Annotated in this window: 41 protein-coding genes (2 of these 41 cut by a window edge); 13 read left to right on the top strand and 28 right to left on the bottom strand. The window is 71.4% G+C overall.

Annotation, left to right across the window (positions count from 1 at the left end; translation table 11 throughout):
* From dapB to rpsO, 4 genes are all read right to left on the bottom strand, one after another.
* Window positions 1–367, bottom strand: partial view of a 4-hydroxy-tetrahydrodipicolinate reductase gene (dapB, locus tag ACFZBT_RS15000; RefSeq protein ID WP_391102931.1) — the 5' portion only. Its footprint begins 386 nt before the window's first position; 367 of the gene's 753 nt are visible here — the first part of the coding sequence; the start codon lies at window positions 365–367; the stop codon falls past the left edge of the window.
* A gap of 29 nt (window positions 368–396) precedes the next feature.
* Window positions 397–1,776 carry an insulinase family protein gene (locus ACFZBT_RS14995; RefSeq protein ID WP_391102928.1) on the bottom strand — a complete coding sequence of 460 codons (1,380 nt, stop codon included), beginning with the start codon at window positions 1,774–1,776 and terminating at the stop codon, window positions 397–399.
* Window positions 1,773–3,989 carry a polyribonucleotide nucleotidyltransferase gene (locus ACFZBT_RS14990; protein WP_391102927.1) on the bottom strand — a complete coding sequence of 739 codons (2,217 nt, stop codon included), beginning with the start codon at window positions 3,987–3,989 and terminating at the stop codon, window positions 1,773–1,775. The genes ACFZBT_RS14995 and ACFZBT_RS14990 overlap by 4 nt, the downstream gene beginning before the upstream one ends.
* Before the next feature lie 295 nt (window positions 3,990–4,284).
* The gene (gene rpsO, locus ACFZBT_RS14985; protein WP_391102924.1) at window positions 4,285–4,572 is read right to left on the bottom strand and encodes a 30S ribosomal protein S15; all 288 of its coding nucleotides are present in this window, start codon (window positions 4,570–4,572) and stop codon (window positions 4,285–4,287) included.
* A gap of 296 nt (window positions 4,573–4,868) precedes the next feature.
* On the opposite strand from rpsO, the gene ACFZBT_RS14980 reads away from it, so the two are divergent.
* From ACFZBT_RS14980 to ACFZBT_RS14950, 7 genes are all read left to right on the top strand, one after another.
* Window positions 4,869–5,165, top strand: a complete 297-nt coding sequence (locus ACFZBT_RS14980) for a DUF397 domain-containing protein (protein ID WP_391102921.1) — start codon at window positions 4,869–4,871, stop codon at window positions 5,163–5,165.
* 400 nt (window positions 5,166–5,565) lie between these two features.
* Window positions 5,566–9,180 (top strand): SCO5717 family growth-regulating ATPase, encoded by a 3,615-nt coding sequence (locus tag ACFZBT_RS14975; protein WP_391102919.1) that lies wholly within the window; start codon window positions 5,566–5,568, stop codon window positions 9,178–9,180.
* 297 nt (window positions 9,181–9,477) lie between these two features.
* On the top strand, window positions 9,478–11,328 hold the full coding sequence (locus tag ACFZBT_RS14970; RefSeq protein ID WP_391102916.1) for an ABC transporter substrate-binding protein: 1,851 nt from the start codon (window positions 9,478–9,480) through the stop codon (window positions 11,326–11,328).
* 19 nt (window positions 11,329–11,347) lie between these two features.
* Complete coding sequence (locus ACFZBT_RS14965; protein WP_391102914.1) at window positions 11,348–12,394, top strand: ABC transporter permease subunit; 1,047 nt, start codon at window positions 11,348–11,350, stop codon at window positions 12,392–12,394.
* A complete protein-coding gene (locus tag ACFZBT_RS14960) occupies window positions 12,391–13,305 on the top strand; it encodes an ABC transporter permease subunit (protein ID WP_391102912.1) in 915 nt (304 codons plus the stop codon). Before ACFZBT_RS14965 ends, ACFZBT_RS14960 begins: the two co-directional genes overlap by 4 nt.
* On the top strand, window positions 13,302–14,312 hold the full coding sequence (locus ACFZBT_RS14955; RefSeq protein ID WP_391102910.1) for an oligopeptide/dipeptide ABC transporter ATP-binding protein: 1,011 nt from the start codon (window positions 13,302–13,304) through the stop codon (window positions 14,310–14,312). The genes ACFZBT_RS14960 and ACFZBT_RS14955 overlap by 4 nt, the downstream gene beginning before the upstream one ends.
* The gene (locus tag ACFZBT_RS14950) at window positions 14,309–15,382 is read left to right on the top strand and encodes an oligopeptide/dipeptide ABC transporter ATP-binding protein (RefSeq protein ID WP_391102908.1); all 1,074 of its coding nucleotides are present in this window, start codon (window positions 14,309–14,311) and stop codon (window positions 15,380–15,382) included. Before ACFZBT_RS14955 ends, ACFZBT_RS14950 begins: the two co-directional genes overlap by 4 nt.
* On the opposite strand, the gene ACFZBT_RS14945 is transcribed toward ACFZBT_RS14950, so the two are convergent.
* From ACFZBT_RS14945 to rimP, 9 genes are all read right to left on the bottom strand, one after another.
* A complete protein-coding gene (locus tag ACFZBT_RS14945; RefSeq protein WP_391102905.1) occupies window positions 15,379–16,332 on the bottom strand; it encodes a bifunctional riboflavin kinase/FAD synthetase in 954 nt (317 codons plus the stop codon). The genes ACFZBT_RS14950 and ACFZBT_RS14945 overlap by 4 nt on opposite strands.
* 113 nt (window positions 16,333–16,445) lie before the next feature.
* Complete coding sequence (locus tag ACFZBT_RS14940; RefSeq protein ID WP_391102902.1) at window positions 16,446–19,880, bottom strand: trypsin-like peptidase domain-containing protein; 3,435 nt, start codon at window positions 19,878–19,880, stop codon at window positions 16,446–16,448.
* 262 nt (window positions 19,881–20,142) lie between these two features.
* On the bottom strand, window positions 20,143–21,048 hold the full coding sequence (gene truB / locus ACFZBT_RS14935) for a tRNA pseudouridine(55) synthase TruB (protein ID WP_391102900.1): 906 nt from the start codon (window positions 21,046–21,048) through the stop codon (window positions 20,143–20,145).
* Window positions 21,045–21,497, bottom strand: a complete 453-nt coding sequence (rbfA, locus tag ACFZBT_RS14930) for a 30S ribosome-binding factor RbfA (protein WP_189728170.1) — start codon at window positions 21,495–21,497, stop codon at window positions 21,045–21,047. Before rbfA ends, truB begins: the two co-directional genes overlap by 4 nt.
* Window positions 21,498–21,541: 44 nt before the next feature.
* Window positions 21,542–21,835: a DUF503 domain-containing protein gene (locus tag ACFZBT_RS14925; protein ID WP_184598380.1), complete on the bottom strand. Its 294-nt coding sequence runs from the start codon at window positions 21,833–21,835 to the stop codon at window positions 21,542–21,544.
* Between the two features lie 536 nt (window positions 21,836–22,371).
* A complete protein-coding gene (infB, locus tag ACFZBT_RS14920) occupies window positions 22,372–25,488 on the bottom strand; it encodes a translation initiation factor IF-2 (RefSeq protein ID WP_391102895.1) in 3,117 nt (1,038 codons plus the stop codon).
* 148 nt (window positions 25,489–25,636) lie between these two features.
* Complete coding sequence (locus ACFZBT_RS14915) at window positions 25,637–25,933, bottom strand: YlxR family protein (RefSeq protein ID WP_382496744.1); 297 nt, start codon at window positions 25,931–25,933, stop codon at window positions 25,637–25,639.
* A 102-nt stretch (window positions 25,934–26,035) separates the two neighbouring features.
* The gene (gene nusA / locus ACFZBT_RS14910) at window positions 26,036–27,058 is read right to left on the bottom strand and encodes a transcription termination factor NusA (protein WP_391102891.1); all 1,023 of its coding nucleotides are present in this window, start codon (window positions 27,056–27,058) and stop codon (window positions 26,036–26,038) included.
* A 2-nt stretch (window positions 27,059–27,060) separates the two neighbouring features.
* The gene (gene rimP, locus ACFZBT_RS14905) at window positions 27,061–27,561 is read right to left on the bottom strand and encodes a ribosome maturation factor RimP (protein ID WP_391102889.1); all 501 of its coding nucleotides are present in this window, start codon (window positions 27,559–27,561) and stop codon (window positions 27,061–27,063) included.
* Between the two features lie 206 nt (window positions 27,562–27,767).
* Between rimP and ACFZBT_RS14900 the strand changes: the two genes are divergently transcribed.
* From ACFZBT_RS14900 to ACFZBT_RS14890, 3 genes are read left to right on the top strand one after another with little or no spacing between them, the layout of a single operon-like run.
* Window positions 27,768–28,295: a hypothetical protein gene (locus ACFZBT_RS14900; RefSeq protein ID WP_391102887.1), complete on the top strand. Its 528-nt coding sequence runs from the start codon at window positions 27,768–27,770 to the stop codon at window positions 28,293–28,295.
* Window positions 28,292–28,756 carry a DUF4439 domain-containing protein gene (locus tag ACFZBT_RS14895; RefSeq protein ID WP_391102884.1) on the top strand — a complete coding sequence of 155 codons (465 nt, stop codon included), beginning with the start codon at window positions 28,292–28,294 and terminating at the stop codon, window positions 28,754–28,756. The genes ACFZBT_RS14900 and ACFZBT_RS14895 overlap by 4 nt, the downstream gene beginning before the upstream one ends.
* A 46-nt stretch (window positions 28,757–28,802) precedes the next feature.
* Complete coding sequence (locus tag ACFZBT_RS14890) at window positions 28,803–29,702, top strand: aminoglycoside phosphotransferase family protein (protein ID WP_391102882.1); 900 nt, start codon at window positions 28,803–28,805, stop codon at window positions 29,700–29,702.
* A 46-nt stretch (window positions 29,703–29,748) separates the two neighbouring features.
* Here the strand turns inward: ACFZBT_RS14890 and ACFZBT_RS14885 are convergent, their stop codons facing one another.
* The 7 genes from ACFZBT_RS14885 to ACFZBT_RS14855 form a co-directional block, all read right to left on the bottom strand.
* Window positions 29,749–31,449, bottom strand: a complete 1,701-nt coding sequence (locus ACFZBT_RS14885) for a proline--tRNA ligase (RefSeq protein WP_391102879.1) — start codon at window positions 31,447–31,449, stop codon at window positions 29,749–29,751.
* A 72-nt stretch (window positions 31,450–31,521) separates the two neighbouring features.
* Window positions 31,522–32,052 (bottom strand): GNAT family N-acetyltransferase, encoded by a 531-nt coding sequence (locus tag ACFZBT_RS14880; protein WP_391102877.1) that lies wholly within the window; start codon window positions 32,050–32,052, stop codon window positions 31,522–31,524.
* Window positions 32,053–32,163: 111 nt separating this feature from the next.
* Entirely contained in the window at window positions 32,164–33,012 is an 849-nt protein-coding gene (locus tag ACFZBT_RS14875; protein ID WP_391102874.1) for a GNAT family N-acetyltransferase, read from the bottom strand.
* 204 nt (window positions 33,013–33,216) lie between these two features.
* Window positions 33,217–34,374, bottom strand: coding sequence for a flavodoxin-dependent (E)-4-hydroxy-3-methylbut-2-enyl-diphosphate synthase (gene ispG / locus ACFZBT_RS14870; RefSeq protein ID WP_391102872.1), 1,158 nt, complete (start codon window positions 34,372–34,374; stop codon window positions 33,217–33,219).
* A gap of 175 nt (window positions 34,375–34,549) precedes the next feature.
* Entirely contained in the window at window positions 34,550–35,842 is a 1,293-nt protein-coding gene (locus ACFZBT_RS14865; RefSeq protein WP_391102970.1) for a site-2 protease family protein, read from the bottom strand.
* Window positions 35,843–35,850: 8 nt separating this feature from the next.
* On the bottom strand, window positions 35,851–37,107 hold the full coding sequence (gene dxr / locus ACFZBT_RS14860; protein WP_391102870.1) for a 1-deoxy-D-xylulose-5-phosphate reductoisomerase: 1,257 nt from the start codon (window positions 37,105–37,107) through the stop codon (window positions 35,851–35,853).
* A 95-nt stretch (window positions 37,108–37,202) separates the two neighbouring features.
* Window positions 37,203–39,143, bottom strand: a complete 1,941-nt coding sequence (locus tag ACFZBT_RS14855) for an acyl-CoA dehydrogenase family protein (protein ID WP_391102867.1) — start codon at window positions 39,141–39,143, stop codon at window positions 37,203–37,205.
* Window positions 39,144–39,420: 277 nt separating this feature from the next.
* Between ACFZBT_RS14855 and ACFZBT_RS14850 the strand changes: the two genes are divergently transcribed.
* Window positions 39,421–40,434: a substrate-binding domain-containing protein gene (locus ACFZBT_RS14850; RefSeq protein ID WP_391102865.1), complete on the top strand. Its 1,014-nt coding sequence runs from the start codon at window positions 39,421–39,423 to the stop codon at window positions 40,432–40,434.
* 127 nt (window positions 40,435–40,561) lie between these two features.
* Window positions 40,562–42,604, top strand: coding sequence for a TIM-barrel domain-containing protein (locus tag ACFZBT_RS14845; protein WP_391102862.1), 2,043 nt, complete (start codon window positions 40,562–40,564; stop codon window positions 42,602–42,604).
* A 66-nt stretch (window positions 42,605–42,670) separates the two neighbouring features.
* Here the strand turns inward: ACFZBT_RS14845 and ACFZBT_RS14840 are convergent, their stop codons facing one another.
* From ACFZBT_RS14840 to ACFZBT_RS14810, 7 genes are all read right to left on the bottom strand, one after another.
* Window positions 42,671–43,384, bottom strand: coding sequence for a hypothetical protein (locus ACFZBT_RS14840; RefSeq protein ID WP_391102860.1), 714 nt, complete (start codon window positions 43,382–43,384; stop codon window positions 42,671–42,673).
* 34 nt (window positions 43,385–43,418) lie between these two features.
* Window positions 43,419–45,608, bottom strand: coding sequence for a glycoside hydrolase N-terminal domain-containing protein (locus ACFZBT_RS14835; protein WP_391102857.1), 2,190 nt, complete (start codon window positions 45,606–45,608; stop codon window positions 43,419–43,421).
* Window positions 45,605–47,584 carry a beta-galactosidase gene (locus ACFZBT_RS14830; RefSeq protein WP_391102855.1) on the bottom strand — a complete coding sequence of 660 codons (1,980 nt, stop codon included), beginning with the start codon at window positions 47,582–47,584 and terminating at the stop codon, window positions 45,605–45,607. Before ACFZBT_RS14830 ends, ACFZBT_RS14835 begins: the two co-directional genes overlap by 4 nt.
* Window positions 47,584–49,785 carry a 1,4-beta-glucanase gene (locus ACFZBT_RS14825; RefSeq protein ID WP_391102853.1) on the bottom strand — a complete coding sequence of 734 codons (2,202 nt, stop codon included), beginning with the start codon at window positions 49,783–49,785 and terminating at the stop codon, window positions 47,584–47,586. The genes ACFZBT_RS14830 and ACFZBT_RS14825 overlap by 1 nt, the downstream gene beginning before the upstream one ends.
* 133 nt (window positions 49,786–49,918) lie before the next feature.
* Complete coding sequence (locus tag ACFZBT_RS14820; protein ID WP_391102967.1) at window positions 49,919–50,857, bottom strand: ABC transporter permease subunit; 939 nt, start codon at window positions 50,855–50,857, stop codon at window positions 49,919–49,921.
* A gap of 8 nt (window positions 50,858–50,865) precedes the next feature.
* A complete protein-coding gene (locus ACFZBT_RS14815) occupies window positions 50,866–51,903 on the bottom strand; it encodes an ABC transporter permease subunit (protein WP_391102851.1) in 1,038 nt (345 codons plus the stop codon).
* A gap of 26 nt (window positions 51,904–51,929) precedes the next feature.
* Window positions 51,930–53,615: an extracellular solute-binding protein gene (locus tag ACFZBT_RS14810; RefSeq protein WP_391102849.1), complete on the bottom strand. Its 1,686-nt coding sequence runs from the start codon at window positions 53,613–53,615 to the stop codon at window positions 51,930–51,932.
* Between the two features lie 370 nt (window positions 53,616–53,985).
* Here ACFZBT_RS14810 and ACFZBT_RS14805 point away from each other — a divergent pair, with 370 nt between their 5' ends.
* Window positions 53,986–56,823 carry a glycoside hydrolase family 3 C-terminal domain-containing protein gene (locus tag ACFZBT_RS14805; RefSeq protein ID WP_391102847.1) on the top strand — a complete coding sequence of 946 codons (2,838 nt, stop codon included), beginning with the start codon at window positions 53,986–53,988 and terminating at the stop codon, window positions 56,821–56,823.
* 111 nt (window positions 56,824–56,934) lie between these two features.
* Here the strand turns inward: ACFZBT_RS14805 and ACFZBT_RS14800 are convergent, their stop codons facing one another.
* Window positions 56,935–57,671, bottom strand: partial view of an aldehyde dehydrogenase family protein gene (locus ACFZBT_RS14800; protein ID WP_391102845.1) — the 3' portion only. Its footprint extends 709 nt past the window's final position; 737 of the gene's 1,446 nt are visible here — the last part of the coding sequence; the start codon falls outside the window, past its right edge; it ends in the stop codon at window positions 56,935–56,937.

The raw sequence follows: 57,671 nt of genomic DNA, 5'->3' as shown, positions 1-57,671 counted from the left end.
CTGCGAGCTGCGCGAACTTCATGGTCAGGACGGCCCCGATGGAGAAGTTCGGCGCGATGAGCACGCCGGTCGAGGGGGACTTCGCCAGCCAGCCGTTCAGCTGCGCGAGGCGCTCGTCGGTCCAGCCGGTGGTGCCGACGACCGCGTGGATGCCGTGGCTCACGCAGTAGTCGAGGTTGGCCATGACCGAGTCGGGCGTGGTCAGTTCGACCACGACCTGGGCGCCGGTCTCGGCCAGCGTCTCCAGCTGGTCGCCCCGGCTCAGAGCGGCGACCAGTTCCATGTCGTCGGCGGCCTCGACGGCCCGTACGGCTTCCGAGCCGATCCGGCCCTTGGCGCCGAGGACCGCCACGCGCAGCTTGCTCATCTCTTGTGCTTCCTTCACCAGGGGGTTCGTCAGGCGACGGCGTCGTGCAGGCGGGCCGCCTGTTTGTCCTTCAGCGGGCCGATGACCGACAGGGAAGGCCGCCGTCCCAGGATCTCTCGGGCGACCGAGCGGACGTCGTCCGGGGTGACCGACGTTATCCGGGCCAGCATGTCGTCGACGGACATCTGTTCGCCCCAGCACAGCTCGCTCTTGCCGATACGGTTCATCAGCGCGCCGGTGTCCTCGAGGCCGAGGACGGTGGAGCCCTGGAGCTGGCCGATGGCACGCCCGATCTCGTCGTCGGACAGGCCGTGCTCGGCGACCTGGTCGAGTTCGTCGCGGCAGATCTTCAGCACGTCGTGCACCTGGGAGGGGCGGCAGCCGGCGTACACGCCGAACAGGCCGCAGTCGGCGAAGCCGGAGGTGTACGAGTACACGCTGTAGGCGAGGCCGCGCTTCTCGCGCACCTCTTGGAAGAGGCGGGAGGACATGCCGCCTCCGAGCGCGGTGTTGAGTACGCCCAGGGCCCAGCGCCGTTCGTCGGTGCGGGACAGCCCCGGCATACCGAGCACGACGTGCGCCTGCTCGGTCTTGCGGTCGATCAGCTCCAGGCGGCCCGCGGTGCGCAGGGCGCGGCGGCCGCCGCGCGGGGCGACGGGCTCGGCCCCCGGGTTCTTGAAGGCACCGGCCTTCTCGAAGGCGGCTCGGACCTGCCGTACGACCTTGGCGTGGTCGACGTTGCCCGCGCAGGCGACCACGAGGTGGGTCGGGTCGTAGTGCTTCTTGTAGAAGCGGCGGATGCGGTCGGCGGTGAGGGCGTTGACCGTGTCGACCGTGCCGAGGACCGGGCGGCCGAGCGGGTTGTCGCCGAACATCGTGTGCGCGAACAGGTCGTGCACGCAGTCGCCCGGGTCGTCCTCGGTCATGGCGATCTCTTCGAGGATCGCGCCCCGCTCGACGTCGACGTCCTCCTCGAGGATGCGGGAGCCGGTCAGCATGTCGCAGACGACGTCGATGGCGAGCGGCAGGTCGGTGTCGAGGACACGCGCGTAGTAGCACGTGTACTCCTTCGCCGTGAACGCGTTCATCTCGCCGCCGACCGCGTCGATCGCGGAGGAGATGTCCAGGGCGGACCTGCGGTCGGTGCCCTTGAAGAGCAGGTGCTCCAGGTAGTGCGTGGCGCCGTTGAGAGCGGGGGTCTCGTCTCGGGAGCCGACGTGTGCCCAGATGCCGAAGGTCGCGGAGCGGACCGAAGGCAGGGTCTCGGTGACGATGCGCAGGCCGCCCGGGAGGGTGGTCTTGCGGACCGTGCCGATGCCGTTGGTGCCCTTGATCAGGGTTTGGGTACGGGCGACGGCCCGCGCCTCCGAGGAGGTGCGGGCCGTCGCCGTCGAGCTGCTCGACGTCACTTGTCGGTGTCGTCCTTCGTCTCTGCGTCTTCTTCGCCCTCGATCACGGGGATGAGGGACAGCTTGCCGCGGGAGTCGATCTCGGCGATCTCGACCTGGACCTTGTGGCCCACACCGAGGACGTCCTCGACGTTCTCCACGCGCTTGCCGCCGGCGAGCTTGCGGATCTGCGAGATGTGCAGCAGACCGTCCTTGCCCGGGAGCAGCGAGACGAACGCGCCGAAGGTGGTCGTCTTCACGACCGTACCCAGGTAGCGCTCGCCGACCTCCGGCATGGTCGGGTTGGCGATGCCGTTGATCGTGGTGCGGGCGGCCTCGGCGGACGGTCCGTCGACCGCGCCGATGTAGATCGTGCCGTCGTCCTCGATCGTGATGTCGGCGCCGGTGTCCTCCTGGATCTGGTTGATCATCTTGCCCTTGGGGCCGATGACCTCGCCGATCTTGTCCACGGGGATCTTGACGGTGATGATCCGCGGGGCGTTCGGGGACATCTCGTCCGGCGTGTCGATCGCTTCCATCATCACGTCGAGGATGTGGAGGCGGGCGTCACGGGCCTGCTTGAGGGCGGCGGCCAGGACGGAGGCCGGGATGCCGTCCAGCTTGGTGTCGAGCTGGAGGGCGGTCACGAAGTCCTTCGTGCCGGCGACCTTGAAGTCCATGTCGCCGAAGGCGTCCTCCGCACCGAGGATGTCGGTGAGGGTGACGTAGTGCGTCTCGCCCTCGATCTCCTGGGAGATCAGGCCCATGGCGATACCGGCGACCGGGGCCTTCAGGGGCACACCGGCGTTCAGCAGCGACATGGTGGAGGCGCAGACCGAGCCCATGGACGTCGAGCCGTTCGAGCTCAGCGCCTCGGAGACCTGGCGGATCGCGTAGGGGAACTCCTCACGCGTCGGCAGGACCGGCACGAGGGCGCGCTCGGCGAGGGCGCCGTGGCCGATCTCGCGGCGCTTCGGGGAGCCGACGCGGCCGGTCTCGCCGGTGGAGTACGGCGGGAAGTTGTAGTTGTGCATGTAGCGCTTGCGCGTCACCGGCGACAGCGTGTCGAGCTGCTGCTCCATGCGGAGCATGTTCAGCGTCGTGACGCCCAGGATCTGGGTCTCGCCACGCTCGAACACGGCGGAGCCGTGGACCCGCGGGATGGCCTCGACCTCGGCGGCCAGGGTGCGGATGTCGGTGACACCGCGGCCGTCGATGCGCTTCTTCTCCTTGATGACGCGCTCACGGACCAGGGTCTTGGTCAGCGAGCGGTACGCGGCGGAGATCTCCTTCTCGCGGCCCTCGAACTCCGGCAGGAGCTTCTCGGCGGCGAGCGCCTTGACGCGGTCCAGCTCGGACTCGCGCTCCTGCTTGCCCGCGATGGTCAGCGCGGAGGCGAGCTCCGGCTTGACGGCGGCGGTCAGGGCCTCGAGCACGTCGTCCTGGTAGTCCAGGAAGATCGGGAACTCGCCGGTCGGCTTGGCGGCCTTGGCGGCGAGGTCCGACTGGGCCTTGCAGAGGACCTTGATGAAGGGCTTCGCGGCGTCCAGACCGGCGGCGACGACCTCCTCGGTCGGCGCCTCGGCGCCGCCCTCGACCAGCTTGATGGTCTTCTCGGTGGCCTCGGCCTCGACCATCATGATCGCGACGTCGCCGTCCTCCAGGACGCGGCCCGCGACGACCATGTCGAACGCGGCGTCCTCGAGCTCGGTGTGCGTCGGGAAGGCCACCCACTGGCCGCGGATCAGCGCGACGCGGACGCCGCCGATCGGGCCGGAGAAGGGCAGGCCGGCCAGCTGCGTGGACGCGGAGGCGGCGTTGATCGCCACGACGTCGTACAGGTGGTCGGGGTTGAGCGCCATGATCGTGGCGACGACCTGGATCTCGTTGCGCAGGCCCTTCTTGAAGGACGGGCGCAGCGGGCGGTCGATCAGGCGGCAGGTGAGGATGGCGTCCTCGGAGGGACGGCCCTCACGGCGGAAGAAGCTGCCGGGGATCTTGCCGGCGGCGTACATCCGCTCCTCGACGTCCACCGTCAGGGGGAAGAAGTCGAGCTGGTCCTTGGGGTTCTTGGAGGCGGTGGTGGCCGACAGCACCATGGTGTCGTCGTCCAGGTACGCCACGGCGGAGCCGGCGGCCTGCTTGGCCAGGCGGCCCGTCTCGAAGCGGATGGTGCGGGTACCGAAGGCGCCATTGTCGATGACGGCCTCGGCGTAGTGGGTCTCGTTCTCCACTAGTGCTATCTCCTCGTCTTCGTCCCGTCGCTGCCCGTGTGGCAGGGGGACGGTTGCGGAGAAGCGCTCCGGGCTGTGCAGGCCGGTCTTCGATCGAAGCACCCGGGCTCACTTCCCCCGGGGGCCACTACCGAGGACCGGCGGCGGCTAGGTGCGCTTCTCCTCGTTCCGTGTCGTACGTCCTGTGTCGTACGACATGCGTTGTGCTACCACACTACAAAGCGGTGGTGACACTCCGCACGTACAGCAAAGGGAGCGGCCCCCTTTCCCCGGGAACCGCTCCCCTCACGACGTCTTACTTGGCGCCCGCCGCACCACGGCGGATGCCGAGGCGGTCGACCAGCGCACGGAAGCGCTGGATGTCCTTCTTCGCCAGGTACTGGAGAAGGCGGCGACGCTGACCCACGAGAATCAGCAGGCCACGGCGGGAGTGGTGGTCGTGCTTGTGGGTCTTGAGGTGCTCGGTCAGGTCCGTGATCCGGCGCGAGAGCATGGCGACCTGGACCTCGGGGGAGCCGGTGTCGCCCTCCTTCTGACCGAACTCGGTGATGATCTGCTTCTTCGTAGCGGCGTCGAGCGGCACGCGTACTCCTCGTAGTCTGTGACGGCCACCGAGTGCCCCCGGTCTGTGTCTCGGGGGAGCTTCCATGACTCGGAAGGCGGGGATCCGCTGGGCGCGGCCTCCAGAGCGGTGAGCTCCGGGGGTGCGTACACAAACGGCCGTCGACCAGGGTACCAGGTGGTCAGGGGCGGCTTCGCCCCGGTCTCCGAACCTCCGGGGCGGGGCGGAGGGGGCCACTAGGGTGAGCGGATTCGGATCGTCCGTACGTCGATGATCCGCACGTCGGGAACGGTACGTCGGGAAGGGGTCGCTGCGACATGGCGGAGACGGCTGAGGAGCTCAAGGCACGCAAGGAGCGGGAGCGGGACGAGCTCTACGCCCTCGACATCTCGGGTGTCGAGTGGCACAGCGCGCCGGGCACCGAGGAGCACGAGGAGCGGGTCGAGATCGCGTATCTGCCCGAGGGGGCCGTGGCGATGCGGTCCTCGCTCGACCCGGACACGGTGCTGCGCTACACCGAGGCGGAGTGGCGGGCGTTCGTGCTGGGGGCGCGGGACGGGGAGTTCGATCTGGAGCCGGGGGCGCACGACGGAGGGCCGCAAGCCGGGCAGTAGGTGCGGCGGGTTGACGAGGGGTGAGCGACTACCGGCTCACCCCTCGTCGCGTTCCGCGGTCGGGTTCGCATGCCTCAAGCCGCCCGCGAGGCAAGGTGGTTCGACATTCTTCACAGGTATCGCCCTTTTTGTTCACCAAAGTGACTGCTGCGTATGTCAGTTCTGAGCACCTTCCGGGCGGGTTGTGACGCGACGGACGGGTGCTCGGGGGTGGACGGGCCTGCCGGGGTGGGGCTTGTGGTGATTAGGCTGGGACGGGGCGCGACGTCAGAACCCGTGGAGTGGGCGTCGGTGTCCCAGGGGGAAGCGGGGGAGTTTGTGGATTCGGACGACCTCGGACGACAAGCAAGGGTCGCCCCAGCACGGCATGAGGGTGCTCGACCACACCAGGAGGAACACTGTGAGCAGCGATCGGGACGGGATCCGCGGGGGCTGGGCGACACCCGGCGATGACCAGCCCGACGCGGAGTCCGCAGCAGAGGTGACGGGCGAGTTCACCATCGACTACGCGCCGCCCGCCTGGTACACGCAGAACGCCTCGGCGAGTTCGAGCTCGGGGCAGGGGGCGGGGGCGGCCGAGGACTCCAGCGCTTCCGGGGCGCCGGCGAATTCCGGGGGCTCCGGGGCGCCGACGGGGGCTTCCGGGGCGCCGAAGGGGCCGGTGCCGCCGCTGCCGGGGCTCACTCCGCCGCCGCACGCGAATGCCTCCGGCGGGACCTCGTCCCTTCCGGGGCAGACCTCTGGTCCGTCTTCTGGTCCGTCTTCGGCTCCGGCGCCGACGCCCGGGGCGCCTTTCACGCCGCCCGCGCCGCCGCCCGCTCCGGGGGCTCCGTTCACGCCGCCCGCGCCCGCGCCTGGTACGCCCTTCACGCCGCCCGCGCCCTCCGGCGAGGGGCCTTCCGCCGTTCCCAGGCTTCCGATGAAGGGCGGTTTCGAACCGCAGGTGTCGCAGCCGCAGGGGCGGCCCGAGACGCCCGCGGCGGATCCGGCCTCTCCTACGGCCGTGCCGAACATCCCCGTCGGTGGGTTCCAGGGGCAGTGGACGCCGTCGGCTCCGCCGGAGGCCCCCGCCGCGCCTGCGCCTGCCACTCCGGAGCAGCCGCCGGTGGCTCCGGCCGCTGCGGAGGTTCCGGCGACTCCGGCCGCTCCGGTTGCCGAGGAGGCTGAGGACGCCGAGGAAGCCGAGTCGGGGAACGGTGATCTGGAGAGCGGTGCCACCATGCGCTTCTCCGCCGTCGCCCTGAAGCGGGAGATCGCGGAGCGTGCCGAGGCCGAGGCGGAGGCGGAGGCGAAGTCCCGGCCGGAGCCGGTGGCCGAGGAGCAGGACGCCGACGAGGCCAAGGACTCGGACGATGACGTCGAGGGTGCGCCCTCAGGCGATGCCGACGAGGACGGTGCCGGCGTTTCCGCCGAGCCTGCGGACGCGGTGGACGCGGTTGACCTGTCTGATACCGAGGACGAGGACGAGGATTCGGCTTCGGAAGACTCGGCAGCGGAGGCCGGGCCCGACGAGGCCATGTCGCAGGATCCCGACGAGGCCATGTCGCAGGATGACGAACCTCAGGACTGGGTGCCCGCGCCTCCGGCGCGCCCGGCTCCCGACGCCGACTCCGTGGCCGTGAACGAGGACGCAGCTGTCCCCGAGCCCGCCGACGCGGAGCCCTCGGACTCCGTGCCCGCCGGCGCCGCTCCCGAGGACAGCGTTCCGCAGGACGCCGCCGGGCCGGACGCGGCCGACGCCCAGCCCGCCTGGACTCCCCCGGCCCCGCACGGCGTGCCGCCGCTGCCGCCGTCGTACCAGCCGGCCGCGCCGGCACCCGCGAGCCAGTGGCCGGCGCAGCCACAGGCACAGCCCACGGCCCCGGACGCACCGGCTCAGCCGCAGCCGACGGCCGCGCAGGGGCAGCCGCCCGTGCCGCCGCAGCCGTCGGTACCGGCCCAGCAGCCGCCGTTCCAGCCGCAGGCGCCGCAGCCCGCGCCTGCCGCCTGGAACCAGCCGGCCGCGCCGACGCCGCCGCACCAGCCGCCCGCCCAGCCCGCACCCCAGCCCGGCGGTTACGGCTTCCCGCAGCAGGGCGGTCCGGCCCCGGCCGCGCCCCACGCACAGGGCGGCTACGGCTTCCCGCAGCAGGGACCGCCCGCCCCCGCCGCCCAGCAGCCCGGCACCCCGCCGTCCCCCACGCCGAACCCGCAGGGCGGCTACGGCTTCCCGCAGCAAGGCGCACCCACCGCCCAAGGCGGCTACGGCTTCCCCCACCCCGGCGCCCCGGCACCGGCTCCGGCACCGGCCGCTCAGCAACCTCCGGCCCAGCAGCCCGGCACCCCGCCGGCACCCGCTCCCCACGCGCAGGGCGGCTACGGCTTCCCCCACCCCGACGCCCCTGCACCGGCACCGGCCGCTCAGCAACCCGGCACCCCGCCGGCCCCCGCACCGAACCCGCAGGGCGGCTACGGATTCCCCCAGCAGGGCGGCCCGGCTCCTGCGGGGCCCGACCCGCAGGGTGGCTACGGATTCCCGCAGCAGCACCCGGCCCAGCCTCAGCCCCAGCCCGGCGTGCCCCCGCAGGCGCAGCCCCCGTACCCCGGTCAGGCCGAGCAGCCGATGCATCCGGGGCAGCAGCCCGTGGACCCGCGTACCGGAGCCGCCTGGCCGCAGCCCATGCAGCATGACCAGCGGCAGCCGACCAACCCCGGGGCCAACCCGCTCGGTTACACCGCTGCCGTGGAGCTGTCGTCCGACCGGCTGCTCAACAGCAAGAAGCAGAAGGCGAAGAGCAGCCGTCCGGCGGCCGGTGGCGGCCGGTTCAAGATCGGTGGCAAGAAGGAGGAGGCCGAGCGGCAGCGGAAGCTGGACCTGATCCGCACACCGGTGCTGTCCTGCTACCGGATCGCCGTGATCAGCCTCAAGGGCGGCGTGGGCAAGACGACCACGACCACCGCGCTCGGCTCCACGCTCGCCACCGAGCGGCAGGACAAGATCCTCGCGATCGACGCCAACCCGGACGCCGGCACGCTCGGGCGCCGTGTGCGCCGTGAGACCGGGGCCACCATCCGTGACCTGGTCCAGGCGATCCCGCACCTCAACTCGTACATGGACATCCGGCGCTTCACGTCCCAGGCCCCGTCCGGGCTGGAGATCATCGCCAACGACGTCGACCCGGCCGTGTCCACGACCTTCAACGACGAGGACTACCGGCGCGCGATCGACGTGCTGGGCAAGCAGTACCCGGTGATCCTCACCGACTCCGGTACCGGTCTGCTCTACAGCGCCATGCGCGGTGTGCTGGACCTCGCCGACCAGCTCATCATCATCTCGACGCCGTCCGTGGACGGTGCGAGCAGCGCGAGCACGACGCTGGACTGGCTGTCCGCGCACGGGTACTCCGACCTCGTGTCGCGGTCCCTCACCGTCATCTCGGGTGTGCGCGAGACCGGCAAGATGATCAAGGTCGAGGACATCGTGTCGCACTTCGAGACGCGCTGCCGCGGTGTCGTCGTCGTGCCGTTCGACGAGCACCTCTCCGCCGGTGCCGAGGTCAACCTCGACATGATGCGGCCGAAGGTGCGGGAGGCGTACTTCAACCTCGCGGCGCTGATCGCCGAGGACTTCACCCGCCACCAGCAGGCGCACGGCCTGTGGACCTCCGACGGCAATCCGCCGCCGGTGGCCGCCCCGCCCCTGCCGGGCCAGCAAGTCCCGGGCCAGCCGGGCCCGTACCCGCAGCAGCCGCAGCCCGGCCAGCCGTACCCCCAGCCCGGGCAGCCGTACCCCCAGCAGGGCCAGCCCCCGGCCCAGCCGGGTCAGCCGTACCCGCAGGCCGCAGGCCAGCCGCCGTACCCACAGCCGTACCCGCAGCAGCCACAGCCCGGGCAGCCGTACGGGCAGCCCCCGGCCGCGCCCCCGCAGCCGGGCTACGGCTACCCCCAGCAGGGCCAGCCCGGGCAGCCGGGTCAGCCCGGTTACCCGGCTCAGCCCGACGGTCAGACCCCGCCGCCTCCGCCTCCGACGCAGTAATCGCCTCACCCGATCGGCCCCTTTCGAGGGGCCGTTCGCCTTCCTGGCCCGCGCCGTTCCCACTCGGCGCGGGCTTCGGCGCGTTCAGGGGCGAAATCCGTTGCCAGCCCCTGGCCAGGAGGGCGTCAGTGGTCTCGACCAATGAGTGTGGAAAGCTCGCCAATTCGTTATTTCCGCAGGCCACAAGGGGTGAATGCGCCGTTGACGGGTGGAGATGGCCGCTGATACACACTCATCAAACGTCTGACAGCTGATCAACCCGTCCTTCCCGTCCGAGCGATGACGCGAGGTCCGACCATGGGCACGAACGATCAGACACGCAGCCTCCCGCGCGGCCTCCGGCTCGTCGCCGTGGCCGGGGCGGCCGCGCTCACCCTCACCGCCGGGCTCGCGACCCCGCTCGACCCGGCGCCCAGGCAGGCCCGGGCGGCCGACGACGGCAAGGTGCTGACCGTCGCGGTGGCGCAGAGCGTGGACTCGCTCAGCCCGTTCCTGGCGGTCCGGCTGCTCAGTACGAGCATTCACCGGCTCATGTACGAGTACCTGACCAACTACGACCCCAAGGACAACCACGCCATCCCGGGCCTGGCCACCAAGTGGGAGTCGTCGCCGGACAAGCTGACCTGGACGTACACGATCCGCTCGAACTCCAAGTGGTCGGACGGCAAGCAGGCCACCGCCGAGGACGCGGCGTGGACGTTCAACAAGATGATGACCGACGACGGCGCGGCCACGGCGAACGGCAGCTACGTCGGCAACTTCAAGAAGGTGACGGCCCCGAGCCCCACCGAGCTGGTCATCGAGCTGAAGAAGCCGCAGGCCACGATGACGTCCCTCGATGTGCCGATCGTGCCGAAGCACGTGTGGGAGAAGGTCTCGGACTTCTCCGAGTTCAACAACGACAAGAACTTCCCCGTCGTGGGGAACGGGCCATTCACGCTGACCGACTACAAGGCCGACAGCTACGTCCGGCTCAAGGCCAACAAGGGTTTCTGGCGCGGAGGGCCGAAGTTCGACGAGGTCGTCTTCCGCTACTACAAGGACCAGGACGCGGCGGTGTCGGCGCTGCGCAAGGGCGAGGTGTCGTTCGTCGCCGGGTCGCCGTCCCTGACGCCCGCTCAGGCGGAGTCCCTGGAGGGAGCGGAGAACATCCGGGTCAACGACGCCCCCGGCCGCCGCTTCTATGCCCTGGCCACCAACCCGGGCGCGAAGGCGAAGAACGGCAAGAAGTTCGGCGACGGCCACCCCTCCCTGCTGGACCAGCGGGTGCGCAACGCGCTGTTCATGGCCGTCGACCGCGAGGCCATCATCGAAAAGGTGTTCCGGGGGCACGCGGTCGAGGGCGAGGGCTACATCCCGCCGCGCTTCCAGAACTACTTCTGGAAGCCGTCGGCGGACCAGAAACTGGCGTACGACCCGGCCGAGGCGGCCCGGCTGCTCGACCAGGCGGGTTACAAGAAGAACGGCGACGGCAAGCGCGTCGGCAAGGACGGCAAGCCCATCAGCTACCGCGTCCTGTGCCACGCCACCGACCCGAACGACAAGGCGGTCGGCAAGTACCTCCAGGAGTGGTGGGGCGAGCTCGGCATCGGCGTCCAGCTGAACTGCCTGGACAACGTGACCGACCCCTGGCTCGCCGGGAAGTACGACCTGGCGTTCGACGGCTGGTCGGTCAACCCCGACCCGGACTTCGTGATGTCCATCCACACCTGCGGCGCCCTCCCGGCGACCCCCGAGGACACGGGCGCCACCGACAACTTCATCTGCGACAAGAAGTACGACGAGCTCTACGCCCGGCAGCTCGCCGAGTACGACCCCGCCAAACGGGCGGACATCGTCCAGCAGATGGAGTCGCGGCTGTACGACCTCGGGTACATGAACGTCATGGCGTATCCGAACGCGGTCGAGGCCTACCGGACGGACCAGATCAAGTCGATCACCACCATGCCGGCGAAGGCGGGGAACATCTACGGCCAGGACGGCTACTGGAGCTGGTGGTCGGCGGTCCCCGCGGACTCCGGCGGGTCGTCGGACAACGCGTCGTCGACGGGGGTCGTGGTCGCGATCGTCGCCGGTGTCGTCATCCTCGCCGGGCTCGGCGGGTTCGCTGCCCTGCGGCGGCGGGCCACCGCCGAGGAGCGCGAGTAGCGCGGGCGAGCGGGCACACATGACCGCTGACGCGACACCCGCGCTGGTCGAGGAGCGGGAACCGGCGGCCGGGCCCCGGGTACGCAGGGGCTCCGCGTACCCGCGGTACCTGGCGGGCAAGGTGGCCGGGGCCGCCGTATCGCTGCTGGCCGTGCTCGTCACCAGCTTCTTCCTCTTCCGGCTGATCCCCGGCGACCCGGTGAAGACCATGACGGGCGGCCGTCAGGTGTCGGCCGAGCAGCTGGCCGCCTACCGCAGGGAGTTCGGGCTGGACCTGCCGCTGTGGCGGCAGTTCACCGACTACTGCGGCAAGGCGCTCACCGGCGACTTCGGGACGTCGTACCAGTTCCGCTCGCCCGTCGTCGACAAGATCACCGAGGCGCTGCCGAACACCCTGCTGCTCACCGGGACCGCCTTCGTCCTGTACACCGCGCTGGGCATCTTCCTCGGCACCCGCTCGGCGTGGCGGCGCGGCACGGTCGGGGACCGGGTCAACACAGGTCTCGCGCTGACGCTGTACTCCATCCCGTCCTTCTGGCTCGGGCTGCTGCTGATCATCGTGCTGTCGGTGGGCATCGGACCGCTCCCCGGCATGTTCCCCACCGGCGGCATGGAGTCGGGCGGCAAGGAGGGCTTCGCGTACGTCCTCGACGTGGCGCACCATCTGGTGCTGCCGGTCGTGACGCTGGTGGCGGTGGAGTACGGGCAGACGCTGCTGGTCACGCGGTCGGCGCTGCTGGACGAGATGGGCAGCGACTATCTGACGACCGCGCGGGCCAAGGGGCTGCGCGACGATCTCGTGCGGCGCCGGCACGCCGTGCCGAACGCGCTGCTGCCGACCGTGACGCTGATCTTCATCAACCTCGGCCGGACGGTGGCGGGCGTGATCCTCGTGGAGACCGTGTTCTCCTGGCCGGGGCTCGGCGGGCTGTTCTACCAGGCGCTGAGCGTGCCCGATCTGCCGCTGGTGCAGGGCCTGTTCTTCGTGTTCGCCGCCGCGGTGATCGTGATGAACACCCTCGCCGACCTGGTCTATCCACTGCTGGACCCCCGGGTGGCCCGATGACTACGACGACCGGGACGCCCCCGAGCCCGCGCGCCCTCGCCCGGCAGCGCCGCCGGGCCTCCGTCACGCGCTTCTGGCGGCAGTACCGCGCGGAGCGAGCGGGGCTGTACGGCCTGGCCGCGCTCGCCCTGTGCGCGCTGCTGGCGTTGTTCGCGCCGCTGTTCGTCGGCTCGGACGTGAGCAGTGTGACCGACGCGCCGGGGCGCCCGATGCAGAGCCCGAGCGCGGAGTTCCCGCTCGGCACCGACCAGTTCGGCCGTGACCTGCTGGGCCTGGTGATCTGGGGCTCGCGCGTGTCGCTGCTGGTCGGGCTGCTCGCCGCCGTGCTCTCGGTGGCGATCGGCACGCTGATCGGGGTGACGGCCGGACACTTCAAGGGCTGGTACGCGACGGTGATGATGCGGATCACGGACTGGTTCCTGGTCATGCCGACGCTGGTGCTGGCGATCGCCCTGGCGACCGTGATGTCCCGCTCGCTGACCACGACCGTGGTGGCGATCGGCGTCACCACCTGGCCGACCACGGCCCGGCTGGTGCGGGCCCAGACGCTGGCGGTGGAGACCCGGCCGTACATCGAACGGGCCAAGGCGCTCGGCGGCGGGCACGGGCACATCATGTCCCGGCACGTCCTGCCCAATGTCATGCCGCTGGTGCTGGCCCAGACGACCCTGATCATCTCCTCGGCCATCCTCGCCGAGGCGACGCTCGCCTTCCTCGGCCTGGGCGACCCCACGGTCGTGTCGTGGGGCGGGCTGCTGCAGGACGCGCGGGAGGCGGGCGCGGTCAGTGCCGGCGACTGGTGGTACCTGGTGCCGCCGGGCATCGCCATCGCCGTGGTGGCGCTGGCGTTCACGCTGTGCGGACGGGCCGTGGAGTCCGTCCTCAACCCCAGGCTGGGGGTGTCGCGTTGAGTCTGCTCGACGTCAGGGACCTGACGGTGACGTACCCGGGCGGGGCGGCCGCCGTGCGCGGCGTCGACCTGCGCCTGGACGCGGGCCAGAAGCTCGGCCTGGCCGGCGAGTCCGGCTGCGGCAAGTCCACCCTGGCACTGGCCCTGCTGCGGCTGCTGCCGACGGGCACCCGGATCACCGGCGAGGTCCTCCTCGACGGCGAGGACGTGCTGACGATGAAGTGGGGCCGGGTACGGGCGGTCCGCTGGGCCGGGGCCTCCGTCGTCTTCCAGGGCGCGATGCACTCCCTCAACGCCGTGCACCGCATCGGCGACCAGATCGCCGAGCCGATCCTGCTGCACAGGAAGGCGACGCCGGCCGGGGCGAAGAAGAAGACCGGCGAGTTGCTGGAGCAGGTGGGCCTGCCCGCCGCCCGTGCGGACGCCTACCCGCACGAGCTGTCCGGCGGCCAGCGCCAGCGCGTCATGATCGCCATGGCACTGGCCTGCGACCCCCGGCTGGTCATCGCCGACGAGCCCACCACCGCGCTCGACGTGATGATCCAGGCGCAGATCCTCCGGCTCATCGAACAGCTCGTGGCGGACCAGGACCTCGGCCTGATCATGATCAGCCACGATCTGGCGGTCCTCGCCGACACCTGCGACCGGCTGGCGGTGATGTACGCGGGGCGGGTGGTCGAGGAGGGCCCGGCGGCCCAGGTGTACGAGGACGCCCGGCACCCCTACGCCAAGGCCCTGTCCGCCGCGTTCCCGCGCATCGGCGACCCGGCGTCCCGGTTCGCACCGCAGGGACTCGCGGGCGACCCGCCCGACCCGGCCGCGCTGCCGTCCGGCTGCACGTTCCACCCCCGGTGTCCCGTGGCGCTGGAGTCCTGCGCCGAGGAGGACCCGGTCCTGCGCGAGACCGGGCCCGAACGCCGCGCGGCATGCGTCCTGGTCGGCGCCCCGGCGAGCGAGGGACGCGAGAATCCCGACGCCCTGGAGGAAGCGAGGCCCGGCACGCCATGACCATGTCCCCCACGGCATCCGACGTCACCACGGCGCCCCTGCTGAGCGCCCAGGGCCTGTACGTCACCTTCCCCGGCCGGCACGGAGGCCCCCGGGCCCGTGCCGTGGACGGCGTGGACCTCGACATCCGGCCCGGCGAGATCGTCGCGCTGGTCGGCGAGTCCGGCTGCGGGAAGACGACCCTGGCCCGCTCGCTGCTGGGCCTGGTCGAGCCGACCGCGGGCCGGGTCACCTTCGACGGCCGCCCGCTGGAGTACTCCGGCCGGTCCCTGAAGGCGTACCGCAAACGCGTCCAGCTGGTCCTCCAGGATCCGAGCGGCTCGCTCAACCCGCGGCACACGGTGTACGACGCGGTCGCCGAGGGGCTTCGCATCCACGGCTACGGCGGCGACGAGCGCACCGCGGTCGCCGAGGCCCTGTCCCGGGCCGGACTACGGCCCCCGGAGCGCTTCTTCCTGCGCTATCCGCACGAGCTGTCCGGCGGGCAGCGCCAGCGGGTCGTCATCGCGGGCGCGCTCGTCCTGGAACCCGAACTCCTCGTCGCCGACGAGCCGGTGGCGTCCCTGGACGCCTCCGTACGCGGTGAGATCCTCGCCCTGCTGCTGCGGCTGCGCACCGAGCTCGGCCTGTCCGCGCTGGTCGTCACGCACGACCTGGGACTGGCGTGGAACATCGCCGACCGGGTCGCCGTGATGTATCTGGGCCGGATCGTGGAGACGGGAGCGGTGGAACAGGTGCTGACCGCACCCCGGCATCCGTACACCCAGGCCCTGCTGTCCGTACTCCCGGAAGCCCCGGGCGCCCCGGTCATCCTCACCGGCGAGCCCCCGGACCCGTCACGCGTCCCGAACGGCTGCCGCTTCCATGTGCGCTGCCAGGTGCTGGCCGGTGGCGAGGCAGACCGGGCGGGCGTGGCGGACGCGTGCAGGCGCCAGGATCCGGAGGTGCTGAGCGGCGGCGGCGAGTCGCAGGTGGCCTGCCATTGGGCGGTTTCTACAGCGCCCCACAGGGGCGCGGGGAACTGCGCGACTGGCCCCCACACACCCGCGGACGGCGTACCGGGGAGCTAGGCAGCCCCCTCCGCCGCCACCAACTCCCTGCACTTCTTGACGTCCTGCCCCATCTGCTCCATCAACGCGTCAAGCGTCTCGAACTTGGCCTGCCCCCGAACGAACGCCAAGAAGTCGACAGCGACATGCAACCCGTACAGATCCAGCCCGACCCGGTCGATGGCATACGCCTCCACCGTCCGCTCGGTCCCCTCGAACTGCGGATTCGTCCCGACGGAGATCGCGGCCGGCATCACTTCGCCCTGGGCGTGCAGCCAGCCGGCATACACACCGTCGGCCGGGATGGCCGTGTGCGGCAGCGTCTCGACGTTGGCCGTCGGGAAGCCCAGCTCGCGCCCGCGCTGGGCACCGCGGACGACGACACCCTCGACCCGGTGCGGACGCCCCAGGATCTCCCCCGCGCCCCCGACATCGCCCTCGGCGACCAACCGCCGCGTCAGCGTGGAGGAGAACGGCTCCCCGCCGCCCGCCTCACCGGTCACGAACAGGTCGACGACCTCGACCTCGAAGTCGTAGGTCTTGCCCTGCGTGGCCAGGAACTCCACGGTGCCGGCGGCCTTGTGCCCGAAGCGGAAGTTGGGCCCCTCGACGACGGCCTTGGCGTGCAGCTTGTCGACGAGCACCTTGACGACGAAGTCGGCCGGGGACAGCTTCGAGAACTCGGTCGTGAAGGGGAGGATGAGCACCGCGTCCACGCCCAGGTCGGCCATGAGCTCGGCGCGGCGGTGGTGCGGGGCGAGCAGCGGCGGGTGGCTGCCGGGGCGGACGACCTCGCTGGGGTGCGGGTCGAACGTGACGACGACCGCGGGCACCCCCAGCTCCCGGGCGCGGTTCACGGCATGCCGGATGATCAGCTGGTGTCCGCGGTGGACTCCGTCGTAGGAGCCGATGGTGACGACGCTGCGCCCCCAGTCCTGGGGGATGTCCTCCAAGCCACGCCAGCGCTGCACTGTGCCTGCTCCTTGTCGAAAGCTCGTCGAACCGTGTCCGTGGTTGTCCGTGGTTGCCTCGTGCGCAGGTCTAAGGGTGCCATGCCGCTTGACTCCGGCCCGCATCGGCATGGTCAGGCGGGCACGCGTACGCCCGCCAGGTTCTCGATCATCCGGTGGGAGCTCGGCCCGACCACCGCCGCCCACTCCTCGGGCGCGTCGGCCAGCCAGCCGGCCGCGCGGGCGGCGAAGCCGGGCACGTGCCGCCCCAGGTCGACCAGGGCGCGGTCGAAGCGGCCGGCGCCCTCCGGGGTGCGCACGAGGAGCTGGCCGACGTGGTGGACGAGGTCGCGCAGGTCGTCGCCGCTGTTCCGGGCGGCGGCCTGGAGCAGCGCGTCCAGCACGTCGATGTCGTGCTCGCGGGCCAGGAGCGCGTCGCGCAGTTCGCGGCGCAGCGTGCGGGAGGCGGGGATGCCGGGCGGCGTGAGGACGGCGGCGAGGGCGCACCGCAGTCGCACCGTCCCGCCGTCCAGCAGGCCGGTGACCAGGGGCAGCAGCACGGCCCGGGCTTCCGGGCCGCGGTCGAGCCGCTGGTCGACGTACGCGGCTACCTGCCCGGCGAGTTCCGGCCGCCGCTCCGTCGCCTCCCGGAGCACTGCGGCGACCCGCCGGGCCAGGCCGGGCGGGGTGGCGTCGGCGAGCGCCCGCAGAGCCTCTTCCGCGTCGGGGCGCTCCAGCCGCGCGGCGAAGGCGTCGAGGACCGGCTCGGGGTGAGCCAGGAGAGCTCCCGCCGGTACGTCCTGGGGGAAGCGCGGGTCGCCCGCAGCGAAGCGCTCCAGCGCCCGGGGGAGGTACTTGGCCCGGGTGTGCGGGTCCTGGACGAGGAGGGCGAGTGCGCCCCCGTGCAGGGCGTGGCCGGCGGGGCGGGCGAGCAGGGCGAGAGCCGCGTAACGCAGGAGGGCGCGGTCCTCTCCTGTGCTCACGTGCGGAGCGACGCGCAGTCCGTGCGCCACCGCGGCGTCCCGGCGCGCGGGCCGTTCGTCGAGCGCCCAGCGGTCCACGGCCCGGCACACCGCCGACGGTTCCTCCTCGGCCAGCGCGGCGAGCAGTTCGTCGGCCCGCCGGTGCGCGCGGTCGACGAGGACGTCCGTCAGCGCGTCCAGGGCCCGCCTGCGGTGGGTGTGCAGCAGCGCCTGCGCGGCCGTGGCCACGGTCGCGTGCGGGGTGGCGGGCAGCGGTCGCTCGTCGTCGAACCAGTCGGCGAGGAGCGGTTGCACCGCCGTGGGGTCGGCGGTGAGCAGCCGCGCCACGGCGTCGAGGAAGCGGGGACCGGCCTCGCACGGCGGGCCGTCGGCGTGGACCAGCCGCCTCAGCAGCCCGAGGCGCACGTCCTGCGGCAGGCGTACACCGCTCCAGAAGACGGGCCCGACCTCCTCCGGCACGGGCCGCTGCTGCCGCCGCCAGGCCACGATCCGGTCGGCGAGCAGCCGCAGCACCTCGGCGTACGGCGTCGCGTCGGGCACGGCCGACAGGGTCCCGGCGAGCAGCCGGGCGGCCCACCAGGACCGCGGGTCGGCGTCCAGCGCGTGGACCAGGTCCGCCAGCCGGGAGGCGAGCCGGCCGGTGCCGTGCTGGCGGGCGAGGAGCAGCAGGGCCTGGACCACGGGCCCGATGCGATGGTGCGGCACGGGGTCGGACCGGGGTTCCCCGCGCTGGTGGACGAGGGCCCGCAGGGCCTCGTCGAGGTCGAGGTGCGTGCCCTGGAGCCAGTCGGCGAGTTCCTCGTGGGCGAAGCGGTAGCCGGTTCCGGCGGGCACGAGCAGGCCCTCGTCGAGGACGGCCCGTGCCCAGCCGGTGCCGCCGCCGAGCCGCGCGGGGGCGGGCCCCCACGGGAACAGCGCCTCGAACGCCTCCCGGTCCACATCGCCGGCCCCGGGACCGAGGCCGCGCCGGGCGGCCTCGTGCACCTGCCCGGCGAACTTGGCGGCCAGCCGTCGTACGGCGGTGCCACGCAGGCCGTTCGCGTCGGCCAGGCGAGCGGCGACGCGCAGGGACATCAGGTCCAGGTGGGCCGCGAAGACCTCGTGCCGGTCGACGCCGGCGGCGGGCACGTCGAGGGCACCGTCCAGGGCGGTCCGGATCTCGGCGAGCAGCCGGATGGCCAGGGGATGCCGGGCGTCGGTGCCGGCGAGGGCGCCGTCCGGGACGCCGTGCCGCAGACGGGCCTCCCGGGCCTCGTCCTCGGTGAGGTCCCCGAGCAGTACACACGCGGGCCGCGCTTCCGCGCCTTCCGGCCGGTGCAGTACCTCAGCCGGGAACGGCACCTCCTCCCAGTACTCCGCCCGGCATGCCACCACCAGCCGCACTCCGGTCTCCCTCAGCCACCGCACCGTCCCGTCCGTCCACGGGGCCGGACGGCGGGCCAGGGCCCGCGGCATCTCCTCGGGGCCGTCCAGGACGAGCAGCAGGGGGCGGCCGAGAGCACGGGCCAGGCCGGCGAGGCGCTCGGGCGTGACGTCGCCCAGATCGGCCGGGAAGGGGGCGCGGTCGGCTGCCACGGCCAGGGCGGCCCGGGCCAGCGCCCGGCCCGCCGCGTCGGCCACCGACGCGTCGCCGTCCCGCAGTTCGGACCCGCGCAGCCACAGCGTGGGGTACCCGCCGCGCTCCCGGCGGGCCACGAGCGCCACGAGTTCCGTCGTACGACCGCTGCCCGGCGGCCCGACGAGGCCGAGGACGGCGGCCGGGCCCGCTGTGAAGTCGCTGAACTCGGCCGTCACAGCCGTCCGTTCGACCGGTTCCGGCCGGAGGCGGGCGGGGCCGTCCTGGGCCACCGATGTGCCGGTCAGCGCCAGCACTCCGGCAAGGTTGAGGTCGGCGCCGTACGCGGGGACCGTCGCCGCGTTCTCGGCGAGCAGTTCGGCGAGCGGGCCCGCCGCTCCCGGGAGCCGGGGACGCAGCGGCACCGCGAACCCGCCGTCGCGGTCGTCGGAGCTGAGCGCTGTACCGAGTACACCGACGACGGCACCCGTCGCGGCGTCGAGCACGGGGCCGCCGGCCGCTCCCCCGGCCGGCCGCAGTGCGTCCCGCCCTGCCGTGCCGACCGCCAGTTCCATCGCGTCGAGGCGGTGGACACGGTTCGTGGCCGTGTACGTCGCGGAGGCCGAGCCCAGAACACGTGCCTCGCGCCAGCCGCCGGCGGCGATCCGGACATAGGTGCCCGTCCGGGTGCCGTCCCGCACGGTGACCGGCAGCGGCGGCACGTCCAGGCTCTCGGTCCGTACGAGGGCCAGACCGAGGGCGGGCAGCGGGGTGATGGCGTCGGCGGTCACGGCACGGCGGCGGTCCCCGGCCCCGTGCAGGACGAGCCGGGGCAGTCCGTCGACGGCCTCGTGGCTGGTGACGAGCGTGCCGTGGTGGTCGGCCAGAAAGCCGGTGCCGCGGGGGCGGCCGGCGAGGTCGTGAATACGGACGAGGACTTCACCGGGGGCGGGGGTCGCCTGCTCCGCCGCCGCTGTTGCCTCATCCGCTGCTCCGGCGCGGTCCTCCCAGAACCGGTTCCGCGACGCCATCGTCGAGCCTCCCCGCCGTACACCCGTGCCCTCGCGTTCGACGGTAGGGGCGAGATGATCAGCGGGACAGACCGCTCGGTGAAAGCGCCCCCTTCCGCTCCCCCCGTTCACTCCGAGCGCCCGCACGCACGGGTGAATCAACGGTGACGGCTGGATACACCCTAGGGGTGGGGGAACCGAGGGGGGACCGTGGAGCGGCGACAGTGGAGGTACCCCGTGGTCGCCGCTCCACGGGCGGACACCGCTCTCCCGGTCCCGCCCGTCAGACGAAGACGGCCAGGCTCTTGGCCTTGCCCCGCTCCTGCTCGACGAGAGCGAGGAAGCGGCCCTCCGGATCGAAGACGGCGACGGGGCCGGAGCCCGCGTACTCGTCGGGCATCTCCAGCCGTACGCCGTTGGTGAGCAGCTTGGCCCGCCGGGCGTCGACGTCCCAGCGTGGGAAGGCGGCCGCCGCGGCCTCGGCGATCGGCATCACGGCCAGCTCCTGCTGGTGCTGGTCGAGCGTGCGGGCCGTGTCCAGCTTGTAGGGGCCGACGCGGGTACGGCGCAGGGCGGTGAGATGGCCGCCGACGCCGAGGTCGGCGCCCAGGTCGCGGGCCAGGGCCCGGATGTACGTACCGGAGGAGCAGACGACCGACACGACCAGGTCGAGTACGGGCGTGCCGTCCTCGGCTACGGCGTCCCTGACGTCGTACACGCCGAAGGAGGAGACCGTGACGGGCCGGGCCGGGATGTCGAACTCCTCGCCCTCCCTGGCCCGCTTGTAGGAGCGCACCCCGTTGATCTTGATGGCGCTGACCTTGGACGGCACCTGCATGATGTCGCCGGTCAGCTTGGCGACACCGGCGTCGATGGCGTCGCGGGTGACCTCGGAGGCGTCGGCGGAGGAGGTGAGCTCCCCCTCGGCGTCGTCCGTGAGGGTGTTCTGCCCGAGCCTGATGGTGCCCAGGTACTCCTTCTCGGTCAGCGCGAGGTGGCCGAGGAGCTTGGTCGCCTTCTCGATGCCGAGGACGAGGACGCCCGTCGCCATCGGGTCGAGGGTGCCGGCGTGCCCGACGCGTCGTGTTCTGGCGATGCCGCGCATCTTGGCGACGACGTCGTGCGAAGTGAAGCCCGACGGCTTGTCGACGATGACGAGGCCGTCGGGCGTGGTGTGCTTCTGGGTCATTCGGCGGTGTCGTCCGTCTCGTCGTCCTCGTCCGGCTTCCGGTACGGGTCGGCTTCACCGGCGTACTTCGCGCCGGCGGACGCCTCGCGCACCTTCTCGTCGGACTGGCGCGCCTTGTCGAGGAGGTCCTCGATGTTACGGGCCGTGTCGGGGAGGGCGTCCATGACGAAGGTCAGGGTCGGCGTGAACTTCACACCGGCGGCCCGGCCCACCTCGGAGCGCAGGATGCCCTTGGCGCTCTCCAGGCCGGCGGCGGCCTCGTTGCGCTCCTCGTCGTCTCCGTACACCGTGTAGAAGACGGTCGCCTCCCGCAGGTCACCCGTGACCCGGGTGTCCGTGATGGTGACGTGCGAGCCGAGCCGCGGGTCCTTGATCCCGCGCTGCAGCTTCTGGGCCACCACCTCTCGGATGAGGTCCGCCAGCCTTTTAGCCCGCGCGTTGTCGGCCACTGGTCCGTCTCCCGTTCTTTCCTGTCTGGGTCGTTCTTGGGTCGTCAGTCGTCTTCGCCGTGGAAACGCCGCCTGACGGACAGCAGTTCCACCTCGGGGCGGGCGGCGACCAGCCGTTCGCACCGGTCGAGCACCTCACTCAGGTGCCCCGCGTCGCCGGACACCAACGCGAGGCCTACGACGGCCCTGCGGTGGAGGTCCATGTGGTCCACCTCGGCCGCGCTCACCGCGTACTTGCGCTGGAGCTCGGCGACGATGGGGCGGACGACGGAGCGCTTCTCCTTCAGCGACCGGACGTCGCCGAGGAGCAGGTCGAAGGACAGAGTCCCCACGTACATGTGTAGCCGGATGACCCGCCGGTACGGGATCGATGGCCCTGCGGATTCGGGTGGCAGGGACATCAAGAACGGTACCGCGAACCTGGCGGGGGCTCGACGGGGTTTTCCTTCGCCCGCCACCCGCCCGTACGGTCGGCCAGGAGGCCCGGCCCCCGGGGCTCCGCCCCGGACCCCGGACCTACGCCCGCCCGCCACCCGACGCGGTGGGTTCGAGGTGCTGCCCGGGGCTCCGCCCCGGACCCGGCGGGGACTCCGTCCCCTGCACCCCTCACTGGGCTTCGCCCCGGCACCCCGGCCGGCTCGCCTCAGCAGCCGCCCGGCGCACCTCAGCGCCCGCCCAATTTCGCCGAGCACCCGCTCGGCACGCCTCGGCACACAGATCCACGTACCTCGGCACCCTGCTCAGCGCGCCTCAGCGCCCATGTCCGTGTGCCTCAGCACCCCGATCCGCCTGCCTCGGCACGCCGACCGGGTTGCCAACGGCCAGCCGGCCGACGCGGCGGGTGCCGCGTCGGCCGGTCGGTGGAAACCGTGGGTCAGACCCGCGGCTTCTCTCGCATCTCGTACGTCGCGATGACGTCGTCGACCTTGATGTCGTTGAAGTTGCCGAGGTTGATACCGCCCTCGAACCCTTCGCGGATCTCGGTGACGTCGTCCTTGAAGCGACGCAGGCCCTCGATGTTGAGGCTCTCCGCGATGACCTTGCCATCGCGCAGCAGGCGGGCCTTGGTGTTCCGCTTGACCTCGCCGGAGCGGATGAGAACACCCGCGATGTTGCCCAGCTTGGACGACTTGAAGACCTCGCGGATCTCCGCCGTACCGAGCTCGACCTCTTCGTACTCCGGCTTGAGCATGCCCTTGAGGGCCGCCTCGATCTCCTCGATCGCCTGGTAGATGACCGAGTAGTAGCGGACGTCCACACCCTCGCGCTCGGCCATCTGCTGCGCACGCCCGGCGGCGCGCACGTTGAAGCCGATCACGATGGCGTCGGAGCCCATCGCCAGGTCGATGTCGGACTCCGTGACCGCACCGACGCCGCGGTGCAGGACGCGGATGTCGACCTCTTCGCCGACGTCCAGCTGGAGCAGGGAGGACTCCAGCGCCTCGACCGAACCAGAAGCGTCACCCTTGATGATCAGGTTCAGCTGCTGGACCTCGCCGGCCTTCAGCACCTTGTCCAGGTCCTCCAGCGACACGCGGCGCGTGCGCTTGGCGAACGCGGCGTTCCGCTCACGGGCGGCGCGCTTCTCGGCGATCTGACGGGCCGTACGGTCCTCGTCGACCACCAGGAAGTTGTCGCCCGCACCCGGGACGTTGGTCAGGCCCAGGACCTGAACCGGCGTCGACGGGCCGGCCTCGGCCACGCTGTTGCCGTTGTCGTCGTGCATCGCCCGGACTCGGCCGTAAGCGTCGCCGACCACCATGGTGTCGCCGACCCGCAGGGTGCCGCGCTGGACGAGGACCGTCGACACGGCACCGCGGCCGCGGTCGAGGCGGGACTCGATCGAGATGCCCTGCGCGTCCTGGTTCGGGTTGGCCCGCAGGTCGAGCGAGGCGTCGGCCGTGAGGACCACGGCCTCCAGCAGGGAGTCGATGTGCAGACCCTGCTTGGCGGAGATGTCGACGAACATGGTGTCGCCGCCGTACTCCTCGGCCACCAGGCCGTACTCGGTCAGCTGACCGCGCACCTTGGTCGGGTCGGCGCCCTCGACGTCGATCTTGTTGACCGCGACGACGATCGGGACCTCGGCCGCCTTGGCGTGGTTGAGCGCCTCGACCGTCTGCGGCATGACGCCGTCGTTGGCCGCGACGACCAGGATCGCGATGTCGGTCGACCTCGCACCACGGGCACGCATGGCGGTGAACGCCTCGTGACCCGGGGTGTCGATGAAGGTGATCTTGCGCTCTTCCTCGTTGACCTCGGTCGCGACCTGGTAGGCACCGATGTGCTGGGTGATGCCGCCGGCCTCGCCCGCGATGACGTTCGTCTTGCGGATGGCGTCGAGGAGCCGGGTCTTACCGTGGTCGACGTGACCCATGACGGTGACGACGGGCGGGCGGACCATCAGGTCCTCCTCGTCGCCCTCGTCCTCGCCGAACTCGATGTCGAAGGACTCGAGGAGCTCGCGGTCCTCCTCCTCCGGGCTGACGATCTGAACCGTGTAGTTCATCTCGCCGGCGAGGAGGTGGAGCGTCTCGTCGGAGACGGACTGCGTGGCCGTGACCATCTCGCCGAGATTCATCATGACCGCGACGAGCGACGCCGGGTTGGCGTTGATCTTCTCCGCAAAGTCGGTGAGGGAGGCACCGCGCGACAGGCGAACGGTCTCGCCGTTGCCGCGAGGCAGCATCACACCGCCGACCGACGGGGCCTGCATGGCCTCGTACTCCTGGCGCCTCTGCCGCTTCGACTTGCGGCCACGACGCGCGGGACCGCCGGGACGGCCGAAGGCGCCCTGCGTGCCACCACGGCCACCGGGACCGCCGGGACGACCACCGAAGCCGGGACGGCCACCGCCACCGGGACCACCCGGACGACCGGCGAAACCGCCGCCGCCGCCACCGGGACCACCCGGACGGCCGGCGAAGCCGCCGCCGCCACCGGGACGACCCGCGAAGCCGCCGCCACCCGGGCGACCGCCGCCGCCACCGGGACGACCGCCGCCACCGGGACCGCGGCCGCCGGGGCCACCGCCACCGGGACGCGGGCCGGCAGCGGGACGCTGCGGCATCATGCCGGGGTTCGGACGGGGACCGGCCGAGCCACCGCCGGGACGCGGGCCGCCGCCCTGCGGACGCGGCATCGAGCCGGGGCTCGGACGGTTACCGCCCGGAGCCTGCGGACGCGGACCGCCGCCGGCACCCTGCGGACGAGGACCGCCCTGGCCCTGGCCCTGCGGGCGCGGGGCACCGCCGGGCGCACCGGGGCCGCCCGGACGCGGGGCGCCGCCGGGACGGGGCGCCTGCGGGCGCGCCATGCCGGTGGAGCCACCAGAGGTGAACGGGTTGTTGCCCGGACGGGGACCCGCCGGACGGGCACCGGGGCGCGGGGCGCCGCCACCCGGACGCGGAGCGCCGGGACGGTCGCCACGATCACCACGGCCCTGGCCTCCCTGGCCGGAACCACCCTGGCGCGGAGCACCCGGGCGCGGCGCCTGGCCGGCCGGACGCGGGGCGCCCGGACGCGGTCCGGAGCCCTGGCCCTGGCCCTGGCCCTGAGAGGCGGCCGGTGCGGCGGGAGCCGAGGGGGGCGCCGTGAACTCGGGCGTGGTCGGAGCCGGGGACGCCGGGGCGGGCCGCGGCGCGGGCTTCGGGCCCGGAGTGGGACGGGGGCCGGGAGTGGCCGGCGCGGCCGGAGCCGCGGGCTTCTCGGCGGCTGCCGGCTTGGGGGCCGGCGGGCGCGGGGCGGCCGGACGGGCAGCCTGCGCGGGTGAGGGGGCTCCCGGCTTCGCCGGTGCAGCCTTGCGGGCAGGGGCGGACTTGCCGCCTCCGTTGCCCTGCTGGAGGGCGTCCGTCAGCTTGCGTACAACAGGCGCTTCGATCGTCGAAGACGCCGAACGGACGAATTCACCGAGTTCCTGGAGCTTGGCCATGACGACCTTGCTCTCGACACCGAACTCCTTGGCGAGTTCGTAGACCCGGACCTTAGCCACTTCGCTCCTTTGAGGTCCGGGTTACGTCCGGACCGTCGCTAGTTCATGGGCGTACTCATCGCGTACTCATCGAGTGCTCATCGCAATCTCGACCTGCTTTCGACTCGCGAGGTACCAAGCCGCACGGTGTTCCGTGCGACACGTCTTCTTACCGTGTTGCCTGGTCGGCAACTGTTGTCTGCTCGACGTATCGGCGCAACGCCTTTGTGTCGAGCGGTCCCGGGGCGCGCAGTGCCCTCGTGAACGCCCGTCGGCGTACCGCCTGGTCGAGACAGATCTGGGCGGGGTGTACGTACGCACCCCGGCCGGGCAGCGTACCGCGAGGATCAGGGGCGCATGCGTCCTTGATCAACACGATCCGCAACAGATCGGCCTTGGCCGCTCGCTCCCGACACCCCACACAAGTGCGTTCAGGGCATGCGCGGACGCGCGTCCGGCCAGACACCGTTAAGTCTACCTCCCCGTACGCTCCTCACCCCTTTGGGGCAGGATTCGAACAGTTGCCGCGCATGAACCTGTCGTGATCTGAACGGCTCGCGGCTTGGATCTATTCCCCGGCGCTGTCCCCGGAGTCGTCCCTGGCGCCGTTCCCGGCCGGTTCCGTGTCCGGGCGGATGTCGATCCGCCAGCCGGTCAGCCGGGCGGCGAGCCGGGCGTTCTGCCCTTCCTTGCCGATGGCGAGGGAGAGCTGGTAGTCGGGCACGGTCACCCGGGCCGACCGGGTCGCCATGTCCACGATCTCCACCTTGGAGACCCGGGCCGGGGACAGCGCGTTCGCCACCATCTCGGCCGGGTCCTCCGACCAGTCGACGATGTCGATCTTCTCGCCGTTCAGCTCGCCCATCACGTTGCGCACCCGGCCGCCCATGGGGCCGATGCAGGCGCCCTTGGCGTTCAGGCCGGACCGGGTGGAGCGGACGGCGATCTTCGTCCGGTGACCGGCCTCGCGGGCGATCGCGGAGATCTCCACGGACCCGTCGGCGATCTCCGGCACCTCCAGGGCGAACAGCTTCTTCACCAGATTGGGGTGCGTACGGGACAGCGTCACGGACGGGCCGCGCACGCCCTTGGCCACCCGGACGACGTACGACCGCAGGCGCATGCCGTGCTGGTAGGTCTCGCCCGGCACCTGCTCCTGCACCGGCAGGATGGCCTCGAGCTTGCCGATGTCGACGAGCACGTTCTTCGGGTCGCGGCCCTGCTGGACCACGCCGGTGACGATGTCGCCCTCGCGGCCGGCGTACTCACCGAGCGTCGCGTCGTCCTCGGCGTCGCGCAGGCGTTGCAGGATGACCTGCTTGGCCGTGGTGGCGGCGATACGGCCGAAGCCCGTGGGGGTGTCGTCGAACTCGCGGGCCTCCTGGCCCTCCTCGAGGTCGTCGGGGTCCTCCTTCGCCCACACGGTCACATGGCCGCTCTGCCGGTTGAGCTCCACGCGCGCGTGACGGCGGCTTCCCTCGGTGCGGTGGTAGGCGATGAGGAGGGCCGACTCGATCGCCTCGACCAGCAGGTCGAAGGAGATCTCCTTCTCCCGAACCAAGCCCCGCAGGGCGCTCATGTCGATGTCCACGGCTACGCCTCCTCTTCCTTCTTGTTGTCCTTGCGGCTGAACTCGACCTGGACACGCGCCCGGACGATGTCGTCGAAGGCGAGTCTGCGTGCGGTGGGCTTGCGGCCCTTGACCCCGGGGATCTCGGTGTCGACACCCTCGTCGTCGACCTTCAGGATCCGGGCGACCAGCTCGCCGCCCTCGGCCAGCTGGAACTTCACCAGGCGGTCCTGGGCGCGCACGTAGTGCCGGTGTTCCGTGAGAAGGCGCTCCGCGCCGGGGGTACCGACCTCGAGGGTGTACTCCCCCTCGCCCATCGCGTCCGACTCGTCGAGCTTCGCCGAGAGCGCGCGGCTCACATCGGCGATCTGGTCCAGGTCGGCGCCCGTGTCCGAGTCGACGACCACGCGCAGCACACGCTTGCGTCCGACGGAGTCCACTTCGATCTCTTCGAGGTCCAGGCCCTGAGAGCTGACGAGCGGTTCCAGTAGTTCTCGCAGCCTCTCGCTCTGGGTGGTGCTCATCCGGGTGACTCCTCGGCCGCGTGTGCTGTTGTGGGATGGGGCGCGTGTCTGGTCAAAGGGTATCCGGTCGCAGGGAGTGTTGCCGTCCACCCGGTGACGAACGGTGCCGCTGAGTGGTCCCGGGCGACGGCCCGGGTACCGTGATCACGGGCGTGCAGCCCTGCCCGTCGCTTCTTTCTCGTACGAGCCCCCCGAGGACGTCCGAAGTGCCGTTTTCCCCATCGCCGCGCGCCCGCTCGGGGCCGCGCAGGAGGAGTCTGCTCGCCGTCGCCCCGGCGGCCCTCGCCCTGGCCGGCTGCACCGCCGGCGGCGGGGACTCCGGAGACCCGGGCGACGGCCCGTCGGCCGCCGACCGCCGGGCACGCGCGCGTGCGGCGCGGGACAGCGAGGAACTGGTCGAGCGGTACGACGCTGTGATCGCCGCCCGGCCGGGGCTCGCGGAGTGGCTGCGGCCGCTGCGGGAGGAGGTCGTACGGCATGCGCGGGCGTTCGGCGTCGCCCGGAAGGCGTCTCCCTCCCCTTCTGCCTCCTCCGCTTCGTCGTCCCTCTCGGCCGCTCCTGTGCCGGAGAACGACCGGGACGCGCTCGCCGTGCTCGCCGCCGCTGAGCGGGAGCTCGCCGACCGGCGGGCCAAGGCCCTGGTCGGAGTGGAGGGCGAGCTGGCGCGGCTGCTGGCCTCGGTGGCGGCCGCCGGGGCGGCGCACGTCTATCTGCTGACGGAGGGGGACGCGTGAGCGACTCGAAGGACCAGGAGTTGCGGGCCCTCCAGGCGGCGCTGGCCGCCGAGCACGCGGCGGTGTACGGGTACGGCGTCGTCGGCGGGCGGATCGGCGACGGGCAGCGCGTTGAGGCACGGACGGCGTACGACGCGCACCGGGCGCGCAGGGACGCGCTGGCGCGCGAGGTGAAGGACCTGGGTGGCAGGCCCGCGGCCGCGGCCGCCGGGTACGCGCTGCCGTTCCCGGTGGCGGACGCCGCGGCCGCCGCGCGGCTCGCCGCCGAGCTGGAGGACCGGGTGGCCGGGGTCTACTCCGACCTGGTGCGCGCGGCGGGCGGCGGGCGGCGGGTGCTGGCCGCCGAGGCGCTGCGGGAGGCCGCGGTGCGGGCGGTGCGCTGGCGCGGCGAGAGCGTAGCCTTCCCTGGGCTCGCCGAGCGGGCGGACACGGCTCCGCCCGCGGCCGCGCCCACGCCGTGACCCGTAGGGCACGCATCGCGGACAGTACGAAGGGAACGACTCGCTCATGGTTTTCGAACCGCCGAAGCGCCTGGTCAGGGCGCTCGGTGAGACGGCACCGGACGGTGACGACTGGCTGGAGGAGCTGCCCGGGGCGGCGCGGCGGGCCGTCGCTCTACGCGAGTTGACCGTGGAGCGGGTGCAGGTGCCCGGCGGGCGCAGCAGCCTGGTCGTACTGGTGCGCACGGCCGACGGGACGCCCGCCGTGCTGAAGCTGGCGCCGGGCCGGGCCCGCCCGGAGGCGGAGCGGGCCGCGCTCGCGCACTGGGGCGGTCTGGGCGCCGTACAGCTGCTGGAATCCGCCATGGCCGAGGGTGTGCTGCTGCTGGAGCGGTTGCATCCGGATGTGTCGGTGCGGTCGCTGCCGGAGGCGAAGGCGTTGCTGGAGGCGGCGGGGACGCTGCGGCGGCTGTGGGTGGAGCCGCCCGCCGGCTTCCCCTTCGAGACCGTGGCGGAGCGGACCGGGCGGCAGGCCGAGGCGATGCGGGCGCGGGCGGGGGCCGATCCCGAGGTGGCCCCGCTCGTCGATCTGGCGCTCGCGGCGCGCGAGGAGCTGCTGGCCGCGCCGCCCGAACACCGGCTGCTGCACGGCACGTTCCGGCAGAGCAAGGTGCTCGCCGGGGAGCGGATGCCGTGGCTGGCCGTGGGCCCCGACCCGGTGGTCGGCGAGTGCGCCTTCGATCTGGCCCGTCTGGTGCGCGACCGGGTGGAGGACCTGATCGCCCAGCCGTCCGGCGCGGCCACGACCAGGCGCCGGGTGAAGCGGCTGGCCGAGTCCCTGGACGTGGACCAGGAGCGGCTGCGCGGATGGACGCTGTTCCGGGCCGTGGAATCCGGTGTGCGGGCGGGGCGGGTGGGCCGGCCGCGCGACGCGGAGCTGTTGCTGGAGTTCGCGGGCTGGCTGTGAGCGCCCCGGAAGGACCGGGGCGCTCACAGGGCGGCCGGGTCGTCGCTCAGGCCGTGAGCCGGGCGATGGCCTCCTCGACCGTCAGCTCCTCGCGCTCGCCGGTGCGGCGGTCCTTCAGCTCCACCACGCCGTCGGCCGCGCGCCGGCCGGCCACCAGGATCTGCGGTACGCCGATCAGCTCGGAGTCCGTGAACTTGACACCCGGGGAGACGCCGGGGCGGTCGTCGACCAGGACGCGGACACCTGCCTTCGACAGCTTCTCGGAGATGTCCAGGGCCAGTTCGGTCTGCAGGGCCTTGCCGGCGGCGACCACGTGGACGTCGGCCGGGGCGACCTCCTGGGGCCAGCACAGGCCCTTGTCGTCGGCGCTCTGCTCGGCGAGGGCGGCGACCGCGCGGGAGACGCCGACGCCGTAGGAGCCCATGGTGACGCGGACCGGCTTGCCGTTCTGGCCGAGGACGTCGAGCTTGAGGGCGTCGGTGTACTTGCGGCCCAGCTGGAAGATGTGGCCGATCTCGATGGCGCGGTCGAGGACGAGGCCGGTGCCGCACTTCGGGCAGGGGTCGCCCTCCTGCACGACCACGACGTCGACGTACTCGCCGACCTCGAAGTCGCGGCCCGCGACGACGTTCTTCGTGTGCGTGCCGGCCTTGTTGGCGCCGGTGATCCAGGCCGTGCCGGGCGCCACGCGCGGGTCGGCGATGTAGGTGACCTTCTCCAGGCCCCGCGGTCCGACGTAGCCGCGGACCAGGTCGGGGCGGGTCGCGAAGTCCGCCTCGGTGACCAGCTCGACGGCGGCCGGGGCGAAGTGCGCCTCGACCTTGTCCATGTCGACCTCGCGGTCGCCGGGCACGCCGACGGCGACGATCTCGCCGTCGACCTTGACCAGGAGGTTCTTCAGCGTGGCGGAGGCCGGGACGCCGAGGGAGGCGGCGAGGGTCTCGATGGTCGGGGTGTCGGGGGTCGGGATGTCCTCCGCGGCCGGGAGGTCCGAGGCGTCGACGGGCTGCAACTCGTACGTGATCGCCTCGGTGTTGGCGGCGAAGTCGCAGTTCGGGCAGTCGGCGAAGGTGTCCTCGCCGGCCTCGGCCGGGGCGAGGAACTCCTCGGACTTGGAGCCGCCCATGGCGCCGGCCGTGGCGGCGCAGATGCGGTAGTCGAGGCCGAGGCGCGCGAAGATCCTCTGGTAGGCCTCGCGGTGCAGGGCGTAGGACTTGGCGAGGCCCTCGTCCTCGGTGTCGAAGGAGTAGGAGTCCTTCATGAGGAACTCGCGGCCGCGCAGGATGCCCGCGCGGGGCCGGGCCTCGTCGCGGTACTTGTTCTGGATCTGGTAGAGGATCACCGGCAGGTCCTTGTAAGAGGACGCCTGGTCCTTCACCAGCAGGGTGAAGATCTCCTCGTGGGTGGGGCCGAGGAGGTAGTCGCCGCCCCTGCGGTCCTGGAGGCGGAACAGCTCGGGGCCGTACTCCTCCCAGCGGCCGGTGGCCTCGTACGGCTCACGCGGCAGGATGGCGGGGAGCAGCACCTCCTGGGCGCCGATCGCGTCCATCTCCTCGCGGACGATGCGCTCCACGTTGGACAGGACCCGCTTGCCGAGCGGCAGCCAGCTCCAGATGCCGGCGGCGGTACGGCGCACGTACCCGGCGCGGACGAGGAGCTTGTGGCTGAGGACCTCGGCGTCCGCCGGGTCGTCGCGCAACGTCTTCGCCATCAACTGGGACATGCGCTGGACCGGTGCGTTCGCCATGGTTCCTCTGCTCCTGCTGCGTGTAGGTGATGGCAGGAGGTTATCCGGGGGGTGCGCGGGGGCGGAAATCCGTTATCCGCGGCGCAGGGGCAGGGGGGCTCCCATCACGGCGTACGGCTTGGGGGCGCTGGGGAAGAGGACCTGGCGGGCGAGGTCCTGGTAGCCGAGGGAGCGGTAGAGGGCGCGGGCGGGGCTCTCGGTGTCGATCGCGGAGAGGATCGAGCGGGGTTCGGCGGCGCCGTCGGTGATGGTGGTGATCAGGGTGCGTCCGATGCCGCGGCTCTGGTGAGCGGGGTGGACGTGCAGTTCGGTGATCACGAAGGAGTCGTCGAGCCAGTGGTCGTGGTGGTTGGCTCTGAGGTACGGCTCCACGACGGTGGACCACCAGTGGGTGCGGTCGTTGGGCATGCCGTAGACGAAACCTACGAGGTTTCCGCCCTCTTTCGCACCAAGGGCCCTTGCCCCGGGGTAGGTCATGTGGCGCAGGACGATCTGGCGGCGGACTGCGACTTCGTCGGGGCCGAGACCGAAGGCCACGGCTTGGACGGCCAGGGCCTCGTCGACGTGGGCGGGGAGGTCGAGTGGGCCGATCACGAGGTCCATGGCGGGGAGCCTACAGGGGGGTTGCGGTTGTCAGCCGGGTGCGGGGCTTCTCTGGCTGGTCGCGCAGTTCCCCGCGCCCCTGGGGCCGGTTCCGGTTCCCCTCAGGTCCGATCAGAAGAGCACGCTCATGAAGGCGCCGACCTCTTGGAAGCCGACCCTCTGGTACGTCCTTCGGGCCGCCGTGTTGAAGTCGTTCACGTAGAGGCTGACCACCGGGGCGACGTCGGCCAGGGCGTAGCGCAGTACGGCTGCCATGCCGGGGGCCGCCAGGCCCGTGCCGCGGTACTCGGGGGCCACCCACACGCCCTGGATCTGGCAGGCGCGGTCCGTCGCGGCGCCGATCTCTGCCTTGAAGACGACCTTGCCGTCCGCGTCGAAGCGGGCGAACGCGCGGCCGGAGCCGACGAGTTCGGCGACGCGGGCCTGGTAGAGGAGGCCCCCGTCGCCGGCGAGCGGGGAGATCCCGACCTCCTCGGTGAACATCGCCACACACGCGGGCATGAGCGTTTCCATCTCGTCCTTGCGGACGCGGCGGACGTAGGGGTCCGGGGCTATGCCGGTCGGCAGGCTGTCGGTGACCATGAGCGGCTGCCGGCGTCGGACGTCGCGGGCCGGCCCCCACTGGGGTTCCAGCAACCTCCACAGGTCCGCGGTGGACCCGGCGGGGCCGACGATGGAGGAGCAGCGGCGGCCGGCCCTGCGGGCCCGGTCGGCGAAGGCGCGAACGGCGCGCGGACCGGCGCAGATCGGGACGAGGTTGGCGCCCGCGTAGCACAGGGACGTCAGCATGCCGTCCTCGTACCAGCCCCACATCTCGCCGCCGAGCCGCCACGGGTCGAGGCCGGCGATCTGCACCCTGGACGTCACGAAGGCGTTGGCGACCGGCTCGCGGTCGAGTACGGCGAGCGCGGCGTCCAGGTCGCTCGGTTCGAGGACCCGGGAGGTGGTCTGCGTCAACAAGTGCGGGGCCTCACACACTCCGGGGGGTTGCTGGTCCCCGCACTATAGCTGCGCTGCTTGGGTGGGGCGCCTTCGAGCTCGGGAGGGACGGTTTGTCGGCGGGTGCGGGTCTTGTGTGGTTGCTCGCGCCCACGCGGCGTAGCCGCATATCGACAACAGCCCCGCGCCCCCAAGATCGCAACCCTGTCGCCAACCCGGAGAGTCTCAGCCCGCGACCGCCACCGACGGCTCGCCGGAAGCGACGCCGTCGGCTTCCATCTGCTCGGCGATCTTCATGGCCTCCTCGATGAGGGTCTCCACGATCTTGGACTCGGGGACCGTCTTGATGACTTCGCCCTTGACGAAGATCTGGCCCTTGCCGTTGCCGGAGGCGACGCCGAGGTCGGCCTCGCGGGCTTCGCCGGGGCCGTTGACGACGCAGCCCATGACGGCGACTCGGAGGGGGACCTCCATGCCGGTGAGGCCGGCCGTGACCTCTTCGGCCAGCTTGTAGACGTCGACCTGGGCGCGGCCGCAGGAGGGGCAGGAGACGATCTCCAGGCCGCGCTGCTTGAGGTTCAGGGACTCCAGGATCTGGTTGCCGACCTTGACCTCCTCCACGGGGGGCGCGGAGAGGGAGACGCGGATGGTGTCGCCGATGCCCTGCGAGAGGAGCGCGCCGAAGGCGACCGCCGACTTGATCGTGCCCTGGAAGGCCGGGCCCGCCTCCGTGACGCCGAGGTGCAGCGGGTAGTCGCACTGGGCGGCGAGCTGCTTGTACGCCTCGATCATGACGACCGGGTCGTTGTGCTTGACGGAGATCTTGATGTCGCGGAAGTCGTGCTCCTCGAAGAGGGACGCCTCCCAGAGCGCCGACTCGACCAGGGCCTCCGGCGTCGCCTTGCCGTACTTCTGGAGCAGGCGCCGGTCGAGGGAGCCCGCGTTGACGCCGATGCGGATCGGGGTGCCGTGGTCGCGGGCCGCCTTGGCGATCTCCTTGACCTTGTCGTCGAACTGCTTGATGTTGCCCGGGTTGACGCGGACGGCCGCGCAGCCGGCCTCGATCGCGGCGAAGACGTACTTCGGCTGGAAGTGGATGTCGGCGATGACCGGGAGCTGCGACTTGCGGGCGATGGTCGACAGGGCGTCGGCGTCGTCCTGCGTCGGGCAGGCGACGCGGACGATCTGGCAGCCGGAGGCGGTCAGCTCGGCGATCTGCTGGAGGGTGGATCCGATGTCGGACGTACGCGTCGTCGTCATCGACTGCACCGAGACGGGGGCGTCTCCGCCGACCGCCACGGTCCCGACCTGGATCTGGCGGCTCTTCCGGCGCTCGGCGAGCTTGGTCGGTACGGACGGCATGCCGAGAGAAATCGCAGTCATCTGCTGTGCAACCCCAAGTCGTGGATCAAGGTCCGGTCCCGTGAGCGGCGGGCTCCGAGCTTCGCGCTTCGAGATTACGGCACATGGCTGGGGCCGGGCACATCCCGCCCGCATCGGCGCCCCATGGGGGCGGCCCGGCACGCGGAGTGCCGGGCCGCCGCGGAACCGCGTATGACTAGGAGATTCTCACCGGGTTAACGACGTCCGCGATCAGGACCAGGATCGTGAAGCAGACGAAGATCCCGGCGACCACATAGGCGACCGGCATGAGCTTCGCCACGTCGAAGGGGCCCGGGTCCGGCCGGCGCAGCACCTTGGCGGTGTTGCGGCGCAGCGACTCCCAGAGCGCGCCCGCGACATGGCCGCCGTCGAGCGGCAGCAGCGGGAGCATGTTGAACAGGAACAGGGAGAGGTTGAAGCCGGCGACCAGCATGAGGGCCATGGCCAGCTGCTGGGTCGGCGGGATGTCCAGGGTGAAGATCTCGCCGCCGACGCGGGCCGCGCCGACCACGCCCATCGGGGAGTCGGCCTCACGGGGCGCGCCGTCGAACGCCGCGTTCCACAGGGCCGGGATCTTGCCGGGGAGGGCGGCGAGGGAGTCGACGGCGTCGCCCATCCGGTCTCCCATCCAGCTCACGGACTCGCCGAAGTCCTGCTTGACCACGCCGGTGGCCGCGCTGAAGCCGAGGAAGCCGGCCTGGACGTACTGGCCCTCGACGATCTGTCCGCTGGAGTCCTTCTTGGCGACCTGGTTGGTGGCGATCTTCGCCTGCAGGGTGACGTCCTGGCCCTTGCGGTCGACGACGATCGGCACCTCCTGGCCGGGGGTGGCGCGGATGAGGTCGGACAGCTTGTCCCAGTCGTCCGTCCTGACGCCGTTGAAGGAGACGATCTTGTCGCCCGCCTTCAGGCCGGCGGCGGCGGCCGGGCTGGCCGGGTCGCCCTTCTCGCACTTGTCGCGGTTCTCGCTCTGCGCGATGACGCACTGGGAGACGGAGCTGACGGTGTTCGTCTGCTGGGCGATGCCGAAGCCCATCAGGATGCCGAGGAACAGCGCCCACGCGAGGACCAGGTTCATGAAGGGGCCCGCGAACATCACGATCACGCGCTTCCAGGGCTTGCGCGTGTAGAAGAGGCGGTTCTCGTCGCCCGGCCTGAGCTCCTCGTAGGCGGCGGTGCGGGCGTCCTCGATCATGCCGCGCCACGGGGAGGTGGAGCGCGCGGTGAGCCGGCCGTCGGGGCCGGGCGGGAACATGCCGATCATGCGGATGTAGCCGCCGAACGGGATGGCCTTGATCCCGTACTCGGTCTCCCCCTTCTTGCGCGACCAGAGGGTCGGTCCAAAACCGACCATGTACTGCGGCACGCGGATGCCGAACAGCTTGGCGGTCGACAGGTGGCCCAGCTCGTGCCACGCGATCGAGAACAGCAGGCCGACCACGAAGATCACTATGCCGAGGATGAACATCAGGGTCGTCATGCACGGGCCTCCGCCGTCTGTGCCGCCAGTTCCCGGGCCCGGGTCCGCGCCCAGGTCTCCGCTTCGAGGACGTCCGACACGGTGAGCGAGGTTCCCGCACGCGGGGTGCCGTGCTCCTCGACGACCCGGGTCACGGTCTCCATGATGCCGTTGAAGGGCAGCGCGCCCTGGCGGAACGCCTCCACGCACTCCTCGTTGGCCGCATTGAACACCGCGGGGGCGGTGCCCGCGAGTTCGCCGACGTGCCGGGCGAGGTTCACCGAGGGGAAGGCCTCGTTGTCGAGCGGGAAGAACTCCCAGGTCGAGGCCTTGCTCCAGTCGAAGGTGGGGGCCGCGTCGGGGACGCGCTCGGGCCAGCCGATGCCGATGGCGATGGGCCCGCGCATGTCGGGCGGGGTCGCCTGGGCCAGTGTCGATCCATCCGTGAACTCAACCATCGAGTGGACATACGACTGCGGATGCACGACGACCTCAATGCGGTCGAAGGGAATGTCGTAGAGGAGGTGTGCCTCGATGACCTCCAGGCCCTTGTTGACGAGGGTCGCGGAGTTGATCGTGATGACCGGGCCCATCGCCCAGGTGGGGTGGGCGAGGGCGTCCTCGACGGTGACGTTCGCCAGTTCCCGCTTCGTACGGCCGCGGAAGGGGCCGCCGGAGGCCGTGACGACCAGCTTGCGGACGTCGGCGCGGGTGCCGGCGGCCAGGGCCTGGAAGAGGGCGGCGTGCTCGGAGTCGACCGGGATGATCTGGCCGGGCTTGGCGAGGGCCTTGACCAGCGGGCCGCCCACGATGAGCGACTCCTTGTTGGCGAGCGCGAGAGTGCGGCCCGCCTCCAGGGCGGCCAGGGTCGGGGCGAGGCCGATGGAGCCGGTGATGCCGTTCAGGACGGTGTGGCAGTCGGATGCCGCCAGGCGCGTGGCCGCGTCCGGTCCCGCGAGGATCTCGGGGAGCGGCTCGCCCGTGCCGTACTGCGCGGAGAGCGCCTCGCGCAGGGCCGGTACGACGTCCTCGCGCGCGACCGCGACCGTGGGCACCCGCAGCCGGTACGCCTGCTCGGCGAGCAGCGCGACCCGGCCGCCGTTGGCGGACAGGCCGGTGACCCGGAAGCGGTCAGGGTTGCGCAGCACGAGGTCGATGGCCTGCGTGCCGATGGACCCGGTGGAGCCGAGGATCACCACGTCCTTCGGGCCGTCGCCCGCTACGGGGTCGTAGACGAGGTGCGGGTCTGCGAGTGGGGCTGGACTGTCGCTCATTCCTCCATTGTTGCCGTAAGGGTGGTGTGCGAGGACAGCGCATCCCCTTCGCAGGGGCGCGCGCCTGGACAGCTCGCGCCCCTGCCAAGGCCCGGCTACCGGATCGGACGGTGCAGGTTCTCCCGCCGGCTCGGGCCAGGTGTCGCGTCCGCGATCCAGGGGCCGTCGCCCGAGGGGTCGATGATGCCCTGCTCCAGCCACTCGTACGTGCCGGAGAGGACGCCCTTGACGACCTTGCGGTCGAGGTCGTCGGTGTTGGTCCACAGGCGGTTGAAGAGCTCTTCGATCCGGATGCGGGCCTGGCGGCAGAAGACGTCGGCCAGCTGGTAGGCCTCGCGGCCGTTCTGCCCCTGGGCGCGCAGGAGTTCGGCGCGTACGCAGGCCGCGCTCATGGCGAACAGTTCGGCGCCGATGTCGACGATCCGGCCGAGGAAGCCCTGCTTGGACTCCATCCGGCCCTGCCAGCGGGACATGGCGTAGAAGGTGGAGCGGGCGAGTTTGCGGGAGGTGCGCTCGACGTAGCGCAGATGCCCGGAGAGGTCCACGCCGTGTTTGAACTGCCCGTAGGCGGTGGGAAGCTGACCTGGGCCCGCGACCAGTTTCGGCAGCCACTTGGCGTAGAAGGCGCCCGCGTTCGCGCCCGCCTTCGCCTTGTCGCCGAGGGACTTCTCGGGGTCGATGAGGTCGCCGGCGACGGAGAGGTGGGCGTCGACGGCCTCGCGGGCGATCAGCAGGTGCATGATCTCCGTGGAGCCCTCGAAGATGCGGTTGATGCGCAGGTCGCGCAGGAGCTGCTCGGCGGGGACGCCGCGCTCGCCGCGGGCCCTGAGGGACTCGGCCGTCTCGAAGCCGCGTCCGCCGCGGATCTGGACGAGTTCGTCGGCCATCGTCCAGGCCATCTCGGAGGCGTACAGCTTGGCGAGGGCGCCTTCGATGCGGATGTCGTTGCGGTCCTCGTCGGCCATCTGCGAGGCCAGGTCCGTGACGGCCTCCAGCGCGAAGGTGGTGGCCGCGATGAAGGAGATCTTGGAGCCGACCGCCTCGTGGTGCGCGACGGGCTTGCCCCACTGCTCGCGGACCGCGGACCACTCGCGGGCGATCTTCAGGCACCACTTGCCCGCCGCGACACAGGAGGCGGGCAGGGAGAGCCGCCCGGTGTTGAGCGTGGTCAGGGCGATCTTCAGGCCCTGCCCCTCCTCGCCGACGCGGTTGGCGGCGGGTACCCGGACCTGGTGGAAGCGGGTGACGCCGTTCTCGATGCCGCGCAGGCCCATGAAGGCGTTGCGGTTCTCCACGGTGACGCCCGGCGAGTTCGTCTCCACGACGAAGGCGGTGATGCCGCCGCGACGGCCCTCGCTCTTGGGCACCCGGGCCATGACGACCAGCAGGTCGGCGACGACGCCGTTGGTGGTCCACAGCTTCACGCCGTCGAGGACGTAGTCGTCCCCGTCGGGCACCGCGGTGGTGGCGAGCCGGGCCGGGTCGGAGCCGACGTCGGGTTCGGTGAGCAGGAAGGCGCTGATGTCGGTGCGGGCGCAGCGCGGCAGGAAGCGTTCCTTCTGCTCCTGAGTGCCGAACAGCTTCAGGGGCTGCGGCACGCCGATCGACTGGTGCGCGGAGAGCAGCACGCCGATCGCGGGGCTGGCGGAGCCGGCCAGGGAGAGGGCCTTGTTGTAGTAGACCTGCGTGAGGCCCAGCCCGCCGTACTTGGTGTCGATCTTCATGCCGAAGGCGCCGAGCTCCTTCAGGCCGTCGACCACCTCGTCGGGGATCTTGGCGTCGCGCTCGATGACGGCCGGGTCGACCTTCGTCTCGACGAAGTCGCGGAGCTTGGCGAGGAACTCCTCACCGCGCTGGGCCGCCTCGTCGCCGGGGACGGGGTGGGGGTGGATGAGGTCGAGCCGGAAGCGGCCGAGGAACAGCTCCTTGGCGAAGCTGGGCTTGCGCCAGTGCTGCTCCCGGGCGGCCTCCGCCACCTCACGGGCCTCCCGCTCGGTGACGGCGGGACGGGAAGAGGGAGGGGTTGAAGCGGACATGAGGGGCACCTCGCCGCAACTAGGGTTATTGATGACTGTACGTTACCGACCAGTGCTACTGGATCGTTCGTACCCGAAACCGGGTGCTCCCACCAGTCCTCGCGCGTCCGTTCGGCCTAGGGTGAGCACAGGGTCGACCACGCTCGGGAAATCGGTATCGAAGCGCTTCGACAACCTATGGACACGTACTCTCGCTGGAGCTACTGTCGAACCACCCTCACCCGCCCATATAAGCAACGCGCATCGTCGAAGCGCTTCACAAAGCTTGGAGAGCCGGATGGTCACCCTCGCCGAGGTCGCCCAGCACGCCGGAGTCTCGGCGAGCACGGTGAGCTATGTCCTCAGCGGCAAGCGGTCCATCTCCGTCAACACCCGGCAGCGGGTCGAGCGGAGCATCCGCGAGCTCGGGTACCACCCGAACGCCGGGGCCCGCGCCCTGGCGAGCAGCAGGTCGAACATCATCGCGCTGATGATCCCGCTCCGCACGGACATGTACGTGCCCGTGATGATGGAGATCGCCATCGCGGTGGCGACCTCCGCCCGCACGCACGGGTACGACGTGCTGCTGCTCACCGGTGAGGAGGGCCCCGACGCGGTGCGCCGCGTCGCCGGGAGCGGGCTCGCCGACGGGATGATCCTGATGGACGTCGAGCTGGACGACGAACGGCTGCCGCTGCTGCGGGCGACCGACCAGCCGTCCGTGCTCATCGGGCTGCCCGCCGACACCTCCGGTCTGACCTGCGTCGATCTGGACTTCCGGGCGACGGGCGCGCTGTGTGTGGAGCACCTGGCGAAGCGGGGGCACCAGGACATCGCCGTCATCGGCGAGGCCCCGGCCGTCTACGAGCGGCACACCGGATTCGCCGAACGCACCCTCGACGGGCTGCGGACCCGTGCCCGGGAGCTGGGTGTGCGGCTGCTGCACCGGCCCTGCGAGGGCGGGTACGACGCGATGGCCGTGACCCTCGCCCGGATCCTCGACGAGCGCCCGGACACCTCCGGGATCATCGTGCAGAACGAGTCGGCGGTCGAGCCGCTGCTCGCCCTGCTGCGGCAGCAGGGCCGGGCCGTGCCGGAGGACGTGTCGGTGGTCGCGATCTGCCCCGACCAGGTCGCGACGCAGGCCTCCGTGCGGCTCACGTCGGTCGCCATCCCCGCGCAGGAGATGGGCCGGCACGCCGTGGAACACCTGGTCGCCAAGCTGGCGGGGCGCGGCAGCGACGAGGTCGTGCTGATCGCGCCCGAGCTGACGGAACGGGCGAGCACGGGGCCGGCGCCGAGCCGGCCGTAATCCCCGTTCCCGGCCGTGATCCCCCTTCCCGGCCGTGATCCCCGTTCACTGGACAACGCCCCCAATTCGTCGAACAGCGCCCCTTCCAGGGCACCCCCATGTCTGCTTCCGCACAGGAGCCCGCCCCGTGAATCAGCCTGCTGAAACCCAGCCCCAGGTGAGCCTCGCGCAGTCCTCCCCCACCGTCGGCACGTTCCGCGAGCGGGACGGCGCGCTGGAGTGGAGCGGCCGCCAGGAGACCGTACGGATCGAGCCGTGGGGTCCGGACGCGGTCCGGGTCCGCGCCCGGCTCGGCGGCCCCATCCTCGAGGGGCTCCCGGGCGCGCTGCTCGACGAGGCCCCCGCGACGCCCTCCACGGTGAAGATCGAGGACGGCCGAGGACAGCTCACCGTCGGCGCGCTCACGGTCGAGGTGAACGCCGAGGGCCTGGTCCGCTTCCTGCGGACGGAGGACTCCGCCGAGCTGCTCGCCGAGGACCGCGCGCACTTCTGGTGGCCCGGCTCCCGGCTCTACACGGCCGTCGGCAACGGCCACCACCGCCTGGAGCAGCGCTTCGCCGCCTACGACGACGAGAAGCTGTTCGGCCTCGGCCAGCACCAGCACGGGCGCCTCGACCAGAAGGGCCTGGTGCTGGACCTGGTCCAGCGCAACGCGGAGGTCGGCATCCCGGTGCTGACCTCCAGCCGCGGCTACACGCTGCTGTGGAACAACCCGGCGATCGGCCGCGTGGAGCTGGCGCACAACGGCACCCGCTGGGTCGCAGACTCCGCCCGGCAGATCGACTACTGGATCACGGCGGGCGACCCGTCCGGCGCCCAGAGCCGCTACAGCGCGGTGACCGGCCGCAGTCCGATGCTGCCGGAGTGGGCGGCGGGCTTCTGGCAGTGCAAGCTGCGCTACCGCACCCAGGACGAACTCATGGCGGTGGCCCGCGAGTACAAGCGGCGCGGCCTGCCCATCTCGGCGATCGTCTGCGACTTCTTCCACTGGACGCACCTCGGGGAATGGAGGTTCGACCCGAAGGAGTGGCCGGACCCGGGGGCGATGGTGCGCGAGCTGGACGAGCTCGGCATCAGGCTCGTGGTGAGCGTCTGGCCGTCGGTGTCGCCGCTGAGCGAGAACCACCCGGTCATGGAGCAGCGCGGGTACTTCATCGGCACCCAGTACGGCCCGATGGCGCACGCCGACTGGCCCGACAAGGAGGTCGCGTCCACGGTCCAGGTGGCCTTCTACGACGCCACCAACCCGGACGCCCGGGAGTTCGTGTGGTCGAAGGTGAAGGAGAACTACCTCGACCCGTACGGCATCACGGCGTTCTGGCTGGACGCCTGCGAGCCGGAGCTGAAGCCGGGCTTCCAGGAGAATCTGCGCTACTGGGCGGGCCCGGGCCTGGAGGTCGGCAACGCCTACCCGGCCGAGAACGCCCGGACCTTCTACGAGGGCCTGCGCGCGACGGGCGAGGAGGAGATCGTCACCCTCAACCGCTCGGCGTGGGCGGGCAGTCAGCGCTACGGCGCCGCCCTGTGGTCGGGTGACATCGGCACGGACTTCCCGACCCTGCGCCGCCAGATCGCGGCCGGCCTCAACACGGCCCTGTCGGGCATCCCGTGGTGGAACACCGACATCGGCGGCTTCCACGGGGGCGACCCCGACGACCCGGCGTACCAGGAGGTGATGGTCCGCTGGTTCCAGTTCGGCGCGCTGTCCCCGCTGATGCGCCTGCACGGCTTCCGGGACCCGGGCATGCCGCTGGGCCCGGAGATGACGGGCGGCCCGAACGAGGTGTGGTCGTACGGCGAGGAGGCCGGGGCCGTCCTGGAGAAGTACCTGCGGCTGCGCGAGCGCCTGAGGCCGTATGTGCTGGACGTGATGCGCGCGGCCCACGAGGAGGGCCTGCCGGTGATGCGGCCGCTGTTCCTGGAGTTCCCGGACGACCAGGCCGCCTGGTCGGTCGACGACTCCTACCTCTTCGGCCCGGACCTGCTGGTCGCCCCGGTGCTGACCGCCGGCGCGACCGCCCGTACGGCGTATCTGCCGGCGGGGGCCGCCTGGACGGACGCGTGGACGGGTGAGACGTACGAGGGCGGCCGGTCCGTGACGGTCGACGCCCCGCTGGACCGGATCCCGCTGTTCCTGCGGGACGGGGCGCGGCTGCCGGTCGCGGAGTAGCCCCCACAAACGGAAAGCCGGGGCCGGCCACACCGTGAGGTGCGGCCGGCCCCGGCCCGTTCCGGGTCAGCTGCTGGTGATGCTCATGCTGTTGGCGCGGAAGTCCAGGCCGCCGGAGGACGAGGTGATCTCGAAGCCGAACTGGACGTCTCCGATGGTCTCGTTGCCCATCCAGCCCTTGGTGTCCTTGATCCACTTCAGGATCGGCAGGATGTTCACCGTGCCGGAGCTGGAGTTGGAGGTGCGGATGAACGAGAACACCTCGTTGGCGCCGTTGGTGCCCTTGAAGACGTTCCAGGAGTGGCCGCCGAGGCTGACGCTGCCCTGTGAGGTGCCGATCGGGCCGACGGCTCCGGTCTTGTTGACCCAGAGCATGATCTCGTAGTCGTGGTCGGTGTCCCAGATGTCGTACGACGTGTTGTACGCGCCGGACGACGGGACGCTGACGTTGTAGCTGCTGGACAGCGAGCCCAGCGAGGTGATGGATTTGTTGATCGCCTTCGTCTGGTTCGGATAGGACTTGATGCCGCCGGTGTTGGGGTGGTTGGCGTTGACGCCCCAGTTGGTGCCCGAGTTGGCCCAGATGCACTGGGCACCGGCGCCGCTGCCCCAGATGTTGTTGTAGAGCGTGTAGCCGTTCAGGCTCGTGTTGCCCCACTGGTCGCAGGAGTTCCAGACGGCGGCCGAGGCGGGGGCGGAGGCGAGGGCTACGGTCGCGCCGAGTGCCAGGGCCGGGGCGAGCAGGGCCTTGGTGACCCTGCCGAGCGTGCGTGATGCCATGGTGTCCCTTCCATGGGTGGGGGGATGGGGGGAACTACCACGACCTCAGGGTGAGGACGTGGTCTTCTCCGGCGACCAGGTGGAGGGATTCTGTGCCGGTGGAAGTCCGCAGTTCGACGCGGTGGGTGCGGCCCGGCCTGATGACGGCGGTGGCGCCGTCCCGGGTCCAGGTGAGGTCGATCCCGGCCCCGAAGCGGGTGCGCACACCGCGCAGTGCGCCGCTCGGATACGCAGCCGGGAGCGCGGGCAGCAGGACCAGCCGGTCCGGGGTCGACTGCACGAGCATCTCGATCAGCACGGCGGGCAGGGTGTGCGCGGCGTCCGCGTTGTAGACATCGCGCTTCGGGTAGTGGGCGCTCATCAGGGAGGCGTGGAAGAAGTCGCCGTCCAGGACCTGCCCCAGGGCGTGGGCGACACGGCCGCCGTCCCTGAGCCGGGCCGCGATCAGGGCGTGGTGCAGATGGCCGTGCGCGGAGTCGTTCTCGGCGCCCCGCAGTTCGAGGGCGCGGTGGGCGGCCGTGGCGAGTTCGGGGCTGTCGTAGGGGGTGATCTCGTCGAGCGGCCAGACGCCGTAGAGGTGGCTGAGGTGGCGGTGGTCGTAGGAGTCCTCCAGGCCCGGCCAGGCCCATTCGGCCAGTGCCCCGTCCGCGTTGAGCCGGTGCGGTGGGAGGCGGTCGGCGAGGGCGTGCCAGCGGTCGGCGTCGGGGCCGGGGTGGTAGGCGGCGGCCGTGCGCAGTGCGTGGCGGGCCGCCGAGAGGTCCATGGCCGCGTTGAGGGTGCCCCAGCTCGCGTTGGCGGGGCGGTTCTCGGGCGAGTAGGACGGGACGACGACGAGGTGGCCGTGCTCATCCGTGCGGGTGAGGAAGTCCTCGTAGAAGAGGGCGACTTCGGCGAGTGCGGCGGCGGTGCGCGGGTCGCGGGTGCCCTGGGTCTCGTCGTGGTCGACGAGCGGTTTGAGCAGCCAGTCGGCTCCCGCGGTCCACAGGTGCAGCGGGTACTCACGGTCGAAGTGGTACGAGTGGCCCGACTCTCCGTCGCTGTGGCCGGGGGCGACGACGCCCCGGGTGCCGAAGATCGTGCGGGCGTTGTCGCGCCAGTCGGGCAGCTGCCGTTGAATCAGCGAGGCGTGCGCCTCGGTGACCTCGGGGAGGGCGGCGGCAGCGGCGGAGGCGGTCTGGAGGTTGAGGTTGGCGTCGTTGGTGAAGGCGCCGGACCACGCGGTGTTCCAGTCGCCGGTCCACAGTCCGGTCAGCCGGGGCGGGAAGAGGCCGGATGCGGACAGCAGGTGATAGCGGCCTGCGGCGAAGAGGCGCTCCAGCAGGGCGGTGCTGCGGGGCCTGGTGAGCAGCTCTGAGCCCGGCAGGTCGCGTTCGGCGGGATCGGCGTCCAGGTCGAGGGTGACGCGCTCGTAGGCGGTGCGGTGGAGGGCGACGTGGCGGTCGAGGAGCTCGTCGTACTCCATGGGCAGGTCGCGCAGGGCGCGGCCCTCGGCGACGACGTCCAGTTCGCCGGTGTGCCGCCGCACCCGGGTGAGGAGCAGCACGGACCGGGCGCCCTCGATGTGCGCGCCGGGCGGCGCGAGGCTCGTCGTGCCGCCCGTGGCGGCGACCAGGGTGACGCCCGTGCAGGCCAGGTCACTGTCCGGGTAGCGGGCGCGCAGGCTGAGCAGGGCGCCCTCGGGGGTGAGGACGGCGCCGTTGCCGATGCCCAGTCCGGCGGGGGCGCCGGGCAGCCGGTGGTCCAGGTCGACGCCGAGGCTGAGGCCGGGTCCGGTGACCTGCTGGACGATCACGTCGTCGGCGCGGGAGACGAAGACCCGGCTCGTCCAGCCGGAGCAGGAGGCTCCCACCACGCCCGTCGTGAAGTCGACGTCGCGGCGGTAGTCGCGCCGGGCACCGGGCGGACGCCGCAGTCTGACCTGGAAGGCGGGGTGGAAGGGCTGCACCCACATGTGTGGACGGCCGTCCGTGAAGCTCTCGGCGGCGGTCGTGTCGCCTGCCAGGAGACGGTCCTGGAGCGCGGGGAGGTCACCGGCGAGCCACGGGGGCCGGGGGTCCCCGCCGTTGGGGCGCACCAGGGTGTGGTGCGTGACGACGACCCGCTCGATGTCCGGGTCACCGAACACAAGAGCGCCGTGATGGCCGTTGCCGCTCAGGAAGCCGTCCTCCCAGCGGCCCGCCGGGTGCGGCTCCCAGGTGCCGTGGACAGGGGCGGAGGGGGTCATGGCCGGAGCACCGCCGCCTCGTAGCGGCCGAGGGTGACCCGGTCGGTGACGGCCGTGCCCGTCAGCAGGTCGTGGTGGGTGCCGGGGACCTCGACGGTCACGGGCTCGCGACTGTGGTTGAGCAGGAACAGCAGCTCGCCCCGGCGCACGGCCTCGACCTGCTCGGGAAGAGCGTCGAGCGCGGGCCGGACGCCCGCGCCTTCGGCGATCCGGGCCAGCAGCTCGCGCAGCGCCTCCGGCTCCGGGAGCGTGGAGAGGTACCAGGCGCGGTCCTTGCGCAGGACGGCGGGCATGCCGTCCAGTTCGCCGCCCTTGTAGCAAGTCGTGTCGTCGGGGTCGGCGGGCTCGATCTCCTCGGACCACAGCGTGCCCCGGAAGCCCTCGCAGGCGACGGTCTCCCCCGCGTCCAGCGGCCACCACTCGTGCAGCGTGCGGATGCCGAACAGCTCCCGCAGCCGGGCGTCCATGCCGCCGGGGCGCACCCGGTCGTCCTCGTCGGCGACACCGGTCAGGAAACCGCAGACGAGGGTGCCGCCGCCGCGGGCGTAGGCGAGGAGGTTGCCGATCGCCGCGTCGGTGAGCGCGTACAGCTGGGGCACGACAACCATCGAGTACGGCGTCAGATCGTGCTCGGGGTGGGCGAAGTCGGTGGTGAGGTGGGCCTGCCACAGGGCCCGGTGCCAGGCGCGCAGCACGTCCGGGTAGTCGACCTGGCTGGACAGCCTGCCGTCCTGGGCGCCGGCCCACCAGGCGTGCCAGTCGTGCAGGACGGCGACGTTCGCGGTGATGTGCCGGCCGGTCACCTCGGGGGCGATCCTCGCCAGGTCCGCTCCGAGCCTCTTGACCTCCTGGTACGTACGGCCCTCCTCCCCCGCGTGGCTGACCATGCCGGAGTGGAACTTCTCCGCGCCCTGCCGGGACTGCCGCCACTGGAAGTAGCAGACGGCGTCGGCGCCCCGGGCCACGGCCTGGAGCGACCACAGCCGGTTGAGACCGCGCGGCTTCGGGTGGTTCACGCCCCGCCAGTTGACCGGCCCGGCCGCCTGTTCCATGAGCATCCAGGGCCCGCGCGCCTGGGAGCGGGTCATGTCCTGCACCAGGGCGCCGTTCTGGGCGCCGAGCGGATCACGCGGGTCGGGGTAGAGGTCGACGGAGACGACGTCCTCCTCCCCCGCCCAGCGCCAGGCGTCCTGCCCGAACCACAGCGGCATGAAGTTGCTGGTGACCGGCAGGTGCGGGGTGTGGCGCCGGACGATGTCCCGTTCGGCGACGTAACACTCCAGGAGCATGTCGGACGTGAAGCGCCGGAAGTCGAGGACCTGGCCGGGGTTGCGCATGTAGTGGGGCAGGCGGGGCGGCAGGATGCCGTCCCACCTGTCGTAGCCCTGGCTCCAGAAGGCGGTGCCCCAGGCCTCGTTGAGGGCGTCGAGCGTGCCGTACTTCTCGCGCAGCCACCGCCGGAAGGAGACGGCTGCCTCGTCGCCGTAGTCGAAGGTGCAGTACTCGTTGTTGATGTGCCACATCGTGAGGGCCGGGTGGCCGCCGTAGCGGGCGGCCAGGTCTTCCGTGATCGCGGCGGCACAGCGCCGGTAGGTGGCGCTGGAGTGCGAGAAGTGCTGGCGGCCGCCCCACCACTCGGTGCGGCCGTCCTCGGTGACGGGCAGGGTGTCGGGGTGCAGCCGGCCCATCCAGGGCGGGGGCGAGGAGGTGGGGGTGGCGAGGACGACCCCGATGCCGTTCTCGTGCATCAGGTCCATCAGGGTGTCCAGCCAGCCGAACTCCCGTGCCCCGGGCTCCGGTTCCAGCTTCGACCAGCAGAACACGCCGAGGGTGACGGAGTTGACACCGGCGGCCTTCATCAGCCGGACGTCCTCGTGCCAGGTCTCCTCGGGCCACTGCTCCGGGTTGTAGTCGCCGCCGAAGAGGAGCCGGCCCCGGGTGGCGTCGCTCAGGGCGGGCCCTTGTCGCTCGGGCATCAGGCGGGCTCCCCGTACTGCACGCCGCGTCCGTTGGTGGCGATGTAGACCCGGCCGTGGATGCGCGGGTCGCCGGTGACGGTCGCGCCGATCCAGCCCCACTGGTGCCGGTCGTCGTTGATCCGGGTCCAGGTCTTCGCCTCGTCGTCGGAGCGGTACACGGCGGTGATGGACTCGGTGGAGCCGACCATGTAGACCGCCGGGTAGGAGGCGCCCTCGGCGGCCTTGCCGAAGCCGAGGGTGTACGAGGCCCAGCAGCTGCTCACCTTGGTGAAGGTGGCGCCGCCGTCGGTGGAGCGGTACAGCCCGTTCCACTTCAGGCTCAGCCACAGGTCGCCCGAGCGGCCGGGGGCGGCGGTCAGCTGGAACTCGCTGTCGCCCGAGTTCAGGCCGGTGGCCCGCGCGGTGAAGGTCTGGCCGCCGTCGGTGCTGGCGTGGAGCGTCCCGGTCGTGGTGTCGAAGGCGTAGAAACGCGTCGCGTCGGCCGGGTCCGCGACCGGGACGGCGCCCTTCGGGAAGGAGGCGACCTCGGACCAGGTGACGCCGTTGTCCGCCGAGCGGAATCCCGGGTCGGCCGTGCCGAAGGACCACAGCAGCACGCTGCCGTCGGCGTTGGTGGCGATCGGCCCCGGCGCGGACTTGGCCATGGGCGGCTGGGCGTTGAAGGGTGCCCAGGTCTTGCCGCCGTCGCGCGACCAGGCGCCGTTGCCGTTGTCGCCCCACCCGGCCCGCACGACGTACGACGGCTCGGCGGCGGCCAGCGCGAGTCCCGTCGACGTGCCGAACACCGGGTTCGACGCCATGCCCCGGGAAGGGGAGGCGGTGAGCCGCTCGTGGTACATGACGCCGATGTCCCCGGACCCGCTGATCAGGTGCGCCTGTCCGGCCGGAGGGGAGATCAGCTGACGTATGGACGCCTCCTCGAGGCCCCGGATCTGCGGGGCCCAGTGCTTGAGGTCGCGGGTGCCGTAGAGGGTCGCGCCGGTTCCGTAGACGACGTGCCCGGAGTCGTACGGGTCGACGGCGAGGGCCTGGATCCACCAGCCGAACTTGGGCTCGTCGGCGCCCCACCTGAGGTACGGCGTCTCGGACACGTCCAGGACGGCCTTGTCCTTCAGGGACTTCCAGGTGCGGCCGCCGTCGGTGGTCCGGTACAGGGTGTCGACCAGCGCCCAGCGGTTGTTGGTGGAGACGACGGCGGTGCCGGGCCTGCGGGCGTCGACGGCGACACCGCCGTACCCGAACGAGTCGGTCCCCCCGTCCTCGGTCACCTCGCCGGGCTTCACCGGCGTGACCTCGGTCCACTTCCCGTCCGTCGTCCGCAGCTTGTGCACGCTGCCGTCGGACTGGCCGTTGGGGCCGGGGGCGTTGGCGTACGTCACGTACAGCTCGCGCGTGTGCCGGTCGTACGCGGCGCGGATCGGCACCTTGGCGGCGGTGCCGGTGGGCTGCTTCGGGACGGCCTTCCAGGTCGTGCCGTCGGACGTGCGGTACAGGTTGGGCTTGCCGGCCGTGCCGTCGGAGTCGCCCCAGCCGGCGTAGAGGGTGCGGCCGGCGGCGACCAGGAGGGTGATGCCCTGGCCGGTGGCGCTGGGGGCTGCCGGGAAGCTCACGGCGTTCCAGGTGGCGCCCCGGTCGGTCGACTTGAGCAGTCCGTCGTGCCGGGTGCCGAGCCACAGGGTGTCGCTGTCGCGCGGGTCGACGAGCAGCCGCTCCCCGCAGCCGCGCCCGTCCTCGTTGGCCCCGAGCTTCACGGTGAGGTCGGTGCGCGACCAGGTGGCGCCCCGGTCCTCGGAGCGCAGCACGGCCCCGTTGCCGGCCCAGGACTGCGCGTACGTACCGAGGGCGAGGTAGAGCCGGTTCGGGTGGGCCGGGTCGACGGCCATGGCCTCCACGCCGAGCAGGTTCCAGTCGTCCCAGCCGATGTGGTCGGTCAGCGGGACCCACCGGTCGGTGCGGTCGTCCCAGCGGTAGGCGCCGCCGATGTCGGTACGGGCGTAGGCGAGGCCTCGGACGGAGGGGTGGAACAGCACGCCGGTGACGAAACCGGTGCCGCCCTGGACGACGTTGCGCCACCGGTATGCGCCCTTCGCGGGCGTACCGGCTTCCGCCCGCCCCTGAATCGACGGAAGGGAGACGACCGCGGCGACGGCAGCGGTCCCGGCCAGCACGGAACGTCTGCTGAGGTGGAATGTGGGCATGGCGTACCTCGGTTCTTGCAAAGACGGGGAAGGGAGGTGCCCTTATTCAGGGCGCGGGGAACTGCGCGGACAACCACGACGCGGCCGCGGACGACATGCGGACAGCCCTACGGCGAGACAAGGAACAAGGGCATCACCCCTTGATGGCGCCCGTGAGCATGCCCTTCTTGAAATGCTTCTGGACGAAGGGGGAGATCACAGCAACCGGCAGCAACGCCATCACCATCACGGCCATCTGGATCGCCAGCCCGGAAATCTGCCCGGTCTTGATCGCCTGGCTCACCCCCACCGGCGCCTCCTGCTTCTGCACCAGCTGGATCATGACGTTCTGCAACGGCATCATGTCCTGGTTGCTCAGATAGATCGACGCGTTGAACCAGGCGCTCCAGTAACCGACCGCGTAGAACAACGTGATCACCGCGATGACGGCCCGGGACAACGGCATCACGATCTGCCAGAGAATCCGCCAGTCCCCCGCCCCGTCGATTCGGGCACTGTCGACGAGTTCCGGCGAGATCCCCATGAAGAACCCGCGCAGCACCAGGATGTTGAAGACACTGACCGCACTCGGCAGGATCAGCGCGAGATACGTGTCCGTCAGCCCCAGCGACTGCACCAGCAGATACGTCGGAATGAGCCCGGCCCCGAAGAACATCGTCGCGAGCAGCGTCATCAGCAGCCAGCGATGCCCGAGGGAACCGCTGCGGGACAGGCCGTAGGCGGCCAGCACCGACACCGCCATGGAGAACACCGTGCCGACCAGCGTCACGCACACGCTGACGATCGCGGCCCGGGTCACCTGCCCGCCGCTCAGCAGCTCCTGGTAGGCGATGAAGGTGATGTCCTTCGGGATCATCACCAGTCCGCCGGCCTCGGTGATGGTCTGCTTGGAGGAGAGGCTGGTGACGACGACGATCCACAGCGGGAACAGGACGGCGAGGCAGGCCCCGGCGAGGACGATGCCCTTGCCGGCGATCCCGGCCTTGCCCGGCTCGTCGTCCCAGACCGGCCTCGGCGGAGCCTCCCACCAGCGCGGTGCGCGCGCCGCCTCCTCGACGGCGGCCTTGTCCATGACGGTGGTCACTTCTTGTACACCCCCTGCTCGCCCATGAAGTGGGCCACCTTGTTCGCGGCGAGGACGAGTGCCACGCTCACCAGGCCCTTGACGAGGCCCGCGGCCGCCGCGTAGCTGAAGTCCTGGTTGCGGACGCCGTTCCACCACACATAGGTGTCGAGGACTTCCGACGCGCCCGGCCCCACCGCGTCGCGTTGCAGCAGGATCTGCTCGAAGCCGACGGTGAGCGCGTCACCGACCCGCAGTACCAGCAGCAGGGCGATCACGGGCCGCAGCGCGGGCAGCGTGACGTGCCACATGCGGCGCCAGCGCCCGGCCCCGTCCATGGCCGCCGCCTCGTAGAGGTCGGGGCTCACGGAGGCGAGCGCGGCGAGGAAGACGATGATGCCCCAGCCCGCGTCCTTCCAGACGCCCTCCGCGGTCACCAGGAACTTGAAGATCCCGGGGTCGGTCATGAGGTCGAAGCCCTCGTAGCCGTGCTGTCGCAGGGTCTGCGCGATGATGCCCGCCCCGCCGAAGATCTGCTGGAAGACGGTGATGACCAGCACCCAGGAGAAGAAGTGCGGCAGGTAGAGGATCGCCTGCGACACCGCCCGGACCCGGGGCCTGATCACGCTGTTGATGAGCAGCGCGAGCAGGATCGGGATCGGGAAGAACAGCACCAGCTGGAGGCTGAACAGCACGAGCGTGTTCTGCACGGCGTCCCAGAACGCCGAGTCCGCGAAGATCCGCTCGAACTGCTCCAGGCCTACCCAAGGGCTCTCCAGCATCGCGACGAAGCCGTTGTCGCTGACGTACGGGTCGTATTCCTGGAAGGCGACGACGTTACCCAGGATCGGTACGTAGTTGAAGACCAGGACCAGCGCGATGGCGGGCAGGGTCATCAGGATCAGCGTGCGGTCGCGGCGCAGCCGAAGCCTCAGGCTCAGCTTGCCGGAGAGCTTCTTCTCCGGCCGGCCCCTGGCGGGGGCGTCCGTCCCGCGGGGGGCTTCCTCACTCGTCTTCGCCTCGGCCCTGCTGCGAGGCACCGTGCTGTGGGACACGGCCTACTCCTTGCCTCAGCGCCTGGTCACTGTGCGGAACCGTTGGTGTCGTGCAGCTTCTGGTACCAGTCCCGCAGCTTGTCGCCGCCCTGCTTCCTCCATTCGGCGACAGCCTGCTGCACATCGCTGATCTTCTTGCGGCCGCGGACGACGTCGTCCTCCAACTGCTCGAAATCGTTGGAGAGGTTGGTGTAGCGGGCGGGCTCGGTGATCTGCATGCCCCAGAAGGTGGACCTCTTGGTGAAGGAGCCCATCCGCTGCTGCCACTCCACCTGCTCCTTCGCGATGTCCGGGAGGTCCGGGTGCGCGATGGTCGGGGCGGGGCTGGCGAGCATCACGTAGGCGTTGATGACTTCCTGGTTGCCCTTGTCGTTCTTGGTGGGCACCCCGTCCTCGACGGTGTAGTGCGTGCCCTCCACCCCGTAGTTGGTGAGCATGTACTCCTTGGTGCCGTACGGGGCGGCGGTGACGTTGGCGGCGGCCAGGATGTCCTCGACGACGGCCTTGGACGCCTTCTTGTTGACGAAGGCGAAGATGCCCGCGGGCGAGCCGGCCCAGAGCGTGGGGTCGCCGCCGTCGGCGCCGAAGATGTCCATGCCGGAGATCCGGAAGTCGGTGTCCCGTCCGGCCTGTTCGGCCATCTTGCCCCACCAGTCCGAGATGTTCTGGTTGTAGATCAGGACCTGGCCGTTGGTGAAGCGGTCACCGGCGGTGCCCTGGTTGGCCGCCTTGGCGTCGGGGTGGACCACGCCGGCGGAGTAGAGCTTGCGCGTCCACTCCAGCGCCTCGAGGTACTCCTCGGTCTCGACCCGGTAGATCATCTTTCCGTCGGTCAGGTTCCAGCCGAGCGGCTTCTCGCTGCCGGAGAGCGCGCCGAAGACGTTGAAGGCGGTCCACTTCATGTCGTCGCAGGCCCACACCTTGGCCTTGGGCCGGGTGATCTCCTTGGCGAGGGCGAGGAACTCCTGCGGGGTCTTCGGAAGGTCGTAACCCTCCTTGTCGAAGACGTCCTTGCGGTAAAAGGGCACGATGCCGACGACCGAGGGAGCGGGCTGGGGCAGGCCGCGCAGCTTGCCGCCGAAGATTGAGTACTGCCAGGCTCCACTCGGGATCGCGGCGAGGTTCGGGTACTTCTTGACCCGGTCCCCGGACAGGTACGGGCCGAGATCGGCGAACTTGCTGATGATGGCACTGGGTATCTTGCCGCCCATGTTCCAGCTGGGGATGACCACGACGTCCGGGAGGTCGCTGGAGGCGAGGACCGCGCCCAGCTTCTCGTCGTAGGTGTTGCCGTCCTGGTTCTGCCAGGTGATGTCGACACCGATCAGATCGTTCATCGCCTTGTAGTAGGGGTTGTCGCCCTTCGGCGGCGTGCCCCAGAACGGCGACATGATCTTGACGGAACCGCCTTTGCCGAGCTTCTTCGTGACCGAGGTCTTGAGGTCGGCCAGATCGAGCTTGCTGGTGAAGCCCATCGCCGAGCCGTGCTTGGACGGGATGTCCGGCGTCACCACGTTGCTTGCCACGTAGGCCGGCAGCAGCTTCTTGGCGCCCTTGCCGGACGTCGTGCCGTCCTTCGAGCCACTGTCCGAACCGCCGCACGCGGCGAGCAACGGCATCCCTCCCGCCACGGCCGCGGTGGCGACCGCCGTGGAGGCGAGGAAGGATCTCCGGCTCGGTCCGGAGGAGGCGGAGGCGGCGTTCGGCGTCATTGCGTCACCCTTCATGGCACACCAGGACACCCGGCGGAGGGCCGTCGGCTGCGGTGTCTCGAGTGGAACTGGCTGAGCCGAAGCGATACTCCGACGAGTGACGAGGAATGCGCACCACCGGGTGGCGGACTTCACAGTCGAAGCGCTTCGATGTTGCTGCGAGATTAAGTGAACACCCAGGGGTGCACAAGGGGCGATTCCAAGATTCTCCCGAGGTGTGCACGATCGCGATCCGACACGAATGGCGCTTGGAATGGCACCGCAGGGTCGGAGTTGTTGCGCCGAGGTGTCTTGACACCCACCCCCACGTCGAACCAGCATCGAAGCGCTTCGAAAGCGTCTCACCGCTCCATCGCAAAGGGAATCCCACGTGACCGCACACACGCCGCCCACGCCGCCGTTCCGCGATCCGCGCCTGCCGTTCGCGAAGCGGATCGACGACCTCCTGTCGCGGCTGACACGGGAGGAGAAGACCGCTTTCCTGCACCAGTTCGCGCCCGCCGTCGAGCGGCTCGGCGTCGCCGCCTTCCGCACCGGCCAGGAGGCCCTGCACGGCGTGGCGTGGATGGGCCCGGCGACGGTGTTCCCGCAGGCCGTCGGTCTCGGCGCCACCTGGAACCCGGAGCTGGTGCGGCGGGTCGGCGACGCGGTGTCCAAGGAGGTCCGCGCGATGCGCGCCAAGGACGACCGGGTCGGGCTCAACGTGTGGGCCCCGACGGTCAACCTGCTGCGCCACCCGCTGTGGGGCCGTAACGAGGAGGGCTACTCGGAGGACCCGAAGCTCACCTCGGCGATCGCCACTGCCTACACACACGGCCTGCGCGGCGACCACCCCACCTACTGGCGCACCGCGCCCGTGCTGAAGCACTGGCTCGCCCACAACAACGAGACCGACCGGTCGACGACGTCGAGCTCGGTGCGTCCGCGCGTGCTGCACGAGTACGACCTGCGGGCCTTCCGCGAGACCGTCGAGGCGGGTGCGGTGGCCGGGGTGATGCCGGCGTACAACCTGGTCAACGGCCGCCCGAACCACGTCTCGCCCTACCTGGGCGAGCAGCTGCGGGCCTGGACCGACGAGGAGCTGCTGGTCTGCTCCGACGCGGGCGCGCCGAGCAACCTGGTCGACTCCGAGCACTACTTCGACACCCACGAGGAGGCCACCGCCGCCTCCCTGGTGGCGGGCGTCGACAGCTTCACCGACCACGGCACGGACTCCTCGCAGATGGTCGGGCGCCTGCGCGGTGCCCTGGAGCGCGGTCTGCTGACCGAGGCCGACCTCGACCGGGCCGTCCGGCGCCAGCTCTCGGTCCGCTTCCGTCTCGGCGAGTTCGACCCGGAGTACGACCCGCACGACGCGACCAGCGAGTTCGATTCCCCGGGGCACCGCGCCCTCGCCCGGGAGGCGGCCGAGCAGGCGGTCGTGCTGCTGAAGAACGACGGGGTGCTGCCGCTCGCCCCGGACACCCGTATCGCCGTGGTCGGTCTGCTCGCCGACGAGTGCAAGCTCGACTGGTACAGCGGCACGCTCCTGCACCGCTCGACCCCGCTGGAGGGCCTGTACGAGCGGTTCGGCGCGGAGCGGGTGGAGTTCGCGGAAGGTGTGGACCGGGTCCGGCTGAAGACCTCCGCGGGAGCGTTCCTGCATGTGCCGGTGGCGGAGGACGCCGCCGACGAGGTGCGCGGCGCCGAGGGCGCGCTCGACCCGGCGCTGCTCGCGGGCCGTACGGACCTGCCCCCGCTGACCACCGACGCGACCGGCACCGAGCTGGCGCTGGTCGACTGGGGCGAGGGCGTGCTGACGCTGCGCGCACCCGACGGGCGCTACCTGTCGGTCGCCGAGGACGGGTACGTCCGTGCCGCGGCCGACCAGCCGGGCGGGTGGATCGTCCAGGAGACGTTCAGCCTGGAACCGCACGGGGACGGGCACCTCCTCAAACACCGGGGAACGGGTCGCCACGTGTGTGTCTCCGCCGACGGCATGAAAGTTGCCGGGGAAGATCCCGAGGTGTTCGAGCTGGTCGTCGCCGAGCGCGGCGAGGAGGCGGTGGCGCGGGCCGCCGCGGCGGCCGACGTGGTCGTGGTGGTCGCGGGCAACGACCCACACATCAACGGCCGTGAGACGGAGGACCGTACGAGCCTGCGGCTGCCGGAGCACCAGGAACGGCTGCTGCGTGCCGCCCGCGCGGCGAACCCGGCGACCGTGCTCGCGCTGGTCTCCGCCTACCCGTACGCCGTCGACCCGGCCCTCCTCCCGGCCGTGCTGTGGACCGCGCACGGCGGCCAGGCGGCCGGCACCGCCCTGGCCCGTGTGCTGGCGGGCGACGTCTCCCCGGCCGGCCGGCTCCCGCAGACCTGGTACGCCGACGACGCCGATCTGCCGGGCCTCCTCGACTACGACGTGATCGGCTCCCGCCAGACGTATCTGTACTTCGAGGGCACGCCCCTGTTCCCCTTCGGGCACGGCCTGTCGTACACGTCGTTCGCGTACGACGGCCTGACGACCCGGATCGAGGACGGCACGCTGCACGTCTCGTTCTCGGTCGCCAACACCGGTGACGTCACCGCCGACGAGGTCGCCCAGCTCTACACGCGGGCCGTCGACCCGTCCGTACCGCGTCCGCGCCGCGAGCTGCTGGACCATCGCCGCGTCACTCTCGCCCCCGGTGCGGCGGCTGAGCTGAGCTTCGAAGTTCCGCTGACCGCCTTCGCGTTCTGGGACGTCGCGCAGGACCGGTGGCGCGTGCGGCCGGGCGCGTACGAGCTGCTGGCCGGGGCTTCGAGCGAGGACGTCCGGCTGCGGACGAACGTCACACTCGACGGCGAGCCCACCCTGCCGCGCGCGGTCCTGGCGGGCGGTCTGGCCGCGGCCGGATTCGACGAGCAGAGCGGCATCGAGATCGTCGACCGGACGAAGGTGTCGGGCGACGCGGTGACGCCGGTGGACGGGTCCACGGGTGAACTGGTCTACCGCGACTGCGACTTCGGCCGAGGTATCACCGGGGTGACGGTGGAGGTGGCCGGCGAGGGCACGGTCGAGGTGTCCGTCGACGACGGCCCGGCCCTCGCTGTGCTGCCAACCGCCGGTCCGACATCGGGCCCGTACGACTATGTCTCGCTCGGCGCGTCCGTCGCCGCCGCGGGCGTGCACGACGTCCGTCTCAGGCTGCGCGGCCGGCTGCGGCTCGCGCACGTCGGCTTCTCCGGTTGAGGGTCCGGAGCAGGCCGGCATAAAGAAGGGGCCCGGCACCGGAAGGCATCGGTGCCGGGCCTCTTCGCAGAGCCTATATGAAAATGGTTCCCATGTGCCAGAGCGATCGGGCTAGAGGTCGACCCCTGTCAGGACCAGCACCCGCTCGTACGTGTAGTCCTCCATGGCGAACCGCACGCCCTCGCGCCCCACGCCGGACTGCTTGACGCCGCCGTACGGCATCTGGTCGGCGCGGTAGGACGGCACGTCGCCGATGACGACACCGCCGACCTCCAGGGCGCGGTGGGCGCGGAAGGCGGTCCGCAGGTCGTGTGTGAAGACGCCCGCCTGGAGGCCGTACTTGGAGTCGTTGACGGCGGCGAAGGCCTCGGCCTCGCCGTCGACCTTCTGCACGGTGAGGACCGGGCCGAAGACCTCCTCGCAGGAGATCGTGACGTCGGCCGGTACGTCGGCCAGGACGGTCGGGGCGTAGGAGGCGCCGTCCCGCTTGCCGCCGGTGAGCAGCGCGGCACCGGCGTCCACGGCCTCCTGGACCCACGTCTCGACGCGCCTGGCGGCGTCCTCGCTGACCAGCGGGCCGACGTCGGTCGCGTCGTCGCCCGGGTCACCGGTGACCTGGGCCTCGACGGCGGCGACGACGCGCGGCAGCAGCCGGTCGTAGACCGACGCGTCGGCGATGACGCGCTGGACGGAGATGCAGGACTGGCCGCCCTGGTAGTTGGAGAAGGTGGCGATGCGCTGCGCCGCCCGGTCCAGGTCCGCGTCGCTCGCCCAGTCGGCGAGGACGACGGCCGCGCCGTTGCCGCCCAGCTCCAGGGTGCAGTGCTTGCGCGGCACCGAATCCATGA

Source organism: Streptomyces sp. NPDC008137, assembly GCF_042957035.1.
GTDB lineage: Bacteria > Actinomycetota > Actinomycetes > Streptomycetales > Streptomycetaceae > Streptomyces.
Note: the sequence above shows the minus strand (reverse complement) of the source record. Positions and strands in the feature narration are given on the sequence as shown.

What these genes read in the sequence shown, in the direction of transcription:
- ACFZBT_RS14980 (WP_391102921.1), top strand. Translation starts at nt 4,869, where the DNA reads ATGGCGGAGACGGCTGAGGAGCTCAAGGCACGCAAGGAGCGGGAGCGG.
- ACFZBT_RS14970 (WP_391102916.1), top strand. Translation starts at nt 9,478, where the DNA reads ATGGGCACGAACGATCAGACACGCAGCCTCCCGCGCGGCCTCCGGCTC.
- ACFZBT_RS14965 (WP_391102914.1), top strand. Translation starts at nt 11,348, where the DNA reads ATGACCGCTGACGCGACACCCGCGCTGGTCGAGGAGCGGGAACCGGCG.
- ACFZBT_RS14960 (WP_391102912.1), top strand. Translation starts at nt 12,391, where the DNA reads ATGACTACGACGACCGGGACGCCCCCGAGCCCGCGCGCCCTCGCCCGG.
- ACFZBT_RS14950 (WP_391102908.1), top strand. Translation starts at nt 14,309, where the DNA reads ATGACCATGTCCCCCACGGCATCCGACGTCACCACGGCGCCCCTGCTG.
- ACFZBT_RS14940 (WP_391102902.1), bottom strand. Translation starts at nt 19,880, where the DNA reads ATGGCGTCGCGGAACCGGTTCTGGGAGGACCGCGCCGGAGCAGCGGAT.
- truB (WP_391102900.1), bottom strand. Translation starts at nt 21,048, where the DNA reads ATGACCCAGAAGCACACCACGCCCGACGGCCTCGTCATCGTCGACAAG.
- ACFZBT_RS14925 (WP_184598380.1), bottom strand. Translation starts at nt 21,835, where the DNA reads ATGTACGTGGGGACTCTGTCCTTCGACCTGCTCCTCGGCGACGTCCGG.
- rimP (WP_391102889.1), bottom strand. Translation starts at nt 27,561, where the DNA reads ATGAGCACCACCCAGAGCGAGAGGCTGCGAGAACTACTGGAACCGCTC.
- ACFZBT_RS14890 (WP_391102882.1), top strand. Translation starts at nt 28,803, where the DNA reads ATGGTTTTCGAACCGCCGAAGCGCCTGGTCAGGGCGCTCGGTGAGACG.
- ACFZBT_RS14885 (WP_391102879.1), bottom strand. Translation starts at nt 31,449, where the DNA reads ATGGCGAACGCACCGGTCCAGCGCATGTCCCAGTTGATGGCGAAGACG.
- ACFZBT_RS14880 (WP_391102877.1), bottom strand. Translation starts at nt 32,052, where the DNA reads ATGGACCTCGTGATCGGCCCACTCGACCTCCCCGCCCACGTCGACGAG.
- ispG (WP_391102872.1), bottom strand. Translation starts at nt 34,374, where the DNA reads ATGACTGCGATTTCTCTCGGCATGCCGTCCGTACCGACCAAGCTCGCC.
- ACFZBT_RS14865 (WP_391102970.1), bottom strand. Translation starts at nt 35,842, where the DNA reads ATGTTCATCCTCGGCATAGTGATCTTCGTGGTCGGCCTGCTGTTCTCG.
- dxr (WP_391102870.1), bottom strand. Translation starts at nt 37,107, where the DNA reads ATGAGCGACAGTCCAGCCCCACTCGCAGACCCGCACCTCGTCTACGAC.
- ACFZBT_RS14855 (WP_391102867.1), bottom strand. Translation starts at nt 39,143, where the DNA reads ATGTCCGCTTCAACCCCTCCCTCTTCCCGTCCCGCCGTCACCGAGCGG.
- ACFZBT_RS14850 (WP_391102865.1), top strand. Translation starts at nt 39,421, where the DNA reads ATGGTCACCCTCGCCGAGGTCGCCCAGCACGCCGGAGTCTCGGCGAGC.
- ACFZBT_RS14840 (WP_391102860.1), bottom strand. Translation starts at nt 43,384, where the DNA reads ATGGCATCACGCACGCTCGGCAGGGTCACCAAGGCCCTGCTCGCCCCG.
- ACFZBT_RS14835 (WP_391102857.1), bottom strand. Translation starts at nt 45,608, where the DNA reads ATGACCCCCTCCGCCCCTGTCCACGGCACCTGGGAGCCGCACCCGGCG.
- ACFZBT_RS14830 (WP_391102855.1), bottom strand. Translation starts at nt 47,584, where the DNA reads ATGCCCGAGCGACAAGGGCCCGCCCTGAGCGACGCCACCCGGGGCCGG.
- ACFZBT_RS14825 (WP_391102853.1), bottom strand. Translation starts at nt 49,785, where the DNA reads ATGCCCACATTCCACCTCAGCAGACGTTCCGTGCTGGCCGGGACCGCT.
- ACFZBT_RS14820 (WP_391102967.1), bottom strand. Translation starts at nt 50,857, where the DNA reads ATGGACAAGGCCGCCGTCGAGGAGGCGGCGCGCGCACCGCGCTGGTGG.
- ACFZBT_RS14810 (WP_391102849.1), bottom strand. Translation starts at nt 53,615, where the DNA reads ATGACGCCGAACGCCGCCTCCGCCTCCTCCGGACCGAGCCGGAGATCC.